We start from the raw sequence: 57,671 nt of genomic DNA, 5'->3' as shown, positions 1-57,671 counted from the left end.
CAAAAAACTGGGCAGAACTGCATAATGTAAAAATCATTGATTCTCATAAAGAAATTGCAGCAAACCCTGCCGTAAAATCAAGAATCGAAAAAGAGATCGAGAAAATCAATGAGCATCTCGGGAAATGGGAGCAGATCAAAAAAATTGAATTGACCCCAAAAGTCTGGACGATCGACGACGGACTTCTGACGCCAACCCTTAAACTGAAAAGAAAGGCTATAAAAGCTGAATTTCAAGATCTATACGACAGAATGTACAAAGAATAATGACAAGCTATCCAATGGATAGCTTTTTTTCTGAGGGTTTTCCATATTTATTTATATTTGCGTTAAACGATAGTTTAAAACATATCACAAAATGGAAGTAAAAAGAATCTTCGACATTCCTTATTATTCGAAAGAACATTTCGAAAAAGATGATTTTATCTGTGACAAGAGAAACGGGAAATGGGAGAAAATCTCAACGGATGACTATATCAAAATCACAAACCAGCTATCCAGAGCTTTATTGAAATACGGTCTCAAAAAGGGAGATAAAATTGCCATCACTTCTTCCAACAACCGGGTCGAGTGGTGTTTTTTTGACCAAGCGGCTTTACAGATCGGCATCGTGACCGTTCCGGTCTATCCTTCCATTTCGGCTGAAGACTGTGTTTATAATCTGGAAAATTCGGATTCTAAGATCTGTATTGTTTCTGATGCAAAATTATATGACAAGATCAATTCGGTTAAAAATCAATTACCGGATTTGCAGGAGATCTTTACATTTGACAATGTTGAAAATGCTAAAAACTGGAAAGAACTATTTGATTTAGGAAAAGAAAATGATAATCAGCAAGAAGTTGATTCGATTAAAGATTCGATTTCTGAAGATGATCTGGCTTCGATTATTTATACTTCCGGCACGACAGGGAAACCAAAAGGCGTAATGCTGACACATAAAAACATTGTTTCCGATGTGATTGGCTGTGAAGACAGAATCCCGCACAAGGATTCCAAAAACAGAGCATTGAGTTTTCTTCCACTTTGTCACGTTTACGAAAGAATGATTCTGTATCTTTTCACAACCAACGGAATTTCTATGTATTTTGCTGAAAGTAATGAAAAACTCAGTGAAAATCTAAAGGAAGTAAAACCACAATATATGACGGTTGTACCGAGAATGGTGGAAAAGGTCTATGATGCGATCTATAAAAAAGGAACCGAGTCCGGCGGAATCAAAGCTAAAATCTTCCTCTGGTCCCTGAAAGTTGCTGAAAATTACAAATTGGGAAGTTCAAAATCTTTGGCTCACATCATTGCGGATAAAATCGTTTTCAGCAAGTGGAGGGAAGGTTTGGGCGGAAATCTCATCACATTGGTTTCCGGTTCCGCCGCTTTATCAAAACGTCTGAATACCATGTTTCATGCTGCCGGAATTCCGATTTTGGAAGGTTACGGATTGACGGAAACTTCGCCTGTGATCGCAGTCAACAGTTTTGAATTTACAAAAATCGGTTCGGTTGGCAGGCCAATCAAAAATATCGATGTTAAAATCCAGGAAGATGGGGAAATTACTGTAAAAGGTCCAACTGTAACGCAGGGTTATTACAAAGATGAGGAACAGACAAAACAGATCTTCACAGAAGATGGTTACTTCAAAACCGGTGATATCGGGATTTTGGATGAGGATAATTTCCTTTTCATTACGGACAGAAAAAAAGAAATGTTCAAAACTTCCGGCGGGAAATATGTTGCACCTCAGGTGATCGAAAATCTTGCAAAAGCCTCTCAATTCATCGAACAGATCATGGTCGTTGGTGACGGTGAAAAAATGCCTACAGCATTAATTCAACCTGATTTTGAACATGCTAAAACCTGGGCCTCAAAAAATAATATCAATATCGGGACTTCTCTTGAAGACATTGCCAATTCTAAAGATTTAAAATCTGAAATCGAAAAGGAAATCGAGAAGATCAATCAACATCTCGGTAAGTGGGAACAAGTCAAAAAAATTGAATTAACACCTGAGATCTGGACTGAAGACAACGGATTGCTGACCCCTACTTTAAAACTAAAAAGAAAAGCGGTGAAAGAGCATTTTATCAAGTTGTATGAGAAGCTTTATGATAGAAATTAGGAACATCGAATTACTCGCAGCCCGACTTGAGCGGAAATCCTTTTTTGCGTGGACAGTAAGTTCTATCTAAATTGAAATCTTCTGCAAAAAAGATTGGGAGCGGAAGGCGGATTAAGCTGCCCTAAAAATAATTTTCAAAATCTAAAAGTTTATCTTTGTCATCGTTATTTGAAAACCAAATATGATCATAACCCGATTAGAATTAATAAAAATCTGCGAAAGATTCCTCTCTGATGAAGTCAGCAAAGAAGAATTGATTCATTTTGCAACCTCTGTAATGTTTGATGATGAAGATAAGTATGAATGTGAAGATGAAGTTGTGGAAGAGATTCTGTCACAATGGGATAATGCGCAAACTCAATCTAAAATCAATAAGACAAGTATTCAGTTTTTGAAAAATGCACTTCAGAATTTGAATTAGTAAAATAAGAAACGCTTCAGAGATCTGAAGCGTTTTTTTATTATTTTCTCTCTGCCAACTTACTCCAAGTATGCAGAATATAAACTACTATAATTCCTAAAATCCCTGATGAAATAGAGAATATGAATTTGGTATTTTCATCATCAAAAAATCCTGAACGCCAATCGATAGCGTAAACATTGATACCAATAAAAATGATAAAAAGAATTAAGAATACTTTATAAAATGTCTTCATTTTCTAATAATATTAAAAGTGAATGTAATTCTGAAATAGTTGTGCAAAGTTAGCGGTAAATAATTTAATAGAAATGGCCAAAAGCACAATTCCGAAAACTTTTTGTAAAACCTGCAAAGAACCCTCTCCCATTTTTCTCTCAATCCACGGTGCTAATCTCAAAACGATGTAAACCAATATTGTATTAAGGACAATCCCGCAAATGATATTGATATCGTGGTATTCTGCCCTTAATGACAAAGTCGTTGTCAAAGTTCCGGCTCCCGCAATCAAAGGGAATGCAATCGGGACAATGGATGCAGCTTGTGGTTGGTTTGTCTTATGGATTTCTATTCCTAAAATCATTTCTATGGCAATGATGAAAATCACGAAAGCTCCTGCAATCGCAAAAGAATTGACATCCACGCCAATGAACTTCAAAATATTATTTCCGATAAAGAGAAAAGCAATCATCAATAATCCAGCAACAATTGCAGCTTTTTCAGACTCAATTTTGCCAAATTTCTGACGAAGCGAAACAATAATCGGGACCGAACCCAAAATGTCTATTACAGCAAACAAAACCATAAAAGCGGTCATTGTTTCTTTGATTGAAAACTCTTCTAAAAATCCCATAAATTCCATTTTAAAGATTTCGCAAAAATATAAAATATTTTTGACAATTCTCTAAAGCATCTTATAGATATCCTCTATTTCGTTCAATATTTCAAATTGCTTATCTACAGATGAATAAGGAGAATATTTCTCGATATTGATCTTGGTGATCAATTGATTATACTTCTCAAATTGACCCGATCCGAAATTATTTCGGAGATAATCAGAAAAATTCGAAGAATAATGCTCTTTGCAGTATTGGTCAGCATCCATTTTCAATTCCTCAAATGCGTCAAAAAAACCTGAAGGCTGACCTTCATTTATTTTTTTATTCAAATAATTGAAATAAGAATCTATTTCAAATTTCTTTTTATTTCTCAAAAGAGCTTCAGTTTCTTCGATATTGACAATCGGTTGAACAGGCATGTTTTTCTTTTCTAAAAGGAGTTTCTTTTTGTCTTTGATCTTCTTGTTAAAATAAAGAAACAGCAACGCCCCGATCCCGACAATGAAAAGATTTCCAAAGATCGCAAACCAGCGGATCCCCTTATGTTCCTTTACTTTCAGTTTCTCAGTGTTAATAACTGGAGAATCCACTTTTTCCAGAACATTGTTAGTATATTCGTTTACTTTTTGTAAGGTAGTTTTGGCATTAGCGATGTCTTGGGCATTAACTGCGTTCAGTGCCAAAAACTTAGAGCCAACTTCAACATACTTCTCTTCCTTTGGATCAAAATATGAAAACCCTTCAGTCGCAATTTTCAAATCTCCCCTTTTCTTTGGAATGATAATATATTGCGCTTCTATATCTCCTTCAATTCCTTTGACGGTTGGAACAGAATTGTTGATAATTTTTGGTTCAAAGACCTCATAATCACGGGAAGGTAAAATTTTTGGTACAATCGATGGAGAAAGATTACCACAACCTGATACTTTTACCGAAATATTAAAAGCCTTGTTGATCTCAAAATTTTCTTTTCCTTTATCGACCATTTCGATTTTCACATCATATTTCCCCACTGCATCTTTAAAATTCTCTGGAGCACCTTCCGGTAATTTTTTCACGTTGATTTTTACCTTATTGGAAATGAGAGCTGTTTTATGATTGGCAAAAGGCACTTCCATAGGAGGAACATCCATTATACCAACTACTTTTGGTACAACTACAAACATCCCAATAACCTGTGAAGAATAATTATTCTCCGAGTCTTCTATTGATTCATCAAAGTTAGCGATAGAACGGATCGCAAGGTTCCTGGCAGGCTCAAATCTTGCAGGTTCCAGATGTCGGAAATTCGAAATGTTCCTGGAAAATGCTTTCAAAACGACTATAGCGGGCTCATCTTTGTAAACTTCCCGCTCTTCCACCTGCATGCTCAGATACATATTTTTTGCAGTATTATTAGCAATAGCAAGAGGTTTTTTCTCAGCTTCTTTTACAATGATATCAATAGGCTCAGTTTTGTACATCTTCCCATTGATCTTTACAAGGGCCGAACCAATTTTAAAATTTCCGGCTTGTTTGGGATCAAGAGCAAATTGATAAACCATTTGATTGATCCTGATTTTTTTTACGGGATCGATAAATGTATTTTGTTCAGATGCATATTCGTAATTGAATTTTGAGAAATCGGGAAGCTTAATGGGAGTTTCCATATTCAGATCCTCCCCAAAGATCTCTAAAACAACAGTAAAAACAAAAGGAGAATTCACCCTACTCTCTTTTGTGTTGATTTCTGAGTAAAGATTAACCTGAGCAAACGAAAAAACCGATGCTAATGTGAATAATATGTATAAATTTTTTCTTATCATTTACCAATCCTTTTCGTTGCTTTGCGGCATCGAATTGGCTTTTTTGTTTAAAATTCTTCTTGCAGTCTCTCTCTCGCGATTTTCAATATCACGCAAAATCATCTTTTCTGCTTCTTCAGGGATTTTGTTTTCCTGCTTTTTAGGCTGATCAGGTTTTCCTTGATTTTCTCCTTTTTGCTTATCACCTTGTCCGTTTTGTTGATCTTTTTTCTGATTTCCTTTATCGGACTGGTCTTTATTTTTCTGGTCTTTGCCGTCTCCTTTTCCTTTGTTCGAATCCTGTTTTTGTTTTTGCTTGTCTTTTTTTTCTTTGTCTTTTTTTTCTTTGTCTTTTAACATTGCAATCTCATAGTTTTTTCGAATTGCCTCGTTATAAGGATCCTGCTTCAGGGCTTGTTTATAAAGTTCAGCTGCTTTTTCCGGATTGTTGGACTGCATCTGTACATTTCCTTGGTTATAAATTGCCGCAGCCTTTTCATACTTACTTTTAGTCAACTTTGCCGCTTTTTGATATTCAGCAGCAGCTTCTTCATATTTTTTGCTTTTGTACAAGGCATTTCCAAGATTATAATGAGCTGTATAGCTTCCCTCTTTTTCAGCAATTGCCTCCAGATATTTGCTGGAAGAAGCTTCATATTCCTTGGCATCAAATTTTTTGTTTCCTTCATAGACCAAAGCATTATAACTCTTCTGTGCTTTTACAATCTGAGAAGAAAATACAATACAAAATACAGCTATGATTAATCTAAAATCCATTGCTACAAAATTATCCGTTTTATTGTTAAAACCAACACTTTAAAAGTTAAAATTGGGTTAAAAAAGCCTTTAAAATAAGGAAATTTTGTAGATAAAAATCTACAAGAAAATTAAAAAACCACTAAAATCAGTTTTGATGGTTGGATCATATCTTAATCTCAGTTATAAATATAATTATATTTAACTTTAATTAAGAAATATTAAACTATTGATATATTTATCTTTACAATATCTCATTTAAAGTAATTATTACCAGTCTTTTTTCTTAAGTATCCAATAGCTTCCCAATATAAAAATTGTTGACCAGACAATACAAGCAATTACACTGTACCAAGGATATTCAAATTTGAACTGCATCCCTAACAATTGTGCCATATTAGTTCTTATCAATGGATTAGGAATCAAATTCGACATGCTTTCCAAAGGCAAATAATCTGTATAGAAAGTGGTTGTACTCAAAACTTTAGCTTTTTCCAATTCAGTAATATTTTGTTGAGCTCTAAAAGTCTCAATACCGATTAAAATTTTCTCTACAAACCAAAACATAAAAAATCCAAGAAACACAAAAATCGATTTTCTGAAAAGAATGGATAGAAACATTAGAAACGAAAAGAAGCTAAATAACTTCAAAAAGTAATTGAAGATGAAATATATTTCTTTAGTGACCAGATCACCCTCTTGTGTTACCGAATAACTCTTTCCTAGCATAAAAGCGATCACAAAAACCAATAATGTTGAAAAAGCAGTGAAAGCCAAGATGGTCAAAAGCTTTGAAAAAACAAACTCTTCCCGACTCAATCCATCAATTATATTCTGCTTGAACATCCTATTGCTAAACTCCTGACATATAGAGAAAACAATAATACAACCAAGGAAAATCTTCAGCAATCCTACAATATAAGTCGTGAAATTCCAAACACCCGGAAAGTTATACATCCCCTGCTCTTTAAGATTGATTTTCATCCCTAAAATATCAAAATCTACCAAACCAATAAACAGCAGAACAATAAGAACAACAAAATACAAACCTGAAAAAATCTTGAAAGGTCTGTAATTCAGATTCTTGAGATATTCTAATTTTAATAATCGTATCATGAGTTGGATTGTTTTACAAGTTCGAGGAATTGGGTTTCAAGGCTTTCTTTTTTCTTCTGGAGATGAGAAAGAGAAATTCCTTTTTCGAATAATTTTTTATTGAGTTCCGATGCAGAAATATCGCTAGAAATCTGGGCAATTATAAGGTTATCCTGTTCTTTTACAGAAGAGAAAATCCCGAAAGATCCAAGAACAGAAACAAGCTCAGAAATATTATCCGCTTTCAGTTCAAAGAAACCTTTTGTATTGCTCATGGCATCCACAGAACCGGAATAGATCGCATTTCCTTGTTTCAGAACGATAACGTGGGAACAGATTTTCTCTATCTCGTCCAAAAGATGGCTTGCAACAATGATCGTAGTTCCCGATTTTGCAATTGAATTAATAATATCTCTGATCTGAATAATTCCTTCCGGATCAAGTCCGTTTGTAGGCTCATCCAAAATTAAAACTTCAGGATCTGCAAGCAAAGCAGAAGCAATCGCCAAACGTTGCTTCATTCCCAAAGAATAGGTTTTAAATGCATCTTTTTTTCTCGTCAAAAGGTTGACCACTTCCAATACCTCATCAATTCTTGAATACGGAATCTCTTTGATCGTTGCTACAATTTCAAGATTCTTTTCCGCACTTAGATAGGGATAGAAATTTGGCTGCTCTATAATTGCTCCGATTTTTTTGAGCGTATGAGTATCCGTTCCTTCTTTTCCAAACCATTTCCAGCTGCCGGAAGTTGGATTGATCGTAGAAAGCAGCATCCCGAAAGTGGTTGACTTCCCACTTCCATTAGGTCCTAAAAGACCATAGACATTACCTTTTTCTACATCGAAGGAAATATTGTTGACCGCAATATGTTTGAACTTTTTGGTCAAGTTTTTTACTTCCAAAATTTTTTCCATAGAAATATTTTATATACAAGTCTGATTCTTGACAACATTGTTACTTTGATTTGTACGGTTTTTGTTTAAATTCATAAAAACATTTTAAAAATGATTCAAAATATCACCGAATTTTCTAAAAAGCTGGACGTTTCCGAAGAAAGCATCAAACAGTTTATCCAGGACTTTGACCTTGAGATCTCTGATTGTCTTTCTCCGAATCTCAATATTACCCAAAATTTTGAAAGATTTGCCATAGAAAATCAGGAATTTCTAAAAAAATATGATGAAGACCTGAATAAGGAAAAAACTGCAGATGATATTTCGAAAAGAATCCATCAACCGAAAGAAAAAATAGAACAGATCATTCAAGATCAATTCCCTAATATTTATGATAACGGGATCTACAAATCATCAATATCAACATTCGGGATAGATAATCAGCTTGGTGGGAATTATCAGTTCATTTACAATTATTTTGGAGATAAAACTGAGCTCAAACAAAGAGATTTCATTGGTTACAGAGATCTATTCTTTTATATTTCAGACATGCTGGAACCTTTCCTTAATCCGGAACAATCTGAAAATTGGGGAATCCAGAAAGCTGCTGGTATTATTGTTTATGGGCCTCCGGGAAGCGGAAAAATCTTCTGGGCTAAAAAAATTGCAGAGATGATCGATTTTGATTTTTTCGAAATCCGAAAATCTCAATTAAAATCGATTCTGGTCAATGATAAAAAAACAAGCTTTGATGAATACCTTTCTCAAATACTCAAAAAGGACAATGTCATTTTGTTCCTAGAAAACTTTGACGAGATAATGATGCAAAGGCAGGAAAAGCAGATCATCAATTCTGATCATGAAGACGTAAAAGAAAGTACACTCCACAACATCGAAAAATTCGAAAAAGAAAACATTGTGATGATCGGTTCTGCAAAAGAGCTGATCGGAATAGAACCAGAGATTCTTGCGCCGGGAAGATTTGATGTTTTGATTCCGGTTTTCCCGCCAAACAAACAGGAAAGAGCTGAGATGCTGCTTTTCAACATGACAAAGAATCTGAACGAAAATGCAACTTTGCTTAAAATATTAAAAAACAACAAAGCTGATCAGATCCCATTTTGGAAAGAGCCTGCAGAAAAAATGAAAGTTTTCTCCAATACAATGCTGATTGATTTCACCCAAAGTCTCAAAAAGCGGATCCGAAGTCTCTATCTGAAAAACAGAACTGAAAACATACAAATCGGTCAAGGGGTTCTGGATGCTTGTCTGAAAGAATCAGCCTCTAAACTAACAGGAGAATATCTAAATAGCGTTCAACAATTTTTATCCGAGGCAGAAGATAATTCTTATGACCGTTTTGCAGCTAGGATCGAAGACCTGAAACAAGAACTTGAAAACTACAAAGCGAAAGACGAACCAATCAGAACTATCGGATTCCATATTAACGAAGAATAAAAAAAGCCTGAATATTCAGGCTTTAATTTTTTATAATAATTTCGGATTCTGTCGATTTGGTTTCGGCGTTTCATCATCTTCAATTTTTTTGGAAACGGCCATTGCCGCAACCAGATCATTCAACATAGAGCTGGCAGCTGTTGGCGTGTTTGGCAGAAGAACAAGATTTGAACGATTGTTCGCCCCAATAGACTGCAAAGTATCATAATGCTGTGTCACAACGATAAGAGCTGAAGCTTCGTGAGGTTCGATATTAACGTTGTTCAAAACCTTTACAGACTCTTCCAGACCTTTTGCTATTTCTCTTCTTTGGTCCGCAATACCTTGCCCTTGTAATTTTTTGGATTCGGCTTCCGCTTTTGCAACTGCCACAATTCTGATCCTTTGTGCCTCAGACTCGTATTCCGCTGCAGTTTTCTCTCTTTCTGCTGCATTGATCCTGTTCATAGCATGTTTTACTTGTTCATCCGGATCGATATCAGTTACCAAAGCTTTGATAATATCATATCCATAACTTTGCATCGCTTCCTGAAGTTCTGCTTTTACAGCCACCGCTATATCATCTTTCTTAAGGAAAACATCATCCAATTTCAATTTTGGCACTTCTGCTCTCACAACATCAAAAACATAGGATGTGATCTGATCATGCGGACTCTCCAGTCGATAAAACGCATCTGCAACCTGAGTCCTGATCACTTGAAACTGTACCGAGATCTTCATTCTCACAAAAACATTATCAAGTGTTTTGGTATCGATCATTACATCCAATTGCTGGATACGAAGATTCATCCGTTTCGAGATCTGATCGATGAATGGAATTTTCAAATGTAATCCCGCATGTCTTGCCGAATGGAATTTTCCCAAACGTTCCACAAGTGCGGCCGTTTCTTGTTTTACTGTGAAGAAAGAAGCAAATAATGTGATAAGCCCAAAAAATATTATAAATCCAATGTATATCATAATTTGTTTTTTTTCTAAAGATAACTTTTTTCAAGGAGAATCACAAGTTTAAATTCCGTTGCAAGTATTCGAAACTTAAATTATCGAAATCTTAACATAATCGATAAAAACAAAAATTAAATCCATAAAAACAATTATCAAAAAGGCTCTATTCACAAAGATTTTCTAAATTTGTTGCAATAATAATCTAATATGAAGAAAAAATTACTTTTTGTTTTTGCAGGACTTGCATTAACACCTTTTTTTAAATCTCAAAATGTATCGGTTTTCAATGATGTTCCTTTCTACAGCATGTATCATTATCTGGGCGAGGGAGAGTCTTTACCTGCGGAAGCATATTCTCAGATCCCTTCAGGCGCAATCCGTTTGCACGCCTATGAACAGGACATCATTTCCAGGAAACTGACCGAATCAGAGATCGCATCGATAGGAAGCAGCGTAAAAATGAATATCGTTCTAACAGCGGCTTGTGACAACTATGACAGACTTGCTGGTGTCAATCTTGTCCTTGTACCAAAAGGAGCAACAACTTATACTTATAACCAAAGCGACATCAAGCGTATCGAGATTGGACGTTTTATCACGCCTTTTATGAACAAAAACATTTCGCCAACTCAGGTTCCATACAGTTTTCAGGTGGATAATATTTCTAACATATTGCATGATACAGCTCTATCTGCTATGTATGATTTTTGGATCGAGTTCCGAGCTGATGGTTACTCTGCCGCAGCCAATACTCAGGTTGCTGGATGTGCGAACAGAACAGATGTTTTCCGTGGGAATCTGGAATTTGTAACAAGTGGAGTCGTAACACCTTCTCAAAACTTCTTTTTACCACTTTCTTATCGTCAAAACCTAAATAATTATAATGCTACAGATGTTCCGGGACAAACAACAAGATTAGTAACTTTTATGCTTGAACAGCCTGTTCCAAATGCTATTCTACATCTTAGCACCTCTAACCATGGATCAAATTCCGGAGGTGAAGAATATGTAAAAAGAGTACATAACGTCTATCTAGATGACCAGTTGGTAAGTCAATATATGCCAGGTGGAAAAAACTGTGAAGATTACAGACAATACAACACGCAAGGGAACGGGATCTACGGAACAACTGCTAAAACTTTGAGAGGATGGATATCTTGGAACAACTGGTGTCCGGGTGATGTTATTCCGAATCGTGAAGTCGGTCTTGGAAATCTTTCTGCAGGAACCCATACCATCAAAATAGATGTCCCTACTGCCGTCTTCACTGGCCAGCAAGGTTATTTCCCGATTTCTATGTATATCCAAAATCAGAAAAACGGAGATGTCATTTGCCCTGCTCCCTATGATTTAAAAATCGCCAGCCAAATAGATACCACAGTAAGCACGGAATGGAAAGAAGCTGGAACTTCTAACCAATGGCAAACACTTTGGGGAAGAAGAAATGTCTTCACAACTGCCGGTGCCGAAGTTTATCGTGACATAGAGAACGATCCAAAAGATACAAGAACAGACCTGACCGTTAACTGGATCTATGAGACCTATGTAAAATCAAAATGTTCGAATGACCAAAGCAGTGTTTGGTACGGACCCGTTTACTCTACTCAAATAAAACTTGGAACAGAAGATATCGACACAAAGAAAATATCAATCTATCCAAATCCTGTTAAGGATTTTATCAACATCAATTCAACCGCAAAAGTGAACAAAGTGTCTGTTTATAATGTTGATGGTAAAATATTGCTGGAAGATAATTCCACAAAGATCAATCTTTCTAAATTACAATCAGGTATTTATCTAATGAAAATAGATTTTGCAGATGGCAGATCCCAAACCCAGAAGGTCATCAAACAATAAAATTATAAAGGTTCCTGCTTGATCGGCAGGAATTTTTATTTAACTCGAAAAATATTTAAGCATGAGAAAACGTTCTTAAAAAATGAAATATCTCTATTTTTTGATCCTTCTATTTTTGGTTTCCTGTAAAACTTATCATTCCCAACCCGAGTTCTCTACCTACTATAATAAAAACCAAGTTGAAATCAAGAAGGTCAATAACTTTCGATATTTAGGAGGAATTAAAAACTCTGAAGGAAAGTCTTTAAAAGACAGTCTGATCTACAGAAGCGGGAATCTCCACAAACTTAGAAATTCTTCTTTCGACGAAATCGAATCGTTGAAGATCAATAAAATCATTGACCTGAGAACGCATCAGGAAATAACAAAAGAACCAGATCATTTCCCAAAGACTATTTCTTACCAAAATCACCCCGCCTTCGAAGATGAAAACGGAGAGTTGAAAGATGCCAAAAAGCAAGTTTTAAAAGGCAGGTTTAAGAAAGATGATGCAGACGCAAGAATGATGCAATTTTATAAAGATTATATTTCTGAAAATCCGGATGTCATTAAGAAGATCATTACAGAAATCCTGGATTCTGAGCAGCCGGTCCTTTACCATTGTACTGCAGGAAAAGACAGAACCGGAATGATCACAGCTCTGATCTTGAAAATTCTGAAATTTGATAGTTCTGTTATTTTCGAGGAATATCTACAATCCAATAATCTGAGACAAAAAGTAATTCAGAAGCGGTTAAACTTGGCTAATAATTTACATTTCATATTTCCAAAATTGGACATTGGTGTTTTAGAAAAAACAGGATGGGTCGAGCGTAATTATCTCCAGTCTGCTTTTGATGAGATTGATAAAAAGTATGGTTCTATGGATAACTATATCCATCACATCCTAGATATTTCTGAGAATCAACGGGAGGTTTATATTAAGAAGTTTTTAAAGTAGGCCTGGTTATTTTTCAATTTAATTGGAGAAGGGTAAAAATTATTTTTACCAAGGCGAATATTATAATTGTCAATGATAATATTATAACCATCAAGGGTAGTTTTGAAATCGCCAAGGATAATATTATAATCGCCATCAGTTGTTTTATATCCGTCATCGGTAACTTTGTCAACGCCAAGGCTAATAGCATAAACGCCATGAGCAGTTTTATACTTGCCAAAGCCAAAAGTATACTCGCCAAGGCTAATATCATAATTGACATCGACAACTTTGAAACCGCCAAAGCTAAAAGTATATTCGCCATCGGTAATTTTGTCAGAAAAAGGGACAAAATAAAAAAGCTGTCTAAAATCTGACAGCTTTTTTATTTAAGGCTCAACCTGTGTTCTCTTTTCATTTTTCTGGTTCAGCTTTTTATACTTAAACCAAGCTGCCACAGAAAGGAGAATCATATACGCTAAACTGATATAGACCCAAGTTGGTAATGGGATCGGGTCTCCTTTTGCGTATGAGTGCAATCCTGACAAGTAATAATTAACGCCAAAATATGTCATTACCATTGAACAGAAAGCAAACATCGTCACCACGTGGAAAGTGTATCTGCCTCTCAGTCCCGGGACGAGCCTCATATGGATCACAAATGCATAGACCATAATCGAGATGAAAGCCCAAGTTTCTTTCGGGTCCCAGCTCCAGTAACGTCCCCAGGATTCATTGGCCCAAATTCCACCTAAGAAGTTTCCGATTGTTAACGCTAACAGTCCGATGTTCAAAGACATTTCACTTACGATTGCCAATTCTTTCAGCGTTGTATCATTATGTTTTTTGAATGTCTCTTTGTTTGAAATCACATAGAAAATCAAAGAGATCATTGCAATCAACATCGACAAGGAGAAGAACCCGTAACTTGAAGTGATAATCGCAACATGAACTACTAACCAATAGGACTTAAGAACAGGAACTAATGGTGTGATCTGCGGGTCAAGTGCGGAACCACCGTGCGCAAATCCCATCATAATCACTGCTACTAAAAATCCTGCCGCGGGAATCAAAGCATTTGAGTTTCTATACAATGCATAACCCGCAGTAATCCCCACCCAAGAGATGAAAATAATCGCTTCATAACCATTGCTCCAAGGTGCATGTCCAGAGATGTACCATCTAGCAACCAATCCTAAGAAATGGAAAGTGTAACCAACCGCACCTATATAAATGATTGCTTTTATAACATTATGAAGGATTTTATTGGATCTAAATAATTCTATAAAACCTAAAACTAAAAGCAATCCTCCAATAATTGTGTAGAAGATCAACAATTTGAAGTTGATGTCCAATGTATTCATCAAAACCTCAAGCTTGACTTTGGTTTCAGAAGGCACTACATTTTTGCCCCATTTCTGTTGATATTCTTCTACTTTTTTAAGTTCAGCATCAGCTTTTGCCCAGCTTCCACCCTGTGTTGCCAAAAGTACACTAGACAAATATGGTCCCAAAACCGCCTGTGCATTTTCATCCGGCTCAAAAGTCGGTGTCATTACAGAATTCCAAGTGTGATTCGGGTCATTTTTTACCGGAACTGTTCGGAAATATTGGTAGGACATAATCCCATTCAATACTTGAACTTTGTCATTTAATTTAATAACTGCTTCATCATATCTTGTTCTTTCAGAGGCTTTTTTTCTAAATGCATCATTATAATCATCCTCCAAAACAAAGCGAAGATTTCCGTTTTTATCGGCTGGGAATAATTTAATCAAACTTGTAAAACCTTCGTCCGTAGCTTTTGTTTTTGCTCTCAGGTCTTTTCCAACTTTACCCGCAGTTTCAATTTTGATGATATTGACCTGAGCCCAAAACATCGGGTCAATCGTAGCAGCCAAGAACCACTGATTGGCATCCAGATCCTGGAATTTGGAACGTGAAGTCAATTTATGTAAAATATCAAGCGCCTGTGTGTTAGCAGGAACAATACGACCTTCGTAATTTTGAACCAATAGAGAACCAAATTTGTCTGCGTGTTCTTTGTTGATTGTAATATTTTTCACCATTTCGTCCGCATCCAAAACCATCGGATTTTTACTCGCAGAAGTTGCTTTTGCTTCGGTTGAATGGGAATGACCTTCGTGGCTTCCGTCTGTTCCATGCATATCAATTTCCTGAGCATTGATTCCGAAACTTAATAAAATCAAAAGAACAGTTGCCACTTTTTTCTTGCTAATGTTTTTCAGTATTTGGTTTAAACTCCAGAATCTAGACCCTTTCCAGAACATTGTCACAAACATCCCTAAAAATAAGAATGCATAACCGATATAACTGATCAAAGTCCCCCAGAAATCGTGGTTCACAGAAAGAACTGTTCCTTTTCTGTCCGGATCAAAACTGGCCTGGAAGAATCTGTATCCTTTATAATTAAGAACGTGATTCATATAGATATTGTAAGGCGTTTCCTTTCCCTCGTCCACAATTCTAACGTGAGATTCGTAAGCTGATGGCGAAGAACTTCCGGGATAAGTTTCCATCACAAATTTTTCCAGTTTAAGTGCGAAAGGCTGCGTGAAATAAATCTTCGGTCCAAATCCCAACATGATATCCAAACCATCTATATGGATCTGCTTGTAATTATTCGGATTTCCTTTTTCTACAACAAGGTCAACAATTTGTTTTGTTTTTGGTCCGTCCACTTCTATTTTCAGCATATCCGGAACGTCTTTATCTTTTTGTTTGTCGCCTTCATAAGCAACCAATTTCCCACGTTTTGTACCTTCCGGAATTACCAACTTCAATTGGTCAATCGTATAAAGGCTTCTCAAAACCAAAGGTTGGAACTCGTCCTTCTTAGTCGTTCCAGTCGCCTGGGTTGCCATTGTCATATAAGCCGCATCAGTCGGTGTTTTGATATAAAGTTGTCCATCTTTTTTCTGGAATTCCACAGCGCCTTCTATTGCAGTCCTGTTGTAACTTACCAAAGTCCCATTGATATTCTGAACCTCACCTTCTCCTAAATAAATATTCTGACGACCGCCCATATCGCTGGTTGAAACCAAATGCAAGAATTCTTTCCCTGCTTTGTCAACAGTCAAACTATCTTTCTTTCTCTGGATATAATCAAGAGCTTTCACAACGATCTTTTCTTTTCCAAGGAAATCATAAGTTGCCTGGAAATCGTGATGAAGTGGTGACATTAGATATGGAACATCATGGTAATTCTGCTGGTCACCTTTTTCCTCGATTTTGATTTTGAAGAAATGTTTGTCTGTTATAATTTCATTATTAGTTTCACCTTCACGGATGTGCATCGTTCCCTCAAAACTGATGTAACGGGTAATTGCACCACCAATGAAAATCAGAATAAAAGCCAGGTGAAAAACCAAAACAGGCCATTTTTCTCTTTTCCAAAGTCTATATCTTCCGATGTTACCAATGAAGTTTAGAATTAATAAAAACATAATGGCCTCAAACCATTTTGCTTCGTAGATCAATGCTTTGGCAGTTGGCGTTCCGTAATCGTTTTCGATAAAAGTAGCAACCGCCATAGAAATTGCGAAAGCAAGGAGCAAAACAGCCATCGTTCGCGTAGAAATGAGAATATCCTGGATCTTTTTCATTCTGAAATTTAATAATCCACAAAAATAAGGATGATAAACCACAACGACATCAAAAAAAACTGTTTTTTGTCATTTTGGAAGGCTTAAACGTTATTTTTAAACGTTCTTAATAAGCCTTTTAAAACTGATAATTAGAGTGCTAAAAATCCATATAATTTTAAGAAAAATTAAAAATAACTCTCAACAATTTACATCAGTGAGAAAAAACATTAAATTTGCATCTATTGACCTTTTTTGAAAATGAACAACGAACAAAATACGACCTCAAACTCCAGCAAAATCATCTCAAAGCCAAGGATAATCTCGGGTGTTTCGCTCATCATATTATCAATTGTTTTGACACTTTCTTTCGTCTCTTATCTGATGAACTGGAAAGCAGACCAAAGCCAAGCCGGCACAATGGCTGACAAAACAGTACAATCTTCCAATCTGTTTGGGAAAATCGGAGATTGGCTGGGAAACCTCTTCATTTTTGAAAGTATTGGCGTTGCGGCTTTTGTGGTGGCATTTTTGTGTTTTGTTTTTGGAACATTGATTTTCAAGAAGAATTATTTCAAACCTTGGAAAACTATTTCCCACAGTTTATTTTTCATTTGCTGGACTCCGATTTTCTTTGGAGCTGTGACCAATGGAGAAGGCGTTCTTGGCGGTGTTTATGGTTATCAGATCATGGATTATCTGAAATCTTATATCGGTTCTGTGGGACTTTGGCTGGTTCTTTTGGTAAGTTTTGCTTTGTATTTTGTCCTGGAATTCAATCTAAGGCCAAGTTCTATCAAAAATAAATTGAATGACATCAATGACAACACATTCGGAAGACTTAAAAATCTGATGCCAGATTCTGATGAAGAATTTGAAGCAGACGAAGAACTGGAAAAAGAAATTATCCCTGAAAAGTTTGCGGGGAAAGAAAAGCCTATAAAAACGGATAATGATTTCAGTAATATTAAGGTCACTCAGGACTTCGAACCAATAAAAACCCCGAATCAAACTTCTTTCAAGGAAGAAATCAAAGAACCAATTAAAGAATCTGCTCCTGAACCCATTGTATTATCTTCTACTCCATCTCAACATCAAAGACCAATTGTGGAAACTCCGGCTGTAAAAACGGAGGATGATTTTGCCTTCAATGTAGAAATAAAAAAAGATGAAGATTTCCCGATAACCGCCGAACAGCAAAAATCTGATGACCTTGTCAGCAAACACGGTTTGTATGACCATAAATTGGACTTGGCAAAATTCCAGATGCCTTCTGTTGAATTACTGAAAGATTACGGAAACGAGGAAATCACAATCAATAAAGATGAACTTGAAGAAAATAAAAACAGGATTGTTGGTTTATTAAAAACTTTCAATGTCGGAATTTCCGAAATCAAAGCGACGATCGGCCCAACTGTTACACTTTACGAAATTGTACCGGAAGCCGGAATCCGCGTTGCAGCAATCAAAAAATTACAGGATGATATTGCGCTGAATCTTTCCGCACTTGGAATCAGAATCATCGCACCAATGCCAGGAAAAGGAACCATTGGAATCGAAGTTCCTAGAAAAAATCCGACAATGGTCTCTATGCGTTCGGTTGTGGCATCTCCGAAATTCCAATCAGCCGATATGGATCTGCCAATCGTTTTCGGAAGAACTATCTCTAACGAAGTTTTCGTGGCTGACCTTGCAAAAATGCCTCACCTTTTGATGGCAGGAGCAACAGGGCAAGGAAAATCGGTTGGTATCAATGCGATTTTAACTTCTTTGATTTATAAAAAACATCCAAGCGAATTGAAATTCGTAATGGTTGACCCGAAAAAAGTGGAATTGTCACTTTACTCAAAAATAGAAAGACATTATTTAGCAAAATTGCCTGATACAGAAGATGCAATCATCACAGATAATGCAAAAGTGATCAACACACTGAACTCACTTTGTATCGAAATGGATGACCGTTACGAATTGCTGAAAAATGCGTTCTGTAAAAACATAAAAGAATACAACGCCAAATTCGCTCAAAGAAAACTGAATCCTGAAAACGGACACAGATATCTGCCTTATATCGTTCTGGTTGTGGACGAATTTGCAGACCTTATTATGACCGCTGGAAAAGAAGTGGAACATCCGATTGCGCGATTGGCGCAGTTAGCGAGAGCAATTGGAATTCATTTAATTGTTGCCACGCAAAGACCTTCAGTTAACGTAATTACTGGTATGATCAAAGCAAACTTCCCTGCGAGAGTTGCTTTCCGAGTGATTTCCGGAGTGGATTCCAAAACTATTTTAGATTCGCCTGGAGCAGAGCAATTGGTTGGAAAAGGCGATATGCTTTATTTCAACGGAAATGATCTGACTCGTCTTCAATGTGCATTTGTAGATACACCGGAAGTGGAAAGAATTGCGGAATTCGTTGGAGAGCAAAAAGGATATTCTGACGCTTATCTTCTTCCTGAATATTCTGGAGAAGATGCCGCTTCAACTGTTGGGGCATTTGACCCGAATGAAAAAGATGCATTGTTTGAAGAAGGTGCGAGAATAGTGGTTTCTACACAGCAAGGTTCAACATCTATGTTACAAAGACAACTGAAATTAGGATATAACAGAGCCGGAAGAATCATGGACCAATTGGAGGCTGCTGGCGTTGTGGGCGGTTTCAATGGTGCGAAAGCGAGAGAGGTTTTGATTTCTGACCTCAATTCCTTAGAAAGACTTTTAGATGAACTTAAAGGAAGATAGTACTAAAAACTATATTTTTAATAAAATCTTAACATAATTAGTTAAGGTTTTTTTTATTTTCAATTTAAAATTTAATCAATGAAAAAAGTAGTTTTGATATTGCTTTCTATACTTTCAGTATTTACATTTGTTCAATAAAAATAAAAACAAAAAAAATAAATGTCGACGCACGAACTCCTCTACAAAGCCATAAAAATTGCTACCAAAGCCCATAAAAAACAAACTGACAAATATAATGCACCATACTTAGGACATGTTTTCCGAGTGATGAATGCCGGCAAAACCATTGATGAAAAGATTGTAGGTATTCTCCACGATGTTGTGGAAGACAATCCTGACTTTCCAATAGAATATTTGCGTGAGAAGGGTTTCCCAGAATATATCCTTGAGGCTATCGAATGTCTTACAAAACGAGAAGAAGAACATCTGGATTACGACGCATTCATCGCAAGGATAGAAACAAGTCCACTTGCCATTGCTGTAAAACTGAATGACCTGAGGGACAATATGGATCTGACCAGATGTACAGAGTTATTACAGGAAAAAGATTTGAAACGCTTTAACAAATATCTGAAAGCTTACCTCTATCTTTCTGAAAAGTATTAAAATCACTCTCGCAGATTTAGCTAATTCAGCAGATTTTAAATTTGCTTTATCTGCTAAATCTGCGAGAGTTTTCTAATCCACCATTGGGATCACGATATCCTTCTCGTCATCCGTTCCATCGATTGTGAAATTCAGAGAAAAGTAAAGAAAATGGAAATTATCATTACCTTTTGTAGAAAACTCCCGCTGGAACATATAACCTGTAGTTGCAGACAACGTATGATTGAACTGGTAACCAAAGCCTGCAAAAGTTCGGTTTCTTTTGAAGTTCGGTTCTCTCGAGCCAAAGAATAACTCCTCAAAAGCATTCACAAAGAATGTCTCTTCCTGCACTTTATCTTTATTTATAGGCAAAGTTCCACTCAATCTGTACCGGAAACGGTTCGCTTCCGTATGTTCTCCGGTTTGGCTGGCGTAGAAAAAACGATGTTCCGCCCTTCCTCTGTGATCTAGCTTCAGTCGCCCAAATCTCTGCGTAAAAGTATATTGCAGCCAAAGCCTGAATTCCTCCTGAGAGATCTTCATTTTCTCATAAGTCCCATACCTACCGAGCCCTACAAAAGCCTGATTGTTTTTAGTAATATTATAACCAATTCCTCCTTTTGTCTCGTAATAATCAATTACTGTATAATCACGTCTGGCCCTCGTCTGCAGTTCCACGTAAGCCATCCATTTCGGGGTCGCTTTATAAGTAAAAGACATCATATTAAAACCAGAAAGATGGTCCTGAGCAGACGTCAGACTCCCTAAAAGAACTAATAAATATCCCAGCTTTTTCACGGCACAAATATAACCAAATAAGAAATAACCAATAATTAATACAGATGATTTGTATTAGCTTTGATTCATTTTTTTTATAATAGAAATTAAATTCAAAATTATCATAACAAAATATTAAATTTGTTAACATTAATCCCACAAAATGATGAACAAAAACCATAAAATAAGAAATTCTATTTATAGTTACCTTTCTATTTTATTTATTTTAATGTTGTTGTCGGTGCGTGTTAATGGGCAAAGAAAAACCTATCCTGACATTGATCAGGCACTTATGGATAATTATAACAACACCCATGATTCCGGAAAATTTAAAGAGGGAATAGAATCAACACTGAAACTTATAAACCAATGCAGAAAACTAAATTTTCAAAAAGGGGTTGTAGTGGGTTATATTGATATTGGAAATTTTTTATGCACGATCAATTACTATAGTGAAAGCTTGAAATATCTGGAAATTGCTGAAAAAGAATTGACTAAAATAAAAGATTACTCATTAGCAACAGAACTTTATACAGAATTTGGCAAGGTATATCATTTTATAGGATTATATGACACTTCAAACCAATATTATAATAAAGCAATAATCTCAAATAAAAAAATATCCAATCCAATAGATAGAAAAAACAATTCTGTATATGTATATGCATGTAAAGCCGATAATTTGAAATATTTAAAAGAATCAGACTCTAGCAAAATATATTTTGAAAAAGCTTTCAAGATTGAACCAGATGCCATTACTGCATCCAATCTGGCCTTACATTATATCAATAATGATCCAAAAAAAATGGATTCTGCTATATACTATCTAAAATTAGGCAACCAACTCTCTCAGAATTACAGTCCTTATCAAAAATCAGCGGTAATTCAAGCCTGGGGTGATTTATATTCCAAACAAAAGAATTATAATGAAGCTCTTAAATATTATTTTGAAAGCCTAGAAATTTCGAAAAAGATTAAATCTCATATTGATATTAGAGATATATACCAAACAATTTCTAAAACTTATAAATCACTGAATCAGGAAGATAAATCTGTAGAATATCTAAAAAAATACACCATTCTTAATGATAGTCTAAGTTCGGCCGATAAAATAGCCCTAAACTTTTCCGTTGACAAACTGATAAAAGAAAAAGAAATTGAAAAGGAAGAAATTGAAACCAAAAATCATAATATATTAATTATAATATCTTTATCAGCTGTCATTTTTCTGTCATTAGGTTATTTTTTATATAAAAGAAATAAAAAGGAAAAAGAAAAGATCATAAAAATTCAGCAGAAAGAGATCATACAAAAAGAAATCGAAAAGAAAAACCTAGAATATAAGGTGAATGACTCGTTTGATGAAGTCATCCAATTGGCAAAAACCAATTCTCCATATTTCCTTACCCGCTTCAAGGAGGTCTATCCTGATTTTTGTGAAAAACTTATCTCTTTGAACCCGGATTTAATTAATTCCGAATTTGCATTCTGCGCCTATCTCAAGCTCAATTTCTCTACCAAAGAGATAGCCAATTATACTTTCGTTACAGAAAAAGCTGTGCAGGCTAGAAAAAGCCGCATCAGGAAAAAATTCAACATCCCGTCTGATGAAGACCTTTATATCTGGATCAACAAAATCTAAGACCTCAAAAAATTAAAATTCCCGAAACTTATCAAACAACTATACAAATATCCTTTTGATTTTCATCAATCATTTTAACATCTAAAAATCAAATACTTACGAAAACATAGGATGCATATAGGGTCTCTTTTTTTGTGTGCATTTCAGTATTATTTCAATTTTGTCCCTGTTTGGTGAGGTGGCAATAACGACTTCTTCAAAACAAGCACACAATTGAAAAAACACAAATGATGAGAAAAAGGGATATGGTATCTTATTTTAAGATTCCCACATTCAGTAATCTTAAGATCTTACTGCTTTTCCTCTTCACGTCGGGCTACTCTGCTGTACCGACTGAAGAGGGAATCATTCCTGATTCTGCACGTACAAATAATAATATCCCGGCAAAAACATATCTATCTGCCGATTCTTTGAAATCAAAAGAAAATATCTCGGTTTCAAATACAGATAAAGCATTCATCTTCATTACTCACGATGCCATCCTGTATGATCCGGAAAATCAGCTGGAAGCTACAAAGGTGATCGTAAAACTGACAGAGCTTCATAAACAGAAGATAAAAAACGTCCATTCTTCAAAGCTATCAGAAAACAAAGCCCGGAATGAGCAGTTTCACAAGATATCTGCAAAGCCCGAAACATTTGTAAATCCTTTACCGAGTCAATGCTTATCGGAAGCCAGATCAGTTTTGAATTGCAAATGTGCCAATACCGGCGGACAATATTTCAACTTTACCTTACCCGAAACTCCAATAATACCCGGACGACCGTGCCTGTATTTTACAAAGGAACTTCTGAGCCATATTTTCACGCTGATCATTTCCTTAAAGGGTAATTTGCTTTTTTGCAGACCTCCGCCATTAGCTTAAACTCTCTTACAATTACGTTGCCATATTTCAGGCGATTTATTTCCTATGAAAGCAATTTAAAGTTTACCTACCATTCTGTTATAACTGCAAGAATAAATAAGGTCATTATTCAAAACTTTTAAAATGCTTTAGACAACTGTGAATATTTTAAACTTTATATACACCTTAGAAAGAGTACAATATCAATTTAAAATATTATTAAATGATAAGTGAATACAAATGATAATTTTTAACACAAACATATGTTGATAAAAAAACAAACAAAAGATCAAAAATATCTACCCGATATTAAAATGCGATCATGGATTGTAAGTCTACTGATTTTATGTATCCAAACGCTATCTGCACAATGCGGAGCCGATATATTTATATTGAACGACAATTCCGGCTCTGTAGACGCTCGGGAATATAGCCAGAGTAAACAATTCATATCCCGATTGGCTATAGAAATGTCACCATTGGGCACAGCAACCAACCAGACAAGAATAGCCATAGGAGATTTTTCTAATACCAACGAGTATCGGCAATATGATTTTCCCGGCTCTACCAACAATTATACAACCCTGTTGAGCGATATTGTAAGCTATGAAAATGCTCCGAGAATTTTGAATGGAGGTACCAACGTAGGTTACGGAATGAGTGCGGCAAGTATTGTTGCTGGTTTACCCCAGATTCCAGGCCGTAATGTAGCTCAGGTAATGATTATTTTAACGGATGCTTATCCTTCACAAATACCTCAGTCTATTCTTACTACTGCTGCTTTACTTAAAAGCAAAGGCTTCAGTGTCATTGTTATGGCAATAGATGATGCGGTGCCTGATCAGACATTACCATTGGTTGCTTCACCAGGAGGTTATTTCAGTGCAGTAGATTACCAGTCTTTGTCAACGAATGTTATCGCACGTGCAAAACAGTTGGCAGCACAGGCGTGTACTTATGTTCCTCCTACTCCAATGCCGGACTTAACAGTCAGCCTATCCAATTTTACAGTGAAAAACTGTACAACAACACCAGAATACAGTCTCAATTATGTAGCAAACAATATAGGGAATGTTGCCTTTTCAGGGAATCTCTATATATCCTTATATGATGCAGACCCGCATATACCCGGGACTAATTTATTGGGCGTTTATAATGCAGGCACAGTAAATATAGCCGCAGGATCATCTTTTTCCGGAACCATTACCGGGATTAACATACCGAACCTGAAAACAGCACAGACCGTATTTGCTTTGGTTAATTATAACGGGAATACAGCCGGAAATCAGGTGCCTGTATCTTCTTCTATAAGTCAGGCTCAACTTTCTGTATCGCCAGAGAAAGATGCTCAAAATAATCTATCAGCAGGAACCAACTTAATAAGTGGTACAGGGTGTAATATGGCGATCCTGAATACTTCAGTAACTTCGGAAGGAGGGGCGTGTGATGACATTGTGAAATACACCGTGCAGATATGCAATAGCGGACCACAGCCTGCCAATATTACCAATGTTTTGCCTTTTGCAGCACCCAACTTTGTATTAACAGGAAGTACATCGCCCACTTGTGATATCATAGGAAATACATTTACACAATTAGGAACTGATATTGACGGATTTGCAGGGGAATATTTCGGTTCTGACGGTGTTTATTTATCTAATGATGGTTTAACCGTGTTATCTGGTTCATTTACGAATCGCAGAGTCTACAGTTATAATGGAACCGACTGGGTTCAAAAAGGGTCAGATATAACAGGTAATGATGTGTCTAGTGCCTATTTGTCCGGAAATGGAAATACGGTAGCCATAGCTGATCTTAGCGCAACTGGAAGCCCAGCATACTCTCCTGTTGTAAGAATCTATGACTGGAACGGATCAAGCTGGCAACAGCGTGGATTAGATATTTCTGAGAATTTTGGTACATCTACCGGTCCAGTTAGTCTTTCCGATGATGGAAATACCTTAGCAGTTGTAAGAGGTGGGGCTAGCTCCACCACTTCAGGCGTAGCCGTTTACAGATGGAATGGGACAGCTTGGGTATTGAAAGGAGCTCCTATTATTGGTACGACAAACGATCTACTTTCGCGAGTTGCCATGTCAGCGGATGGAAATTTCTTATTGACAGGAGGTGATATAATAAGTAATGGAAAGGGACTTCTTAAATCTTATGCTTGGAACGCTGCAACATCCCAGTGGGTACAGCGGGGTCAAACAATAGTTGGGACTGTTACTAATCAATTATTAGGGTTTAGTATTGATATATCGGATGATGGCAATACACTTGCTGCCGGCGCACATACTTACAGCTCAATTGGTGGTGCTGTCAAGCTTTATACCTGGAACTCTGCAACAAGCCAATGGGTACAAAAGGGAGCTACTCTTACAACCGGCGGTAGTAATGACTATTTTGGTTTTGATGTAACCTTGTCATCTTCCGGTAATACGGTGGTTTGTGGACCTAGTAATCCCACTATCGGAACAGTACGTGTATATGAGTATGTGGGAAGTGCTTGGGTTTTGAGGAATTCTATCCCTCAGGAGCAGCCAGCAGATCGTTGGGGACTTTTTGTGGCAGTATCAGCCAATGGACAAATTGTTGCTGGTAGCGCATATGAAAACAATGGAGCAGGCACAGACGCAGGACAGGTAAGAGTTTTCAAATTTGACGCAACATGCGCACCATTGGCATCCGGGGATTGTGCCACTTATACTTATACCTATGATGTGACCAATGCAGCAGGAGGAACGTATGATTTTGATGCCATCGTACAGGCTACAAAAACCAATGCGGCACATTCCAACCCTATTATCAATCCGGATAAAAACTTTACAGCACAAAACTCAGCTACTGTAGGTGATGGTTTTGATGGTTCCAACCATTTGGATGATAATGTTACCCTGTTTGATAATGCATTCTGCTCTACAACACATACTATAGATGTTGCAGTAAGCTTGAACCCGACATCTGTTTGTGCAGGAGATTTCTCGGCTGCAACACTTACCATTACCAATCCATATCCGGTTGCTATTTATAATACTCAGCTCAATCTTAATCTGAATAACGGTTCTCTTTATGTTTCTGAACCTTATAATGTGAGCAATATTGTTTTACCGGGTAATCTAGGATTTACTAATACGACAGGTGCAAAAACCTTTACAGTTTATTCACTGGCTCCGGGTATCAATTCTTTCAAGCTTGATATTGGCGCGGCTGTAGGAACAACAGCTTTGAAGGCACAATTGACCAATATAAATCCTGCGTATAACAACAATTCTGCAACAACACCAGTAGTAACATCTAATGTTGTCGGAGTTGCCGCACCAGTACTTACAGGAGGCACTTGCCCGGCAACCGTTACCAGTACAGCTACTACGATCAATCTTAGCTATAGCTTCTCTGGGGCTGCTTCTTATAAATGGTCATCCGGAACCAATGGCGTTTTTGCGAACAGTACCAACCCGGTAACGACCTATACCATCAATCCGCAGGATTATGCGAATGGTTATGTAGATTTTGTATTGACGGCTTACTCATCAATAGGTTGTGAAACCGTTATCCCTTGCCGTGTCAATATTTCGGGAGTACAAAGAGATTATGGTGATGCCCCGGTAAGCTATGATTTGAATGAAAGAGCAATACCTGTTGCCGCAGCACACTCGTTATTTACAGGACTATATTTAGGAGCGTTACCGCCTGATGCAGAAGTACAAAACCAACCTTCAGCCGCTGCCAACCTGGACGGTGCAGAGGAAGATGGCTTATCATCAGTTATTTTAACAATTCTATCTACATCTTCAACATACAGCTTGCCAATCAAAGTGACCAATACATCATCTAAGGTTGCATATGCTAATGCCTTCATCGATTGGAATGCTGACGGAGACTTTTTAGATGATAATGAAACAGGAATCACAGTTACAGTTCCTGCAAATTCCGGTACCAAAAGTTATAATATTGACTTTGCAACGCCATCGGGAATAACTTTACCGGCTAACAGTTATGTAAGACTAAGAACATCTCTGGATAGTGATGCTGTCAAAAGACCTTTTGCCGCAGCAGGAGGTGGAGAAGTAGAGGATTTTTATGTTACCGTTACCACGGCTTTTGGCTGCAGCAACAATATGTATTTGTCACAATCGGACGGATCTAGCACTACCCTATATACTATTAATACAGCTGTTAATCCATTTACCTATCCAACAATAGGTGATGCAGCCATTGCCTACAACGCCATAGGGCTTAATCCTTTGGATGGTAAAATGTATGGAATGCAGCAATCAAGCAGTAATTTGCGGGTGATCAATACCGATGGCTCTACCACCAACCTCGGAGTTGTTTCAGGATTACCATCAGCAAACTATTTCGGAGGTGAAATTGATAATTCCGGAAACTATTACGTAATAGACAATAATGTTAACGGAACCAACACTATGTACAAAATTAATATCAATACAAGAACAGCAACTTCAATCTCATTAAAATATGCCAATAATACAGCAGCTGCACTCTACCTCCCGGATATGTCTTACAGCATTACTACAGGTTTACTATACGGAGTAAATGGCTTCAATAACATTGATAGTGGGGCAAATAGAAAAAGGCAGCTGATCTCTATCAATCCATCTACAGGCTTGGTAAAACCTATTGGGGCAATATATGCAGAATCTAATTATGGAGCCATGTACACTTCGAGTACAGGAGAGGTATTCGGAATCCGAAATGACGGAGGTTTTTATCAGTTTAACCTGACCACCGGTGAAAGAGTCTTGATATCGGGTGCGGCTCAGAGCAGTGGAAATGATGGAGCCCATTGTGTGACCAGTCCTATTACGTTCACGGCAGATTTAAAAATCGAAAAGACAGATAACACGTTAACGTATGTTCCGGGAAGCAGTACGACCTACACGGTAGTCGTTAGCAATCTGGGACCTTCTTACGGTGTGGTGGATGCATTGGTTAAAGATGCGGTTCCTGCAGGAATTCCGGCAGCAAACGTAAGTTATACCGCAGTGGCATCTCCGGGTTCTACGACCAGTGTTTCAGGAACGCAAACAGGTGCCATCAATGATCTGGTGGGTCTTCCGGTAAACGGTTCGGTTACTTATACGATTACGGTAAATATTCCGATAGACTTTACAGGAGACCTTGTTAATATTGCCAGCGTTACTGCTCCGGCTAATATTACAGATTCTAATCAAGCTAATAATATAGCTACCGATACCGATAGCTCCAGTGCTTGCTTCAAGCCCGCAACAACCATCGGAACTGTTTTAGAAACGCAGCATGGGATCACTTCTCTGAACAGAGCAGGGAATACCGCCTCAGGCGGCAATTGGCCAATGGTAAGAAAAGGGGCATGGACCGTTCTTGAATCTAAAACCAAAGGCTTTGTTGTCAACAGGCTTACGTCTGCGCAGATTGCCAGCATCCCGGCCGCAGATATAATTGAAGGTATGGCTGTTTACAATACCGACCTAAAATGCCTACAGGTTAATACGACCGGTACAGCTGCAGGATGGTCATGTCTTAGTACGCCTGCTTGTCCTTCAAATTAAACTAATTATTAATAATTAATTCAAAGATGAAAAATACAATCACAATATTATTGGCTTTCTATTCCACAGTTTGTTTTTGTCAGGTGGCTATCGGAAAACCATCTATTAGTAACAATTCTGTCTCTTTAGAATTCGGCAACGAAAAAAGAGGTCTTATATTACCTTGGGTAACGTCTGCCACTGCCATAACAGGTGCTGTAGACGGCACTATTATATACGACACTGCGGATAAAAAGGTCAAATACAGAAAAGCCGGCGTATGGTTTGACCTAAGCAGAGACAATACAGGATCAGTAGATACCTTTCTGCAGGATAACCTTTCAGACAGTCCTTCTGCTAAGGCTGCCATTGGGGCTGAAGGAGCCACAGACACCACTCCCGGGATATTGGTACTCACCGATATCAACAAAGCAATGGTACTTCCGAAAGTTGACAGTCCGCATCTCAACATTGTAAGCCCTGCAGCAGGGATGATGGTGTATGACACCTCCAATCATATGCTGGCAGTATACAATGGCACGGTGTGGTCTTTCTGGAAACCTTAGAAAAACACCATTTCATAGTTTGATTACAGCAAGCGGTCCAATTCCGCTTCTGTAATCTTTATATTTTGCAATCTAAATACACAAAACATGGCAATATTACATAAGATCAAAGCATATCTATATGATAATGCACTTACAAAAGACAATCCTAATGATTATATCGCACGTACCGCCAGCGAAAGATCCCTCAATGTGAAACAAATCTGCGAAGCAGCGGTCAACCGTGGTGGTGCAGATGTAACAGCTGCTGCCATGGAGCATGCGACCGAGCTTTTCCTAAAAGAGATTGCCTATCAATTATGTGACGGATATTCTGTGAACACCGGCTACTTTTTAGCCGGAACACAGATCCGCGGGGTCTTCGACAGTCCTACAGAGACCTTCAACAAAGAAAAGCACAACATCTTGTTCCAGTTCAACCAAGGGGACAAGCTGAGAGCCGAGATTCCAAACATAGAGATCAACATACTGGGCGTGGCAGATGCTTCATCTATCATACTTCAAGTGACAGACGTGAAGAGCGGAACGGTAAATGACCTACTGACACCAGGACGTAATCTTAAGATAGTGGGAAGCAAGATAAAAATAGCCGGCGATGGTAAGGACAATGGCATCTTCTTCATCAATACTGCCAATGAGAAAAGAACACAGGTAGAGGTAAGCGATATCGTGGTCAACAATCCTTCGGAACTTATCGTGATAATCCCAGACCTGGAAACAGGAACTTACAGATTGGAAGTGATCACACAATATGCAGGAGGCAAGATCATGCTGAAAGAACCCAGGACAGCAGCATTTGATAAAGCCCTCAGCGTACTATAGAAGATATACAGGTCTGTAGTATCGGGCTATACAGGCGTTTAGTATCACCCGATACTAGGTGTTAGTATGCCACGATACTAATGAACCGCAAAGTGTGATACTGTATCATCACTTTTGCAACAGAAAACTGGTGGTTGTTAGATCCTCAGTTTGTGTTTTTTACCTCCCTGTAAAAAGGGAGGTTTTAACAAACTACCCATTAAAACATTATAATACCATCTAAGGGATTCCTGAAAAAACCTGATTCTAAAAACACAATATCCTTATGAGCATTTTTATACTTTGGAATCCCTTTTTTATTATTAAAGAATACGGACGAGATAAAGCAATGTAATACCCATGTAACATATTCTTATTGGGAGTCTTTTTCCATTTTCTATTTATTTGCACAGAATTTGCGTCCGAAAATCAGAAACATCAGATAATGAAAAAAAGAAGACCAAAATATTCCAATAAAACCATCTAAGGGATTCCCAAAACACTTGATTCTAAAAACACAATATCCTTATGAACATTTTTATACTTTGGAATCCCCTTTTTATAATAAATAATATCACAGATAATAAAAAACAGATCATGAGACTGAGCAACAAAAAATATGTCTATCGTTTTAGCATCCTGATTCTTATAGTTCTTTTTATAATTATTGTCGGATACCTTGTTCTGTTATTTTGTGGATCCTTAGACCTGTTCCCGCACATCCTTGTATTATATCTGATAATCAGCATCGTGCTTATTATAACACATATCAGATGCCTGGAATTTGATTGTTCCGGTCATGTTATATCCATCAAGCAATATCATCCTTTTGATAGAAAGATCCATTTTCCAGTTGCAGAATTTCCCAATTATAAATTATGCCGTTTCTATATAAAAAAGCAATTCTGGATAAAAATATTATATATTGAAATTAAGACCAAAAAACGGAACATAATCAAACAATACCCGGTCTATGGCTATAGCAGGAATAAGCTTGATCACCTTCAGCAATCACTACAAGATATCATAATTGAGAATCAAAGAGACCTCACACCATAATTAACGCTCTTTTTTCTTAGGTAATTTTTCAAGATCCCTCTTCAAAATTTTTGAAGGGGGATCTTGAAATTTCAGGTATACCAAAGTCAATATATATTTTTTATACTTTTACAAAATAATGTATTGGCCAATAACTATTTCTTTTACATTATATATCATCTGTCATAAAAACCCAGTGTCAGGAATTCCAAACTATTTTTAAGTGGTCTGGCTTTCTTAATTTTTTTGACGAAAGAAATTGCCGATATGGTTTTCATGACAATAACAGCAATAAAACTGCAAAAATATCGTACCCATAATTAAAGATTTCAAATAGTCTATGTTGAAGAAAATTATAATCATTCTTTTCACATCAATCATTTTCTCCCAAGGGAGTGCTCAACAAAAACGCGCAAAAGATGTCGATTCTCTCCTTAGGCTTTCTGAACTGAGCAGGTATGAAGATGGGATAAAGTCTCTGAGATATGCAAAAAAAGCTTATGATATTTCAGAAGAATCGGGTGACAATACTTTGATCATTAAAAGTACTATAAGCCTTGCCTATGAATTATATGTTCTTGACAATTATAAAGAAAGTCTATCTCAAATTTCTAATCTGGAGAAGAAAACAACAGTAGATGATAATATTCTTAAAACTAAAATATTAGAAATCAAATACGTCAACTATAATGTATTAGGCTTGGATGATCTTGCCCTGGATGCTTTGAATAAATATATAGAAATCCTTGAAAAAATACCTACTGCTGATGCTAAGCAAGACCTTGTGAAAGGTTATTTCTATTATGCTTACAGATTTGAAAAGGACAACAATTACAAGATGGCCAATCAATATATAGATAAGGCATTAAAGATTGGTAGAAAAGTCAAGTTAGGTGAAGCAATGAACACTTATATAAGAAAATCGTACATATGTATGGGGCTGAAACAGTATGACTCCGCCAAAGTATATATGTCAAAAGCATTCGAAGAAGCCAGAATTTTTGAAAACCTGACCTACAGATATGTTGCCTACGAACTTCAGGGCTATTATTACTTCAACACCAAGGATTATCAAAAATCTATTGCAGCTTTTCAGAAAACCTTATCTGAAATTGACTCAATGAAGATTGAGGACATATTTTGTGTCATCAGCACCTCTTCTAAACTCGCAGATATCTATGCCCTTCTGGGTAATAAAAAAGAAGAGAAAAATTACAGACAGCAGTCTGAAAAATATAGTGACCAATTAAAAGAAAAGAAAAATGATGGCCTCAAAGAAACTATAAACAGTATTCTCCACGATCAGGAAAAGAAAAATGAAAAAATAGAAACCAGAAATAAATGGATCATTTTTTTGATTCTATTTTTAACAATTTTAGGGCTATCCTTTTATATCATTATTAAAAAAACCAAACAGAAGAAAAATGCGGTTCTTCAACAGAAAGAAATTTTGCTTGTCGAAAAATCCGAACTGGAGAGACAAAGGGATGACCTGAATCGCAAAGCAGAAGAAAGTCAACTGGCAGAACTGATCGATCTTGCCAAAAACAACAGTCCGGAATTCATTGTTCTTTTCCAGGAAGTATATCCTAATTTTATCAAAAACATCAAGTCCATCAACCCGAAAGTCAGCAACTCGGAATTGCATTTCTATGGACTGGCTTTTCTTAATTTCTCTACCAAAGAAATTGCTGATTTTACTTTTGTTACCATAGCAGCGGTACAATTGCGCAAACACCGTATCCGGAAAAAATATAATATCCCATCTGACAAGGATTTCAATCTTTGGATGCAAGAGCTGGATAATTTCTAAAATATCTCAGTCCAATTTCCCCGTTTTATGTCTGCGAAAAACAAAATGATTTTTTGTAATCTTTAGTATGGACATATGCCAGCTTGTTAAATCATTGATAATTTCACCCAGATTTAAGTCGCACCACGACATCCACACTCAATACTGATTATCAGAATCTTAAACACATGTAACATCTATGTAACATGTGTTTTTTTTGAATCATGGTCCATTCTTTATTCATTTGCACCTGTTTTTCAAAGAGGAGTTTCAAAGCTCGATAGAGTATTTCAATTACAACATATTCCGATTCTAAAAACAACTGAAAATGATGAAAATTCACAAATGATGAGATTCTGGAAGTCCTAATATTCCTGATAACCTTGGAAATACTTTAGGACTTCTTTTTCAAATTCGAAACTAAATTGAATGATAAAAAGATATAATTATTAAAAAATGGGACTTAAAAATTATGATTTAAAATTAAAGACAATATCTTTAATTTCCTTTTTACTGATTACTCTGGCAGGGATCGCGAAAGGCCAGACCTGTTCCGGTGGAACTGCGAATATCACACCTAATGGCACAACTCTAATCAATGGAATCACAATAACGTCTGTATCCACAGGTTATGTAACAGCATATCCCGGAACATACACCAATGATTGCAATAGTGCTATTACGACATCCGCAAACGCTCTTTTAGTCGGAAACAACAACTGGTCTCCAAATGCGGACAATGGCCCTTGGGCAACAACCCTTACCTTTTCCAAACCTGTAAATGACATTATCATCATAATCGCCGCTGCAGGAGGAACCATTAATGAGAAATTCTATTTCACGTCCAATGGCGGAACTATTTCTATCGGCTCTACAACCAATTGTTATACGACCATATCGGGAAATAGTATCTTCTCAGGGGCAGGCGCACCGGAGGGCACTCTGGGAGCAGGTGGCGGTGGTATTTTTCGTTTGACCGCACCTACTCCATTTACCACCCTTAATATGAGTGGGTTAGGCGGACATTACGGAAGTATTCTGGGTATCTGTTCTGAAAGCATTAAATCTACTGCAACAGTCTTTGGATGTAACAACAATATGTATCTATCCCAACTTAATACTCTTTATAAGATAGGTACTGATACTAATCCTTTTACTTACACTGCGATAGGTTCAGCAGCTTCCGTTAATTACAATTCCATAGGGCTCAATCCTATTGATGGAAAACTCTATGCTATACAGCAAGGATCTGGTGGCTCCAATATCTTATTGGTTATTAATCCAGATGGCACCCTCACAAATTTAGGTGCTGTCACAAATTTACCCGTAGCCAATTATTTCTCCGGAGAAATTGATAATGCAGGAAACTATTATGTAATGGCCAATGTTACAGCAGGTACCAGTACAATATATAAGATCAATCTTACAACAAAGACAGCCACTGCTATTTCATTAAAATATCCAAATAACACTGTTGCTATAGGCTATATTCCTGATATGGGCTACAGCATTACAACAGGATTACTTTATGGAGTAAACGGTTTCACCAACTCAGGTACTACCCGACAGCTTGTCTCGATCAATCCTAATACGGGAGTCGTTAACAACATTGGAGGCACTTATACAGAAGCCCATTATGGTGCAATGTACACTTCCAGTACGGGTGAAGTCTTCGGTGTAAGGAATGATGGAGGATTCTATCAATTCAATCTTACAACAGGTGAAAGGATCCTGATCTCCGGCGCACCTCCAAACAATAATAACGATGGGGCTCATTGTGTTACGATGCCAATTACCTTTAATGCTGATCTTGAGGTGACGAAAAGTGACGGCACTACCACTTACGCTTCCGGTACAACTACTACTTACACTGTCACTGTAAAAAACAATGGACCTTTCGGTGTGTTGGGGGCTATCGTTACAGATCCTGTTCCATCAGGAATTCCTGAGGCCAATGTAAGCTATACAGTAGTTGCTTCCAACGGTTCCACAACAACAGTATCAGGAACACGAACCGGTGCTATAAATGATCAGGTAGGTATTCCTGTTGGAGGCACCATAACTTATACTGTATTAATTAATATTCCTTTTAATTTAAATGGAAATCTCACAAATACCGTAACTGTAAATCCTCCAACCAACATCACTGACCCAAATTTGGCAAATAACACTGCTAGCGATACTGACACGCAGACTGTCTGTTATAGACCTGCGACAACCTCCGGAACTGCTTTACAGACCGAAATTGGTATCACTTCATTGAATAGAGCAGGAAATGACACAACAGGAAATAATTGGCCAATGATAAGAAAGGGCGCATGGATAGCCCTTGAAGCAAAAACAAAAGGTCTGGTGATCAATAGGCTTACATCGGCACAGATATCTGCGATTCCCGCTACTAACATTATAGAAGGAATGATCGTTTATAATATTACATTAAATTGTCTACAGGTAAATACCACAGGAACGAGTGCTGGCTGGACTTGCCTTAACACGCCAACCTGCCCATCAAACTAATCAATTGTCTTTAAAGAATTTTAAAATGAAAAATATATTCACAATAATATTTGCCTTATCCCCTATGTTCATTTTCTCTCAGGTAGCAATAGGAAAGACAGCGGTTACCAATTCGTCTGTCTCTTTAGAATTCGGAAATGGTAACAAAGGAATAATCCTGCCCTGGGTAACATCTACAACAGCAGTGACAGGAGCTGTAGATGGAACTATCATATTTGATACTTCTGATAAAAAGGTCAAATACAGGAAAAATTCTTCCTGGTTTGATCTAAGTAAAAATAATACCGGAACTGTGGATCTTACGATACAAAATCCTTTAACAGAAAGTGTCTCCGCAAAAGTCAGTATCGGAACAAACGGAGCTACGGATACCACATCAGGAATTCTTGTTCTTACAGATACTGATAAGGTAATGGTCTTACCAAAAATGGCCAGTCCACATCTTTACATCATAAACCCAGCTCCGGGAATGATGGCTTACGACACTTTTAATCACCTGCTATCTGTCTATGATGGAAGTATGTGGGCCTTCTGGAAACCATAAACAAATATAAATATCCGTTCATTATTAGATTACAGAATGTGGAAGAACAATTCCGCTTCTGTAATTTTTTTTATGATCAGGAACAAATTGAATATTTATTAATAATATCATATTTAGATTTCAAAAAACAAAAAACCTTCCAACAAGTTGAAAGGTTTTATAAATAATATTTCGAATAAGTTTTCTATCCTAGTAAAAGCGTCAACGGGCTTTCCAGATAAGTTCTCAATGTTTGTAAGAACTGAGCGCCTGTTGCCCCATCAATTACTCTGTGGTCACAAGCCAGTGATAACTTCATTGTATTTCCAACTACGATCTGTCCATTTTTAACAATTGGTTTTTCGATGATTGCACCTACAGATAAGATGGCAGAATTCGGTTGATTGATAATGGATGTAAATGTCTCAATTCCGAACATTCCAAGATTAGAAACAGAGAAAGTAGAACCTTCCATTTCATTAGCTTTAAGCGCTTTAGTTTTCGCTCTTCCAGCCATATCTTTTACCGCGGCAGAGATTTCGTTATAGTTCATATAATCTGTATTTTTCAATACAGGAACTACCAATCCGTCCGGAACAGCAACCGCTACACCAACATTGATGTTACCATGGTGAACGATTTTGTCGCCAGCCCAAGAAGAATTTACTTGTGGATGCTTTCTTAATGCTACAGCAACCGCCTTGATCACCATATCGTTGAAAGAAACTTTCGTATCTGGAACAGAGTTCATCTCTTTTCTAGCTTCGATCGCTTTATCCATATTGATTTCCACCGTCAGATAATAATGTGGCGCAGTGAACTTACTTTCAGCAAGTCTCTTAGCGATGATGTTTCTCATTTGAGAGTTAGGCGTTTCAGAATCTTCACCTGGAGTAAACGCTACGCTTGGCTGAGCAGGAGCAGCTTTGGAAGCAGATGCAACAGCAGGTTGTGCAGACGGTTGATAGTTCTCAACATCTTTTTTCACAATTCTACCGTTTTCCCCAGAACCTTTAATTGAAGCGAAATCAATTCCTTTATCCTGAGCTATTTTCTTAGCTAAAGGAGAAATTGCAATTCTATCACCTGTAGAAGATGCAGCAACTGGCGCTGCTTCTTTTTTATCTTCTGTTTTGGTTTCAGATTTAGCTTCAGCTTTCGGAGATGCCGTTTTTTTGCCACCGCCGGAAACAACCGCAGAAACATCAGTTCCCGCAGGTCCGATGATTGCTAAAATCTTATCAACCTCAGCAGCTTCACCTTCCCCAACACCTTGGAATAATAATGTCCCATTGAATTCTGATTCAAAATCCTGAACTGCTTTATCCGTTTCAATTTCTGCAAGGATATCTCCTTCTTTTACAACATCACCAACATTCTTGTGCCATTTGGCAACTTTTCCTTCTGTCATTGTATCAGAAAGACGAGGCATAGTGATTACTTCTACGCCATCAGGAATATCAGCTGAACCTTCGTCAGCTGTTTCCACAGATGTAGATTCGCCTTGAGTTTTGGATTCTTCTTCAGATTTCTTTTCTTCAGTTTTTGCACCGCCACCGATAAGAGCAGAAACATCTTCTCCTTCTTTACCGATAATTGCCAGAACAGAATCTACAGGCGCTTGTCCTCCTTCTTCTACTCCGACATATAATAGTGTACCATTCAGTTCTGATTCAAAATCCTGAACAGCTTTATCAGTTTCGATCTCTGCAAGGATGTCGCCTTCTTTTACGGCGTCACCTACCTTTTTGTGCCATTTTGAAACTTTACCTTCCGTCATCGTATCCGATAAACGGGGCATAGTAATTACTTCTGCCATAATTTTTGATATGTTAATTTGATAATGAGATGATGCGGTGAGATAACTGGTAAAAATAGATTAGCAATTTACATATCCTCACATCACCAAATCGTTATTAATTATTTTCTAATTTGTTGATGAATGGATAATCAGGAGTTGAGTATACATAATCGTAAAGAAGATTTGCATCCGGATATGGAGAATTTTCCATAAAATCGATACATTCTTCCACAAACTCTCTTGATTTCTCATCGATAGCTTCCAACTCTTGTTCAGTCGCCCAAGAATTTTCTAATATCCTGTGTTTTACGATCTCGATAGGATCTTCCAATTTGTATTGAGCAACTTCCTCTTTCGTTCTATAAGGTTCAGCATCTGACATAGAGTGGCCTCTGTAACGGTAAGTTCTTGCTTCTATGAAAGTTGGCCCATCTCCTCTTCTGGCTCTTTCGATGGCCTCGTAAGCTGCCTCAGCAACTTTTTCCGGATCCATTGCATCTACAGGAAGACAAGGCATTTCGTAACCTAATCCTAATTTATAGATATCTTCGTGATTGGCAGTTCTTTTAACAGAGGTTCCCATTGCGTAACCGTTGTTCTCACAAACGAAAACTACAGGAAGTTTCCAGTTCATTGCCATATTGAAAGTCTCGTGAAGTGAACCTTGACGAACTGCTCCATCTCCCATAAAACAGATGTTGACCGCTTTTCTGTCAAAATATTTGTCAGCGAAAGCAATACCGGCTCCCAAAGGAATCTGTCCGCCTACGATACCGTGACCTCCGTAGAAACGGTGTTCTTTGCTGAAAATGTGCATAGACCCACCCATACCTTGAGATGTACCAGTTGCTTTTCCGCAAAGTTCTGCCATAATTCTTTTAGGATCTACTCCCATTGCCATTGGATGGATGTGGCATCTGTACGCCGTGATCATACTGTCCTTGGACATGTCCATTGCATGGGTAAAACCTGCAGGAATCGCTTCCTGACCGTTATATAGATGTAAAAAACCTCTGATCTTTTGTTTTAAGTAAAGAGAACGGCATTTGTCTTCAAACCTTCTCCACATCGTCATTTCTTCGTACCACTTAAGGTACACTTCTTTAGAAAATTCTTTCATTGTAATTTCGAAATATGTAGCAAAAATAAGAAAAAAAATCTTTCTTTATTGTATGCATATTATCATATTTTTTGATGAATAAAATCATCACCTCAAAAAAGCTTTAAACTGAATGCAACCGATTGCACTAACATTAGACAAATCCAAAAATTAGAATTTCAAACGATATTTTGTATATTGAACCGAAATTTTGCTGAATGGAAACCAAAAACACTTTTATCTTAAATATATCAAAATTCATTTCGAATTTCTTCAATCCATTGGTTTCACTTGTCATCTACTTTTTTTATTACAGTTATCAGAATTACACTTGGGAAGAGGCTTCAAAGAAATTCTTGCCAATTCTTCTCCTGCTTATCATCCCAACCGCACTTTGGATCTACAGAAACGTAAAAAAAGGCAACTACACCAACATGGATGTGTCCAACAGAAAGCAAAGACATTCTTTATATATATTCATTATCATTTCGACAATTGTTTTTCTAGCTGTCGATTACTTTCTTCATAAAGAAATTGACTGGACCGTTCTGATGCTTTGCATATTATTGATATTAATGCAAATGAGTAATTTCTATATCAAAAGTTCGATGCATACAAGTCTCAACATTTATGTATCGGCCTTGTTTTTTGCGATCAATCCAACAATCGGGACCTTTTGGTTCCTACTGGCTATTATAATAGGAATCACGAGAATTATCTTGAAAAGACATACCGTAAAAGAAGTTCTTTCTGGTGGTGGAATCGCAATTTTTGTATCTTTGATTTATCTGATAATGGTAAAAGCTATTATTTTCTAATTAATTTTTATGATAATACAACCTTTGACGTCTTCGGAAGAAGAAATAATGAAACTCGTTTGGGAAAAAGAAGCGATCTATTTCCGGGAACTGATGGATATTTTTCCAGAACCAAAACCTCATCAAAATACAGTTTCTACATTTCTAAAAATATTGGTGGAAAAGAATTATCTTAAAACCGAAAAACAAGGAAGGATCTACCTTTACAAACCTGCCGTTGGGTTTATGGAATACCGAAAATTTGTGTTAAAAAGATTCCTGGACAATTATTTCCACAATTCCGGAAGCGAGCTATTAAAAGTCTTGATGGACGAAAAACTTGTTAGACCAAATGACTTCAGTCAGTTTTTTGAGGTAAAAACAACGGTTGTTCCTTTGCAGGCAGATCCTGAAAAAGAAAACCCGATCCAAGATTTCATCAAAGAGATCACATCCGGCAAAAAATCGAAAAAGAAAGACAAAGACAAAAAGAAGAAAAAGAAAAAGTCATAAAAAAAGCAACTCAAATTGAGTTGCTTTTAAATTTTATAGGTAAGCTGATTACCAACGGCTTCCACCGCCACGGTTTCCACCACCGTTTCCGTAATTTCCACCACCTCTATTTCCACCGCCGTAACCTCCGCCACGGTTGTTATCGAAAGAACGTCTTGGTTTTTCTTCTTTTGGTCTTGCTTCTGTTACGTTTAGAGCTTTCCCATTGAATTCTTTTTGGTTAAGCGCTTCGATAGCCTGTTGTCCTTCAGCGTCTCCCATTTCTACGAAACCAAATCCCTTTGATCTCCCAGTTTCTCTGTCAGTAATGATCTTAAGAGAAGAAACTTCTCCAAAACCTTCGAATAATTCTTGCAATTGATCTTCTCTAGTTGCGTAATTGATGTTTGAAACAAAAATGTTCATTTTAAAAAAAAAATTAAGTTATAAAAACGTTGTTTTAAAATTATAGATAAGGAAAAACAACAAAAAATGAAGATTATTGATTTCAAATATAATTTGGTGCAAGGTACAATTATTTTTGAATAATCGGTATTTTAATTTTAAAATTATTAAAATATTAATCTACCTCTTTTCCCATGACCGCTTCTAAGATCTTGAACCAATCCATTGTTTCCAAACCAATCATTGAAGACGCATTCAACTTCCGGATAGTTTCTGCTTTGGAAGTTCCGATAACGGGGATGATCTTTGATGGATGTTTTAATATAAATGCCAATAAGATCTGGTTCTCCTCTACATTATATTTCTGACAAAGATCATCGATTATGGATTTGATTCTGATATTCTGCTCCGATCGTTCAGAGAAATAAGTTCCCATTACTGACCAAGCTGTTGGCCGAAGACCCTTCATCATCAGCTGATCCAAAACACCATTATCAAAAGATGAAATCTCGTTCACAGAAACTTCGATCTGATTTGTGATCAATGGAAAATATTGGTCGATCAGATCAAACTGAGAGACAGAAAAATTACTCACTCCGAAGTTTCTTACTTTTCCATTGTCCTTTAAAACTTGGAATGTATTGGCAATTTCTTCTGGATCCATCAATGGCGAAGGACGATGTAACAACAAAACATCAAGATAATCGGTTTTAAGGTTTTGTAGGCTTTCATCAACACAATTCAGAATATGACCCGAGTTATAATTGTAATATTTGAGAGCAGAAGGCTTTTTATCAGAATTCATTATGATCCCACATTTGGAAATGAACTGGACTTTTTCCCTGTCAATATTCATTTCTTTCCACGCATCTCCGAAAAGTTCTTCGGTTGTATGACCTCCGTAGATGTCGGCGTGGTCAAAGGTAGTGATATCTTCTTCTAGACAAACCTCTATCAATTCCTGTACTTGCTTTGGGGAATGATTGGCTCCCCAGATTCCCCAGCGCATTGTTCCTGCTATGATTTCTGAAAACATAATTAAAAATTTTAACAAATATATTATGTTAAAAATAAAAATACATTAATACATTTGATAATAGAAAAATTATATGCTTATGAAAAAAATGACACTTTTTTTTGTGGCTTGCAGCGCTTTTCTGAACGCTCAATTCACAAGTCCGGGAAACGGAACCAGTTATACATTAACGAGTTTATCCGCAGCTGCGCCTTCAGTTTTAGTCAAAAATGGCACAGATTACAATTTGACAGCTGACCTTACACTTTCTGCAACGGACAAACTTCTTATCGATGAAAATACAACATTGAAAATTAATTCCGGAGTTGCTATTTTTGTTTATGGGGAATACAAAACCTCAGCTTCCAATTTTACAATCACCGCAAGTGATATCACTGCACCATACAGAGGAATCCGTTTTGAGGAAGGCTCTGTTGCAGAAATGAAAAACACCAGAGTCGAATATGGTGGCGGCGTTCGCGTACTTGCTGCAACGGGATTCTTGATGGACAATTGTATTCTTTACAGAAATAATAATTCTCTTAGCGGTAGTACCGGTAGCCTTGCAAGCAGTGCTGCTTTGGCATTATTCCAAGGAACGGGACACGTTGTAAAAAATTCCCAATTTTTAGAAAACTCTAGAGCAGGAATCAATTCTGGCGCATCAGGAAGTGTTTCTATAGACATCATTAACAATTATTTCTATGGAAATAACACTGACAATGGAAATTATCCTCAAATCAATATGGGACCTGGAGGCACAGATTCTACAAGAGTCATCAACAATACTATCATAGGAAACAGAGCAATATTAAGAGCTGGAGGAGTTTCGGTTTCCGGGTTACTGGGCGGAACAAACAGATTCCGAATAGAGGGAAACACAATAAGAGATAACCGTTATGGAATTACGAATCAAGGTGCTGGAACTTCTGGAATTATCCGAAATAATATCATCGAAAATAATAATGTGGAAAACAATCCTAATTTAGGTGGAAGTGGAATCTCTCTAACAGGAACTCAAAAAGTCATCGTAAGAGACAATCAAATCCGTGGAAATCTTTGGGGAATCACAGTTTTGAGTAACGCCATCATAGACCTTGGAACAGATGGAGACCACGGAAATAACGTCTTCAAAAACAATGGAAACAACGGAGGCACAACTGCTTTTTTCAACAACACACCTAATACTGTGAATGCTGTCGGAAACTGCTGGAGAGAAGACGAGCTTTCCAATGACACAATGGTTCAATCTGTTATCGGAAGCCTGAATCCAAATACGGTTAATTTCAAACCTTACAACTGTGCTGAAACATTAGCTGTGTCTGATGTTGCCAGATCAAAATTAAGCGTTTATCCTAACCCAAGCAAAAACCATTTCTTCCTGGAAACTGAAAACAATGGAAATATCGTGATCCAAGACCTTAGTGGAAAAGTTGTTTTCTCTTCTATTGTAAACAAAGGGAAAAACGAGATCAATACCAATTTACAATCAGGCGTTTATATCATCACACAACAATCTGAAGGTAAAAAATCAAATACAAAGTTGATTATTAAATAATTAATTTAAAATAAAACCTTAGAAAGCATCACAAATCGTGGTGCTTTTTTTATGAATAGATTTTGCTTAATTTTGAATTTATGAAAATCTCTATCAAAAATATGGTTTGTAATCGTTGCATTTTGGCGGTCGAATCGATATTTGATGAATTGAAAATTGAGGTTGATCAAATTTCATTGGGCGAAGTTGAAACGAAAGACGAGATTTCTAATAAAGAACTAGAAATGCTGAATTTGAAACTCAAATCAACGGGATTTGAAATCCTGGAAGATTCCTCAAAAAAGCAAATCGGAAAAATCAAAACCTTGATGATCCAGAAAATTTCCGAAGAAGATCTGGGCGATGATTTTATTTTATCAGAATTTCTGAGTTCGGAATTACACCGAGATTACAGTTCTATTTCCAAACTTTTTTCTCAAAACGAAAATGTAACTTTAGAACAATATTTCATTCTCCAAAAGATTGAAAAAGTAAAAGAATTGTTGCTTTACAAAGAATTTAATCTAACTGAGATTTCTCAGAAGTTAGGTTACAAAAGTGTTCAGCATCTTTCCAATCAGTTCAAGAAAATCACAGGCTTCTCTCCTACTCAGTTTCTGAATTCTAAGGAGAAAAAAAGGATTGCTTTGGATAAGGTTTAATTAATAGATTCAATTAAGATGCAATCCAAAGTCAAAAACCTCCGCGAAGCCAAAAACCTAACTCAAACAGAGCTAGCGGAGAAATCCGGACTTTCGCTAAGAACCATTCAAAGAATTGAATCCGGACAAAATCTCAAAGGTTTTACTTTGAAAGCCATTGCGAAGGCTTTGGAAACCGAACCCGAAAATCTGTTGTCAAAGCAAGAAAACAGCATTCAAATCGACAGAGCAAAACTCATCAATCTTTCTGCTTTATCCGGATTGATCATTCCGTTTGGTGGAATTATTTTTCCAGCGATTTTGACCTATAAAACTAAAGATTCCACTAACCGAGAATTGGGAAAAAGTATTATTTGTGTTCAGATTATTTTGGCATTTTTTGTTTCAGTTTCTTTGATATTAAGTCCGTTCATTCAGCATTGGTTTTCTATCAAATTTCCATTGTTTTTAGTTCCGTTGATTGCATTTATCATCATCAAACTTTGGATTGTCATCAAAAACGGCATCAGTCTCAACCAAAACAATACGCTTTCTATAAAACTGAAAAACAACTTCTTATAACCTAAGTCATAAAACTGACGTAAAATTGTCATATCATTTTCACAGCAATTTCGATTTCAAAAACCGAATCTTGCAGAAAAATTTGACAATGAAACTTTTTAAGAAATTAGCGTTAGGATTTTTAGCTATTTCGGTTTTAATATTGGTTGGCGGATATATTTATTTCGACCAAAAATTTACGCCGGAAGACAATTATTTAACTGTAAAAAACGAAAGCGGAAACATTCCGATTACTTGGCTCGGAAATGATAAAAACGTTTTGCTTCTTCCGATTCATTTTTCTGGAAATCACGAGACTTATTATCTTCAATTTGACACAGGTTCGCCTTACACGGTATTTTATTCCAATTCGATAAAAAACATTAGAGAGATCTCAATTAATAATGAAAAGGCAAAAGCATCTTTCTTTGTTGGAAATATGGAAATCTCATCGAATCAATTCAAGATTTTTAAAACTAAAAAAAGTGACGAAAAAGATTCAATCCAAATCATCGGAACGATTGGTGCAGATATCCTGGAAAATCGAAAAACAATGATTAATTTTAAAGAAAACAAAGTCGTTTTCAATCTGAATCAAGTTCTAAAAGAGTTCAGAAATCAACTTTTTGATTTTAAATTCAAGAAAAGAAAAATCATTATCTCAGGAATTTTGAAAGATGAAGAAAGAAAATTCCTCTACGATTCCGGAACCAGCGCTTACGAATTTTTGACCTACAAAGAAGAATGGCAAAAACTGAAATCGCCCAATTCAAAAATCGATATCGAAAAAGAACAGTCCTGGAATGATGTTCTGACGACTTATACAGCCGATTGTAATGAGAAAATCCAATTCAAAAACCAATCTGTTCCGTTAAAACAAGTGACTTATGTGGAAGGTTTTTCCAATGTGCAGTTTTCTATGATGAAATTCTCCGGAATGACAGGAATGCTGGGAAATAAAATCTTCTTGAATAATCGCATTTTCATTGATTGTATTGATAATAAAATTGGAATTATAGATTGAGCAAATTGATAATTATATAGAGAAGTTCAGTTAAAAGATACCTACTTTTGCACAGCAATTTTATTGATTCTAAACGAAACAACGACTTGAACAATCTTAAACATTATCTGGCCGCTATTTTAGCATTTTCTCTTTGGGGCACATTCAGTTTGGTACTGAAACCTTTACATAATTATGCATCTTCTGACATCCTATTTTACAGGGTTTTCAGTTGTGCGTTGATTATGTCACTCGTCTCTCTAGTTTTCAAAAGGAAAAAATTAAAGCAGAATCTGAATTATTTCAAATCCATATCAAAAAAAAGCAAAAGAAATATCATCATTCTGAATATTGGAAGCAGTATTCTATTGACAGCCAATTGGTTTTCATTTATCTATGTGATGAATCACGTGAGTGTTCGGGCGACATCGGTTGCTTATCTCGTTTGCCCGATTATTACGACAATATTAGCTTATTTTATCCTGAAAGATCAATTGACCAAACTCCAATGGCTATCGGTATTTCTCAGTTTAGTGGGATGTATTTTGCTTTCTTACACCAATATTCTGGATATGTTTTACAGCAGTTTGATCGGCTTCACTTATGCCGCTTATCTGATTTGCCAAAGCCAGAATAAACAATTCGATAAGTTTCTGATCCTGAATTTTCACATCGTCATCTCAGCTTTGATTTTGCTACCATTTTTCCAAGCTTATTCTGGATCGGCTCCAACAGAATTTAAGTTCTACTTCTTTGTAGAAATTATTGCCATAATGTACACCATTATCCCATTATTACTAAATTTGTTTGCTTTGACAGGAATCGCTTCTTCAAAAGTCGGGATGATTCTGAACATCAATCCCATTATTGCTTTCATTTTGGCCAGTACAGTTTACAATGAGCCATTGAATCCTATCCAAATCTGTGCTTATTCATTGATATTTATTGCTGTGGTTGTTTTCAATGCGAAGGAGATTTTCAGATGGAAAACAAAAGACACATAATTAACCTCAAGCCCTATTTAGATTCATTAAAAATAAACTTTGTAACAAAAGCTTTTTTAACTATTTTTACATTATAATAAATAATTAAAAATGAGAAAACTAATACTCGGAGGAATTTTAACTTTAGGAGGAATTTTAACAGTCAATGCGCAATGCAAAACCGTTTCTGCAATCACAGAAAATTTTGATTCATGGAAAGACATAGACAAATGCTGGACGGTTCAAAAAGGAAAGGCCATGCTCTATGCAAGTGAGAAAAAAGTGATCTTCTACTCGATGACAGACCCAAAGGAGGATATGTATCTTATTACGCCGAAAGTAAAGGCTGGAAATTATACTTTAAGCCTTGACATTACAGATAACGGCGGAGAAACGTCATTGGAGATTTTCTCAGTTGGCAAAACATCGGATCCAAAATCGTACATTTCAATCACCAAACCGATAAACATTGCGAAAGATAAAAAAGTAATCAGCCTTAGTTTGAAAAAAGATAGTCATATCGGTTTGAAAGTCCTATTGAACAGTGTTCATCAAGCAGTTTATGTGGATAATCTTTCTTTGAAACCGAGAAAATAATTAATATTAATTATTTAAAAAAAGCAACCCTTCAGAAATTTCTGAAGGGTTTTATTTTCAAAATCACTATTAAATGATGTAATAAAGATCCATTGTCGTTTGTCTGATTATTGAAACTTAATCTACGTAAAACTTAACTCTCAATGGACAAAACAATATTTTTCTTCTTGATGCTAATCAACACGGCAATTTTTGGTCAAAACAAAAATAATCAGGGTACCTCCATCTATTCCACAATGGATAAAAACGCAAATTCTTTATTTGAAAAGTCCAAAGCGTATTCTGTGTCCATCGGCATCATAAAAGATGGTGAAATCTACACAAAACATTACGGCGAAATCGATAAAGGAAAAGGCAATAAGGCCAACGACAATACTTTTTTCGAAATCGCATCTGTGACGAAAGTGATGACTGGCTATCTGCTTGCTCAAGCTGTTTTGGATAAAAAAGCGAATGTGCATGATGACATCAGAAAATATCTGAAAGGCGATTATCCCAATTTGCAATACAATGGAAAACCTGTTACCATCAAAGATTTGATTTCCTATAAATCTGCCATACCAAGTGTTTTTCCTGATGACAGAGAGATTATGAAAACATTTGATGACAATACGACATTCAAACTCGTAGAAATCAATAAAAATTATTCAAAAAACGATTTCTTGCGTGACCTGAAGACCATAAAACTGGACACACTTCCCGGAACAAAATACCTTTACAGCAACCCAAGTCTGGAGATTGCAGGTTTGATGCTCGAAAACATTTACGAAGAACCTGTTGAAAAATTGTTGAAGAAAAATCTGTGGTCAAAATTGAATATGAATCACACGAAATTTACTTTAGATGCCAATGAAAAGTTAGGCAATGGCTATAATAGCAATCACGTTTTGATGCCTCATTATGTAAGTCAATTATGGGGTTCCTCAGGTATGCGAACCAAATCGACATTGGGAGACTTGATGAAATTTTTAAAGTTCGAATTAGACAGTCAAAACAAGACAGTTCAGGAATCACAACGAAACATTACAAACAGCAATGAAGATTGGTATGGCTATTTTTGGGACCGAATTTACGTTTCAGAATTCGGTAAATATGCTTTCAAACACGGCGGAGCTTATGGCAATCAGGTGATGTTCTCCGTGCTTCCCGAGCAGAATTTAGGAATTATTGTAATGGTCAACATCAGCGCACCGGAAACTGGCGAGATTCTCAGCAACGCCACATTTGACATTGCCAATGACTTATTGATTCATAAACAAAAGGAAATTTACGGTTACCGACTTGAAGAAAACAAAGTTATTTTCACTTACACACACGATAAAAAACTGGACAGCAGTCTGGTAAAAAGCGTTGCAGTTGCGGGCACATTTAACGATTGGAATGCGGAAAACAAATCATTTCAAATGACCAGAAAAGATGATCAAACTTTTGAGTTGGCCATTCCAAAATCACAATTTGAGAAAGGCAAAGAATATCAGTTCAAACTGGTCATCAACAAAACCAGATGGATTTCGGCACCAAATTTTGCTAAGAATGCTGATAAATCTCCAGATAAAAATCTAAGATTGAAGATTGAATGATTTTTATAACAAATTTTAAATTTCAAAACTAACATATAATATCTTTCCATTTATTTATAACTGATTGGCATCTATTTTTCAGAAATTTGTAATATCAATTCAAGAAAAATGGAAAACCACAATCATCATAGTCACGACAATCTACATCCCAATCAAAGGATTTCACCAAGTTCCGTCTATTATTGCCCGATGGAATGCGAAGGGGAAAAACTCTATTTCAAGCAAGGCAGATGCCCGGTTTGTAATATGTTCCTCGTTCCGATAGAAGAGCGCGAAGACCATAAAAACCAACCACAAACCTATTCCAAAACCAATCTACCTGAAAGTTTCAAAGATAAAATCGGAGACTATTTTTGTCCGATGTTCTGTGAAGGTGACAAAACTTACAAGTCAGATTCAGGTTGTCCGGTTTGTCATATGCATCTGGAAAAGATAACGAAGGAATTAGTTCAAAATTCTAAGTTTAATTTTCAAAGTTCAAAACCCGAAACTCAAAACTTTGAACTCGAAACTGAAAAGAACCAAGGTAAATACTATTGTCCAATGTTTTGTGAAGGCGATAAAGTTTATGATTCCAACGTGGGCTGTCCGGTTTGCGGAATGGACCTGGTCAAAATCCCGGAAAAGAAAGCTGTTGAATATACCTGTCCAATGCATCCCGAGATTGTACAAGATGAACCCGGAAATTGCCCGATCTGTGGAATGGACCTCGTTCCAAAACCTTCAAAAAATAATGACCACGAGGATGAAACTTACAAACTGTTAAAGAGAAAATTCTGGACAGCCATAGGATTTTCTGTTCCTGTTTTTGTTTTATCGATGGGCGGAATGTTCATCAATTGGCCATTCTCACATCAGGTTCAGGGGATTTTAGAATTGACCTTAACTTTACCTGTTCTTTTTTATGCTGGTTGGTTTGTAATGAAACGAGGCTGGATTTCCTTCAAAACCTGGAATCTCAATATGTTTTCTTTGATTGCTTTGGGCGTTGCAGCAGCCTTTATTTTTAGTTTGGTTGCCTTATTCTTCCCAAATATTCTTCCACACGAACTGGCTCACGGCGGAAACGTCCCACTTTATTTCGAATCTGTTTGTGTGATTCTGACTTTGGTGATAATGGGACAGATGATGGAAGCCAGAGCGCATATGAAAACAGGAAAAGCCATCGAAGCATTAATGAATCTTTCACCGGATACAGCCAATCTGATCATTGATGGAAACGAAAAAAAAGTATCGTTGGCAGAAGTTAAAATCAATGATATATTAAGAGTGAAACCTGGTGAAAAAATCCCTGTTGACGGAAAAATTATCGAAGGTAATTCCAACGTTGATGAATCGATGATCACTGGTGAGCCAATTCCTGTAGAGAAAAAATCCAATGACAAAGTCACTTCCGGAACCATCAACGGAAATGGAAGTTTTCTGATGAAAGCTGAAAAAGTCGGCGATGAAACCTTGCTTTCCCAAATCATCAAAATGGTTAACGAAGCCAGCCGAAGTAAAGCGCCAATCCAGAAATTAGCAGATAAAATCTCGAAGATATTTGTTCCGACTGTTATTGGAATTGCTGTTCTAACATTCGTTTTATGGTATATTTTCGGAGGAGAGAACAAGTTGATCTACGCGTTTGTAAATGCTGTCGCAGTTCTGATAGTTGCTTGTCCGTGTGCTCTTGGTCTTGCAACACCAATGAGTTTGATGGTCGGAATCGGAAAAGGTGCACAGAATGGAATTTTGATCAAAAATGCAGAAGCGCTGGAAGAGATGCACAAAATCAATGTTCTGATTACGGATAAAACTGGAACTTTGACAGAAGGAAAACCAAGTCTTGACAACATCGAAACATTTGAAAATGCTGATAAAAATGAAATTTTAAAATTAGCCGGCTCATTAAATCAGAATTCAGAACATCCTTTATCGAATGCTGTTTTAGACAAATTTAAAACTGAAAATTTACAATTCTACAAAGTTCAGAGCTTTGAAAATATTTCAGGAAAAGGGGTTAAGGGAACAATCAATAATGAAGAAATATTACTTGGAAATGAAGCTTTATTAAAACATTTCAATATCGAAATTCCCGAATCGTTGAAGCAAAAAGTCATTGCAAAACAAGAAGAGGCCAAAACGATTTCTTATCTCGCAAAAGCTGGAAAAGTTCTCGGATATTTAAGTTTCTCCGACAAAATAAAATCAACCTCAAAACAAGCCATCGATTATCTCAATTCCCAAAACATCGAAGTCATAATGATGACCGGCGACAACGAACATACGGCGAAAGCAGTCGCGACAGAATTGGGAATCAAACATTACAAAGCCAATTGTCTCCCGGAAGATAAAATGAATGAAATCAAAAAGCTGCAGACCGAAGGCAAGATCGTTGCAATGACAGGCGACGGAATCAATGACGCGCCAGCTCTGGCCCAATCCAACATCGGGATTGCAATGGGAACAGGAACCGATGCTGCAATAGAAAGTGCCGAAACCACATTGTTGAAAGGTGATATTCTCGGAGTCGCAAAAGCAAAAATATTGAGTGAAAAACTTTTGAAAAACATCAAGGAAAATCTATTTTTTGCTTTTATTTATAACGTTCTGGGAATTCCATTAGCAGCTGGTCTGCTCTACCCTTTCTTCGGAATTCTATTAAGTCCGATGATTGCTGCGGCAGCGATGAGCTTCAGTTCTGTTTCTGTGATCTTGAATTCTTTGAGATTGAATAAAGTGAAGTTGGAGATCTAGTTTAAACCATAAAAGACACAAAAAAAATTTTAATTTGTCATTCCGAAGGAATCTCGACAAGGCAGTTTAGATTCCTTCGGAATGACAGAATTATGTTGATAAATAAATATCTTTTGTAACTTTTGTAGTTTCATAAAAAACGGCATCGGGAAACTCCCGATGCCATTTCAAAACAAATATAAAAACCTTAAAAAAATAGTCTGATCAAAAAGAAACGGTCAGCTTACTGAACACATATCTTCCGTTCTGCCCAAATTGAGACGTTGATCTCGAGTAGATGAACTGGTCATTGTTCGTAGAAGCCGTCACGTTCTTTGTTGGATAGATATCGAACAAGTTATTCGTCCCAATGGTCAAATTAAAATTCTTGTTGATATCGTAACCGATTGACAAATCTGTAATGATTTTATCAGAAATAAGCTGATGCTCATTTAAAAGAGCCACACCGTCGCCATTCAAATCCACACTATCTGCTCCATAAACTTTTCCATAATAGGTATTTCTCAAATAAATATTGAAATCATTCCATTTCACATTATTCGATAAACTTGCTTTCACTTTTGGAACTGAATCCTCTAAATAAACTCTTGATTTCTCACCAAAATAGGTATTTTCCAAACTAGCATTTTTCAACAGGTCAGAAGCGTGGATATCTCCAACTTTTTTGGTTCTGTTGAAGTTGACAGCAAAATCATTATTCAACTTGATACTTCCAGTTCTATAATTATGACTGATAACAACATCTAAACCTTTCGTCTCTGTATCGATAGAATTGGCAAAAAATTGTGCGGCATTTACATTAGCTGCATCCAAAGCATCTCTTACAGGTCCAAGATTTGGATTATTTTGAATCTGTAAATCTGTAGGCCTTGCAAATTGGTCAGTCAAAGCAATTCTGTCATCTATTCTGATGAAATAAGCATCTGCAGTAATATTCAGATTCAAAGATGGAATCTTATAGGTAAAACCTGTACTTACGGATTTTGATGTCTCTTGTTTCAGTTTATTGATTCCAAAACCTTTAGCAATGTCAGAATCATTACTGAAAGTACCTACTTCCACCAGTGTTGGTCCGTTACTTCCTGGAAGCGATGTGAACAATGTGGATGTCGTATTATAATAGATCTGATGAATCGATGGTGCTCTGAAACCTGTGGAACCGGCAAAACGGAAGTTAAAATCGTCTGTCAGTTTGATCCTTGAAGCCAATTTATAATTGAAAGTTGAACCAAAATCCGAATAATCCTCATATCTAATTGCCGCATCTACCAATAACCAGTTGGTAAAATTGAATTCCAAATCGGCATAGGCCGCATAAGCATTCCTGTTTTTATTGGTTCTGTTAGCTTCTCTGAAACCTGCAAAAACCTGTGAACTCCCGGCCAATGCAGCTCCAAAAAAATCGGTAGGCTTGTCTGAGCTTAAAGTTGTTGGTGTCTGTGGATTGCCATAGATGTCATAAGCAGTATAAGATGCCTCTTCTCCCGGATTGATCTTGAAATTCTCGTGGCGTTGTTCCGCTCCGAAAGCGACATTCAGTCCTTCGAAAACATCAAATTCTTTGCTGAAATCTAAATTAATTGTGTTCTGCAAAAACTGTAATCCACCGGCTTTGAAAGAGTCCGGAGAGTTGAATCTCAAACTTGTATTCCCTGTATTCTCAATCGTATAATCAAAACTGTTTTGTCCGAAAGTGTTACTGAGATCTACATTCCAGCCGTCCCATTTTCCTTTGATTCCTGCAGACAATGAAACATCCTGAATCTTAGTATGGATCTCTGGCAAATAGCCATCAATATACAAACCTGTGAATGTTCTAGCCTGTGTTGGTCTTCTATAAAACCCTCCGGATGCACCATCTCTGATAGAATAACCTCCGAAAGTATAAACTTTCCAATCGTCACTAATTGGAACTTCTATATTCGCAAATAACTGGTGATTATTCAATTTTGATTGCCCAACTTGTTGATTGAAATCTTTTCTCGTTTGACCTCTGTAAGCCAATTCCTGATTTGTAATATTGTTTAGCTGGGTTGTAGTGTAATTAGTTGGATTAAGTAATGCTTGCAATGTGCTGATAGAATTTGCATTTTGAATACTTGAACTAAGCAGATCGGAACTGCCTGGTGCATTAATCGAATTAAAATAACCCACACCTTGAGCATATTGATGAATCAGATTTACAAAATCTTGTTCACCAGCTGTTCCTTTCAGATTATTGATATTATTGAAATAAGAAGAAAGATTCACGCCACTCTCAGCCGCTCTCTTCTCAATGGCATTATAAGCATTATATATTGGAGCACTTTCAGTTCCCGCTCTTCTTGTAGGGTCACGGAACTGAGAAGACCAAGTAATATTATAGAAACCTCCTTTTTGTCCGATCTTATTTCCGTAATTCAGATCCACTTGGAATTGTTGCCCATCATAATTACCGGTATGGTCATTGGCTGCTGAAGTCAAATAACCTCCATAATTGAACTGCCCGGTTAATTTTCCAGTATCTCTTTTCAATTGAAGATTCATTACACCAGCAATGGCATCAGAACCATATTGAGCAGAAGCACCGTCTCTCAAAACCTCAATTCTGCTTAAAGCAAAAGCTGGAATGGCGTTCAAATCCGTTCCGACAGTTCCTCTTCCAGGCGCACCGTTCACATTGACAAGCGCCGAAGTATGTCTCCTTTTTCCATTGATCAAGACCAAAGTCTGGTCTGGTCCCAATCCCCTCAACTGCGCTGGGTCAAGATGGTCGGAACCGTCAGCATTTGTTTGAATAGTTGAAGTAAAAGATGGTGCGATCGTATTTAGGATTTGATTGATATTGGTCTGTGGCAGAGACTGCTGAATATCTTTCAAATTAAAAACATCCACAGGAACCGGACTATCTGCTTTGGAACGTCCGCCACTTCTGGAACCTACCAAAACCACTTCTTCAATCTGTTTGCCGGAAGTTGTGTCTTTAACAGGTTTTGTTTCCTGAGCCTGAGTTAAATAAATTCCCGAAAAGAAGATCACAGCCGTAGATAGAACAGCCCTTTTTCCGGAATTAAACATCGATTTTTGAATCATATTTTTAAATTTTACGTTTTATATAAAAAAAGAAACTTCTCCCAGACAAGTCTGAAAGAAGTTATATTGAAACGGCATCGCAACCGCACTTAAACATTTTCAACTTATCTTTCCTTTTTTCAAAGGCTGAATGTAACACCTTACCAAATCGGCAGGTTGTTAAGACTTCAACAGGTCAGTTCCCTCGGTCTTTCTTAATAAGTATGACAGCAATTCATTATCACAGTGCAAAACTATCATAAGATTTTTTTCTCTGCAAATTTAATTCATACTAATTTGATATGATAAATATCATATTAGTTTTAATTTATTGATTCAACACTGATTGGCACAAGATTTAATTATCAATTAGGATGAAAAACTCCAAAATAAAATATCATACCGGCTGTTCCGGATTCTATAATACAGACTGGAAAGGTTCACTCTATCCGGAAAATTCTCAGAACAAGGATTTCCTGAAACTATATTCTCAAACTTTCGACACAGTTGAAATCAACAGTACATTTTACAGAAAGCCAACAGCAAAAACACTTCAGAGATGGAAAGATGAAACGCCAGATGACTTCAGATTCTTTATCAAAATTCCAAAAACGGTTTCCCATTCCGGTTATTCTGAAAATAAAAATGAAGAACTATCTGATTTCTGTGATTACATCAATGAAAATATCGGGAACAAATTGGCCGGGTTTCTGATTCAGTTTCCGGCTTCCTTTCGTTGTACGGAAGATAATATCAAATGGCTGATCGAAACATTGTCTGATAAGTTTCTAATTGCGGTTGAGTTTCGGCACATTTCCTGGTGGAGTGAGGAAGTTTTCGACTTATTCAAAAAACATCAATGGATTTTTTGTGGCGTCAGTTTTCCTGGAAAAATTCCGGAGGATGTGATTCTTTCCAATTCCAAAATCGGATATTATCGTCTGCACGGAAAACCGATTCTTTATAAATCACTTTATTCAGAAGAGTTTCTGGATAATCTCACAAAAGAAATAAAAGCTACAAACCAGGAATTCTATATCTACTTCAATAATACCTGGGGAACTTCTGCAATCGAAAATTCATTATATTTAAAGAAAATTATGGAATAAATTGAAAAAGTTAGTGGTGTTATCAGGCGCAGGAGTTTCTGCAGAAAGTGGAATTAAAACATTCCGTGATTCTAACGGGCTTTGGGAAAATCATCGCATTGAAGATGTTGCTTCGCCGGAAGGTTTTGCAAGAAATCCACAATTGGTTTTGGACTTTTACAACGCCAGAAGAAAACAGCTGAAAGAAGTTGAACCTAATACGGCGCACAAGTTGCTTGCAGAATTGGAGGATTTTTTCGATGTCCATATCATTACACAAAACGTAGATGACTTGCACGAGCGAGGTGGCTCTTCAAAGATCATTCATCTTCACGGTGAACTTAAAAAGGCAAGGCCTGTTGATAATGAAAACGAAATCCTTGACTGGGAAGAAGACATCAAAATTGGTGACTTTCATTCTGACGGTTCACAGCTTCGTCCACATATTGTTTGGTTTGGAGAAATGGTTCCAGAGATGGGTAATGCGATTGAGATCGCTTCTCAGGCGGATCTATTTTTGGTCATCGGAACAAGTATGCAGGTTTATCCGGCCGCTTCCGTTATTAGATATGTTCCAAGTCACTGTGAAGTTTTTGTTATCGACCCTGATCTTGAAAATCCCAATTCTTTTACCAAAAACGAGAATTACATTAAATCCTCGGCAACGGAAGGAATGAAACAATTGAAAGAGATTTTAATTAAAAAATATAAATAATGCAGGTAGAAATCAGAAAATTAAGTATTGACGATTATGATGAACTGGCAGAGGCTATGCAAAAAGCTTATCCGGAGATTGATGATAATGTCTGGAGCAAACGGAATATCCAAAAACTGACCTCCATTTTTGCAGAAGGACAAATCTGTATTTTGGTGGACGGAAAATTGGCTGCTGCAGCTTTATCAATAATCGTTCAGTACGAATTGTTCGGTGACCAGCATACCTATAATGAAATCACGGGAAACGAGTCTTTCAACACACATAGCAATAACGGGAACGTTCTTTACGGAATCGAGGTTTTTGTTGATCCGGAATTCCGGACTTTAAGATTAGGAAGAAGACTTTATGATGCGAGAAAAGAGCTTTGTGAAATCCTTAATCTAAAATCAATAATCGTTGGCGGAAGAATCCCGAATTATCATCTTTACAGTAAAGAATTATCACCAAGACAATACATCAACAAAGTTAGGAATAAGGAAATCTATGACCCTGTTTTGAGCTTTCAAATCGGAAATAATTTCTCTCCTGTAAAAATCCTGAAAGGTTATCTGAAAGGCGACACAGAATCTGAGGAATATGCAGTTCTTCTCCAATGGAACAATATCTATTACACAGCGAAGAAAAACACGATGCAGGACAGTGTGATTCGTCTCGGATTGATCCAGTGGCAGATGCGTTCTTTGAAAGATATCGAGGATTTTTACAAGCAGGTTGAGTTTTTCGTAGATGCTGTTGCGGGTTACCAGTCAGATTTTTGTTTGTTTCCGGAGTTGTTCAATACACCTTTACTTGCGCCTTTCAATCATTTGAATGAACGGGAATCTATGGAAAAACTCTCGGAACTGACAGAAGAAATCAAAGAAAAAATATCCGAATTCGCTGTCAGTTACAATGTTAATATCATCTCCGGAAGTATGCCGATCTTGGAAGACGGAAAACTTTATAATGTGAGTTATCTGCTTCACAGAGACGGAAAAATCGATGAATACAGAAAAGTCCATATCACCCCAAATGAACGAAAATATTATGGAATGACCGGCGGAAACGAAATCAAAGTGTTCGATACAGATTGCGGAAAAATAGGGGTCATTATCTGTTATGATGTTGAGTTTCCGGAATTGCCAAGATTATTGGCTGACCAGGGAATGAAAATCCTCTTCGTTCCTTATCTTACAGATACCCAGAATGCTTATATGCGTGTCCGTCATTGTGCTGCAGCACGAGCAATTGAGAACGAATGTTACGTTGCCATTGCAGGTTGCGTTGGTAATTTGCCCGGCGTCAACAATATGGATATCCAGTTCGGACAGGCAGCGGTTTTCACACCTTCAGACTTTGCCTTTCCTTCTAATGCGATAAAAGGTGAAGCTACACCGAATACAGAAATGACCCTGATTGTGGACGTTGACCTCAATCTCTTAAAAGAACTACATTACAATGGTTCCGTAAAAACACTGACAGACAGGAGACAAGATCTGTATGATGTGATTCTGAGAAACCAGAGTTAAA

The 57,671-nt window shown here is 36.8% G+C and carries 44 protein-coding genes and 1 riboswitch (1 of these 45 only partly in view); of the genes, 29 read left to right on the top strand and 15 right to left on the bottom strand.

The features are described from left to right. The 3 genes from BLT30_RS06605 to BLT30_RS06595 all read left to right on the top strand — a co-directional run. Nucleotides 1-266, top strand: the final stretch of a protein-coding gene (locus BLT30_RS06605; RefSeq protein ID WP_089872535.1) for an AMP-dependent synthetase/ligase. The gene continues 1,504 nt to the left of window position 1, outside the view; the window shows 266 of its 1,770 coding nt (coding positions 1,505-1,770); the start codon falls outside the window, past its left edge; it ends in the stop codon at nt 264-266. A 91-nt stretch (nt 267-357) separates the two neighbouring features. Further along, nucleotides 358-2,118 carry an AMP-dependent synthetase/ligase gene (locus BLT30_RS06600; protein WP_089872533.1) on the top strand — a complete coding sequence of 587 codons (1,761 nt, stop codon included), beginning with the start codon at nt 358-360 and terminating at the stop codon, nt 2,116-2,118. A 181-nt stretch (nt 2,119-2,299) separates the two neighbouring features. Continuing rightward, the gene (locus BLT30_RS06595) at nt 2,300-2,539 is read left to right on the top strand and encodes a hypothetical protein (RefSeq protein WP_089872531.1); all 240 of its coding nucleotides are present in this window, start codon (nt 2,300-2,302) and stop codon (nt 2,537-2,539) included. A gap of 40 nt (nt 2,540-2,579) precedes the next feature. On the opposite strand, the gene BLT30_RS06590 is transcribed toward BLT30_RS06595, so the two are convergent. The 6 genes from BLT30_RS06590 to BLT30_RS06565 all read right to left on the bottom strand — a co-directional run bounded on the left by BLT30_RS06590 (nt 2,580) and on the right by BLT30_RS06565 (nt 7,927). After that, complete coding sequence (locus BLT30_RS06590; RefSeq protein ID WP_089872529.1) at nt 2,580-2,774, bottom strand: hypothetical protein; 195 nt, start codon at nt 2,772-2,774, stop codon at nt 2,580-2,582. Nucleotides 2,775-2,786: 12 nt separating this feature from the next. Then, a complete protein-coding gene (locus BLT30_RS06585; RefSeq protein WP_027382538.1) occupies nt 2,787-3,389 on the bottom strand; it encodes a MarC family protein in 603 nt (200 codons plus the stop codon). A gap of 51 nt (nt 3,390-3,440) precedes the next feature. Next, entirely contained in the window at nt 3,441-5,180 is a 1,740-nt protein-coding gene (locus BLT30_RS06580) for a BatD family protein (RefSeq protein ID WP_089872527.1), read from the bottom strand. Further along, entirely contained in the window at nt 5,181-5,936 is a 756-nt protein-coding gene (locus BLT30_RS06575; protein ID WP_089872526.1) for a tetratricopeptide repeat protein, read from the bottom strand. Between the two features lie 249 nt (nt 5,937-6,185). After that, the gene (locus tag BLT30_RS06570) at nt 6,186-7,031 is read right to left on the bottom strand and encodes an ABC transporter permease subunit (protein WP_089872524.1); all 846 of its coding nucleotides are present in this window, start codon (nt 7,029-7,031) and stop codon (nt 6,186-6,188) included. Then, nucleotides 7,028-7,927 (bottom strand): ABC transporter ATP-binding protein, encoded by a 900-nt coding sequence (locus tag BLT30_RS06565; RefSeq protein ID WP_027382542.1) that lies wholly within the window; start codon nt 7,925-7,927, stop codon nt 7,028-7,030. Before BLT30_RS06565 ends, BLT30_RS06570 begins: the two co-directional genes overlap by 4 nt. Before the next feature lie 90 nt (nt 7,928-8,017). Here BLT30_RS06565 and BLT30_RS06560 point away from each other — a divergent pair, with 90 nt between their 5' ends. Next, nucleotides 8,018-9,364, top strand: coding sequence for an ATP-binding protein (locus BLT30_RS06560; RefSeq protein ID WP_089872522.1), 1,347 nt, complete (start codon nt 8,018-8,020; stop codon nt 9,362-9,364). A 30-nt stretch (nt 9,365-9,394) separates the two neighbouring features. Here BLT30_RS06560 and BLT30_RS06555 read toward each other — a convergent pair whose 3' ends face one another. After that, nucleotides 9,395-10,324, bottom strand: a complete 930-nt coding sequence (locus tag BLT30_RS06555; RefSeq protein WP_089872520.1) for an SPFH domain-containing protein — start codon at nt 10,322-10,324, stop codon at nt 9,395-9,397. Nucleotides 10,325-10,516: 192 nt separating this feature from the next. On the opposite strand from BLT30_RS06555, the gene BLT30_RS06550 reads away from it, so the two are divergent. Then, nucleotides 10,517-12,166, top strand: a complete 1,650-nt coding sequence (locus tag BLT30_RS06550) for a peptide-N-glycosidase F-related protein (RefSeq protein WP_089872517.1) — start codon at nt 10,517-10,519, stop codon at nt 12,164-12,166. Nucleotides 12,167-12,248: 82 nt separating this feature from the next. Then, nucleotides 12,249-13,106, top strand: coding sequence for a tyrosine-protein phosphatase (locus tag BLT30_RS06545; protein WP_089872515.1), 858 nt, complete (start codon nt 12,249-12,251; stop codon nt 13,104-13,106). Between the two features lie 13 nt (nt 13,107-13,119). Here the strand turns inward: BLT30_RS06545 and BLT30_RS18085 are convergent, their stop codons facing one another. Together BLT30_RS18085 and ccsA are read right to left on the bottom strand one after the other, a co-directional pair. Beyond that, nucleotides 13,120-13,410, bottom strand: a complete 291-nt coding sequence (locus BLT30_RS18085) for a hypothetical protein (RefSeq protein WP_139166588.1) — start codon at nt 13,408-13,410, stop codon at nt 13,120-13,122. Nucleotides 13,411-13,474: 64 nt separating this feature from the next. Continuing rightward, on the bottom strand, nt 13,475-16,711 hold the full coding sequence (gene ccsA, locus BLT30_RS06535) for a cytochrome c biogenesis protein CcsA (RefSeq protein WP_089872511.1): 3,237 nt from the start codon (nt 16,709-16,711) through the stop codon (nt 13,475-13,477). A 240-nt stretch (nt 16,712-16,951) separates the two neighbouring features. Here ccsA and BLT30_RS06530 point away from each other — a divergent pair, with 240 nt between their 5' ends. Both BLT30_RS06530 and BLT30_RS06525 read left to right on the top strand, forming a co-directional pair. Continuing rightward, the gene (locus BLT30_RS06530; RefSeq protein WP_089872509.1) at nt 16,952-19,432 is read left to right on the top strand and encodes an FtsK/SpoIIIE family DNA translocase; all 2,481 of its coding nucleotides are present in this window, start codon (nt 16,952-16,954) and stop codon (nt 19,430-19,432) included. A gap of 159 nt (nt 19,433-19,591) precedes the next feature. Next, on the top strand, nt 19,592-20,038 hold the full coding sequence (locus BLT30_RS06525) for a phosphohydrolase (RefSeq protein WP_089872507.1): 447 nt from the start codon (nt 19,592-19,594) through the stop codon (nt 20,036-20,038). Nucleotides 20,039-20,110: 72 nt separating this feature from the next. Here the strand turns inward: BLT30_RS06525 and BLT30_RS06520 are convergent, their stop codons facing one another. Next, nucleotides 20,111-20,818, bottom strand: coding sequence for a DUF2490 domain-containing protein (locus BLT30_RS06520; protein WP_245707127.1), 708 nt, complete (start codon nt 20,816-20,818; stop codon nt 20,111-20,113). A 142-nt stretch (nt 20,819-20,960) separates the two neighbouring features. Between BLT30_RS06520 and BLT30_RS06515 the strand changes: the two genes are divergently transcribed. The 8 genes from BLT30_RS06515 (at nt 20,961) to BLT30_RS06480 (ending at nt 36,076) form a co-directional block, all read left to right on the top strand. Beyond that, nucleotides 20,961-22,439 (top strand): tetratricopeptide repeat protein, encoded by a 1,479-nt coding sequence (locus BLT30_RS06515; protein WP_089872505.1) that lies wholly within the window; start codon nt 20,961-20,963, stop codon nt 22,437-22,439. A 227-nt stretch (nt 22,440-22,666) separates the two neighbouring features. Further along, entirely contained in the window at nt 22,667-23,305 is a 639-nt protein-coding gene (locus BLT30_RS06510) for a hypothetical protein (RefSeq protein WP_139166587.1), read from the top strand. Nucleotides 23,306-23,547: 242 nt separating this feature from the next. Further along, nucleotides 23,548-28,839 carry a VWA domain-containing protein gene (locus BLT30_RS06505; protein WP_089872501.1) on the top strand — a complete coding sequence of 1,764 codons (5,292 nt, stop codon included), beginning with the start codon at nt 23,548-23,550 and terminating at the stop codon, nt 28,837-28,839. Between the two features lie 26 nt (nt 28,840-28,865). Further along, nucleotides 28,866-29,384, top strand: a complete 519-nt coding sequence (locus BLT30_RS06500; RefSeq protein ID WP_089872499.1) for a hypothetical protein — start codon at nt 28,866-28,868, stop codon at nt 29,382-29,384. An 87-nt stretch (nt 29,385-29,471) separates the two neighbouring features. Then, nucleotides 29,472-30,206 carry a DNA-binding domain-containing protein gene (locus tag BLT30_RS06495; RefSeq protein ID WP_089872497.1) on the top strand — a complete coding sequence of 245 codons (735 nt, stop codon included), beginning with the start codon at nt 29,472-29,474 and terminating at the stop codon, nt 30,204-30,206. 1,357 nt (nt 30,207-31,563) lie between these two features. Beyond that, complete coding sequence (locus BLT30_RS06490) at nt 31,564-33,036, top strand: hypothetical protein (protein WP_089872495.1); 1,473 nt, start codon at nt 31,564-31,566, stop codon at nt 33,034-33,036. Between the two features lie 435 nt (nt 33,037-33,471). Continuing rightward, a complete protein-coding gene (locus tag BLT30_RS06485; RefSeq protein WP_089872493.1) occupies nt 33,472-35,532 on the top strand; it encodes a DUF6923 family protein in 2,061 nt (686 codons plus the stop codon). Between the two features lie 25 nt (nt 35,533-35,557). After that, nucleotides 35,558-36,076, top strand: a complete 519-nt coding sequence (locus tag BLT30_RS06480; protein WP_089872491.1) for a hypothetical protein — start codon at nt 35,558-35,560, stop codon at nt 36,074-36,076. 184 nt (nt 36,077-36,260) lie between these two features. Here BLT30_RS06480 and BLT30_RS06475 read toward each other — a convergent pair whose 3' ends face one another. After that, on the bottom strand, nt 36,261-37,874 hold the full coding sequence (locus tag BLT30_RS06475) for a 2-oxo acid dehydrogenase subunit E2 (RefSeq protein ID WP_089872489.1): 1,614 nt from the start codon (nt 37,872-37,874) through the stop codon (nt 36,261-36,263). Nucleotides 37,875-37,971: 97 nt separating this feature from the next. Further along, the gene (gene pdhA / locus BLT30_RS06470) at nt 37,972-38,976 is read right to left on the bottom strand and encodes a pyruvate dehydrogenase (acetyl-transferring) E1 component subunit alpha (protein ID WP_027382552.1); all 1,005 of its coding nucleotides are present in this window, start codon (nt 38,974-38,976) and stop codon (nt 37,972-37,974) included. A 197-nt stretch (nt 38,977-39,173) separates the two neighbouring features. Between pdhA and BLT30_RS06465 the strand changes: the two genes are divergently transcribed. Further along, nucleotides 39,174-39,773 carry a phosphatase PAP2 family protein gene (locus tag BLT30_RS06465; RefSeq protein WP_089872487.1) on the top strand — a complete coding sequence of 200 codons (600 nt, stop codon included), beginning with the start codon at nt 39,174-39,176 and terminating at the stop codon, nt 39,771-39,773. A gap of 9 nt (nt 39,774-39,782) precedes the next feature. After that, a complete protein-coding gene (locus tag BLT30_RS06460) occupies nt 39,783-40,265 on the top strand; it encodes a BlaI/MecI/CopY family transcriptional regulator (protein WP_089872485.1) in 483 nt (160 codons plus the stop codon). Between the two features lie 48 nt (nt 40,266-40,313). Here the strand turns inward: BLT30_RS06460 and BLT30_RS06455 are convergent, their stop codons facing one another. Beyond that, nucleotides 40,314-40,670, bottom strand: coding sequence for an RNA recognition motif domain-containing protein (locus BLT30_RS06455; protein WP_027382555.1), 357 nt, complete (start codon nt 40,668-40,670; stop codon nt 40,314-40,316). A gap of 154 nt (nt 40,671-40,824) precedes the next feature. Continuing rightward, nucleotides 40,825-41,685, bottom strand: a complete 861-nt coding sequence (locus tag BLT30_RS06450; protein ID WP_245707126.1) for an aldo/keto reductase — start codon at nt 41,683-41,685, stop codon at nt 40,825-40,827. Nucleotides 41,686-41,773: 88 nt separating this feature from the next. On the opposite strand from BLT30_RS06450, the gene BLT30_RS06445 reads away from it, so the two are divergent. From BLT30_RS06445 to BLT30_RS06410, 8 genes are all read left to right on the top strand, one after another. Continuing rightward, nucleotides 41,774-43,222, top strand: a complete 1,449-nt coding sequence (locus BLT30_RS06445) for a T9SS type A sorting domain-containing protein (RefSeq protein ID WP_175487135.1) — start codon at nt 41,774-41,776, stop codon at nt 43,220-43,222. Between the two features lie 80 nt (nt 43,223-43,302). Beyond that, the gene (locus tag BLT30_RS06440) at nt 43,303-43,863 is read left to right on the top strand and encodes a helix-turn-helix domain-containing protein (protein ID WP_089872480.1); all 561 of its coding nucleotides are present in this window, start codon (nt 43,303-43,305) and stop codon (nt 43,861-43,863) included. Nucleotides 43,864-43,881: 18 nt separating this feature from the next. Further along, nucleotides 43,882-44,424 carry a helix-turn-helix domain-containing protein gene (locus BLT30_RS06435; protein WP_089872478.1) on the top strand — a complete coding sequence of 181 codons (543 nt, stop codon included), beginning with the start codon at nt 43,882-43,884 and terminating at the stop codon, nt 44,422-44,424. A gap of 88 nt (nt 44,425-44,512) precedes the next feature. Then, on the top strand, nt 44,513-45,427 hold the full coding sequence (locus tag BLT30_RS06430; RefSeq protein ID WP_089872941.1) for a hypothetical protein: 915 nt from the start codon (nt 44,513-44,515) through the stop codon (nt 45,425-45,427). A 47-nt stretch (nt 45,428-45,474) separates the two neighbouring features. Further along, nucleotides 45,475-46,410 (top strand): EamA family transporter, encoded by a 936-nt coding sequence (locus tag BLT30_RS06425; RefSeq protein ID WP_245707125.1) that lies wholly within the window; start codon nt 45,475-45,477, stop codon nt 46,408-46,410. Nucleotides 46,411-46,500: 90 nt separating this feature from the next. Further along, complete coding sequence (locus BLT30_RS06420; protein WP_089872474.1) at nt 46,501-46,986, top strand: hypothetical protein; 486 nt, start codon at nt 46,501-46,503, stop codon at nt 46,984-46,986. Between the two features lie 143 nt (nt 46,987-47,129). Beyond that, nucleotides 47,130-48,566: a serine hydrolase gene (locus tag BLT30_RS06415; RefSeq protein WP_089872472.1), complete on the top strand. Its 1,437-nt coding sequence runs from the start codon at nt 47,130-47,132 to the stop codon at nt 48,564-48,566. Nucleotides 48,567-48,674: 108 nt separating this feature from the next. After that, a complete protein-coding gene (locus tag BLT30_RS06410; RefSeq protein ID WP_089872469.1) occupies nt 48,675-51,305 on the top strand; it encodes a copper-transporting P-type ATPase in 2,631 nt (876 codons plus the stop codon). Nucleotides 51,306-51,509: 204 nt separating this feature from the next. Here the strand turns inward: BLT30_RS06410 and BLT30_RS06405 are convergent, their stop codons facing one another. After that, nucleotides 51,510-54,377, bottom strand: coding sequence for a TonB-dependent receptor plug domain-containing protein (locus BLT30_RS06405; RefSeq protein ID WP_089872467.1), 2,868 nt, complete (start codon nt 54,375-54,377; stop codon nt 51,510-51,512). Between the two features lie 101 nt (nt 54,378-54,478). Further along, nucleotides 54,479-54,581, bottom strand: a riboswitch (SAM riboswitch). 149 nt (nt 54,582-54,730) lie between these two features. On the opposite strand from BLT30_RS06405, the gene BLT30_RS06400 reads away from it, so the two are divergent. Genes BLT30_RS06400 through BLT30_RS06390 form a run of 3 tightly spaced genes read left to right on the top strand, consistent with a single transcriptional unit; the run spans nt 54,731 to nt 57,670 of the window. Beyond that, the gene (locus BLT30_RS06400; protein WP_089872465.1) at nt 54,731-55,465 is read left to right on the top strand and encodes a DUF72 domain-containing protein; all 735 of its coding nucleotides are present in this window, start codon (nt 54,731-54,733) and stop codon (nt 55,463-55,465) included. 1 nt (nt 55,466) lies between these two features. Further along, nucleotides 55,467-56,159: an SIR2 family NAD-dependent protein deacylase gene (locus BLT30_RS06395; protein WP_089872464.1), complete on the top strand. Its 693-nt coding sequence runs from the start codon at nt 55,467-55,469 to the stop codon at nt 56,157-56,159. Further along, on the top strand, nt 56,159-57,670 hold the full coding sequence (locus BLT30_RS06390) for a carbon-nitrogen hydrolase family protein (protein ID WP_089872462.1): 1,512 nt from the start codon (nt 56,159-56,161) through the stop codon (nt 57,668-57,670). Before BLT30_RS06395 ends, BLT30_RS06390 begins: the two co-directional genes overlap by 1 nt. Nucleotide 57,671 lies beyond the last annotated feature (1 nt).

This window comes from Epilithonimonas hungarica (assembly GCF_900102265.1).
GTDB lineage: Bacteria > Bacteroidota > Bacteroidia > Flavobacteriales > Weeksellaceae > Epilithonimonas > Epilithonimonas hungarica.
Note: the sequence above shows the minus strand (reverse complement) of the source record. Positions and strands in the feature narration are given on the sequence as shown.

Excerpts from the sequence above, each read along its gene's own strand:
- BLT30_RS18085 (WP_139166588.1), bottom strand. The coding sequence starts at position 13,410 with ATGGCGAATATACTTTTAGCTTTGGCGGTTTCAAAGTTGTCGATGTCA.
- BLT30_RS06505 (WP_089872501.1), top strand. The coding sequence starts at position 23,548 with ATGTTGATAAAAAAACAAACAAAAGATCAAAAATATCTACCCGATATT.
- BLT30_RS06570 (WP_089872524.1), bottom strand. The coding sequence starts at position 7,031 with ATGATACGATTATTAAAATTAGAATATCTCAAGAATCTGAATTACAGA.
- BLT30_RS06485 (WP_089872493.1), top strand. The coding sequence starts at position 33,472 with ATGGGACTTAAAAATTATGATTTAAAATTAAAGACAATATCTTTAATT.
- BLT30_RS06545 (WP_089872515.1), top strand. The coding sequence starts at position 12,249 with ATGAAATATCTCTATTTTTTGATCCTTCTATTTTTGGTTTCCTGTAAA.
- ccsA (WP_089872511.1), bottom strand. The coding sequence starts at position 16,711 with ATGAAAAAGATCCAGGATATTCTCATTTCTACGCGAACGATGGCTGTT.
- BLT30_RS06490 (WP_089872495.1), top strand. The coding sequence starts at position 31,564 with ATGTTGAAGAAAATTATAATCATTCTTTTCACATCAATCATTTTCTCC.
- BLT30_RS06560 (WP_089872522.1), top strand. The coding sequence starts at position 8,018 with ATGATTCAAAATATCACCGAATTTTCTAAAAAGCTGGACGTTTCCGAA.
- BLT30_RS06455 (WP_027382555.1), bottom strand. The coding sequence starts at position 40,670 with ATGAACATTTTTGTTTCAAACATCAATTACGCAACTAGAGAAGATCAA.
- BLT30_RS06410 (WP_089872469.1), top strand. The coding sequence starts at position 48,675 with ATGGAAAACCACAATCATCATAGTCACGACAATCTACATCCCAATCAA.
- BLT30_RS06575 (WP_089872526.1), bottom strand. The coding sequence starts at position 5,936 with ATGGATTTTAGATTAATCATAGCTGTATTTTGTATTGTATTTTCTTCT.
- BLT30_RS06480 (WP_089872491.1), top strand. The coding sequence starts at position 35,558 with ATGAAAAATATATTCACAATAATATTTGCCTTATCCCCTATGTTCATT.
- BLT30_RS06415 (WP_089872472.1), top strand. The coding sequence starts at position 47,130 with ATGGACAAAACAATATTTTTCTTCTTGATGCTAATCAACACGGCAATT.
- BLT30_RS06500 (WP_089872499.1), top strand. The coding sequence starts at position 28,866 with ATGAAAAATACAATCACAATATTATTGGCTTTCTATTCCACAGTTTGT.
- BLT30_RS06440 (WP_089872480.1), top strand. The coding sequence starts at position 43,303 with ATGAAAATCTCTATCAAAAATATGGTTTGTAATCGTTGCATTTTGGCG.
- BLT30_RS06550 (WP_089872517.1), top strand. The coding sequence starts at position 10,517 with ATGAAGAAAAAATTACTTTTTGTTTTTGCAGGACTTGCATTAACACCT.
- BLT30_RS06590 (WP_089872529.1), bottom strand. The coding sequence starts at position 2,774 with ATGAAGACATTTTATAAAGTATTCTTAATTCTTTTTATCATTTTTATT.
- BLT30_RS06460 (WP_089872485.1), top strand. The coding sequence starts at position 39,783 with ATGATAATACAACCTTTGACGTCTTCGGAAGAAGAAATAATGAAACTC.
- BLT30_RS06585 (WP_027382538.1), bottom strand. The coding sequence starts at position 3,389 with ATGGGATTTTTAGAAGAGTTTTCAATCAAAGAAACAATGACCGCTTTT.
- BLT30_RS06390 (WP_089872462.1), top strand. The coding sequence starts at position 56,159 with ATGCAGGTAGAAATCAGAAAATTAAGTATTGACGATTATGATGAACTG.
- BLT30_RS06530 (WP_089872509.1), top strand. The coding sequence starts at position 16,952 with ATGAACAACGAACAAAATACGACCTCAAACTCCAGCAAAATCATCTCA.
- pdhA (WP_027382552.1), bottom strand. The coding sequence starts at position 38,976 with ATGAAAGAATTTTCTAAAGAAGTGTACCTTAAGTGGTACGAAGAAATG.
- BLT30_RS06430 (WP_089872941.1), top strand. The coding sequence starts at position 44,513 with ATGAAACTTTTTAAGAAATTAGCGTTAGGATTTTTAGCTATTTCGGTT.
- BLT30_RS06510 (WP_139166587.1), top strand. The coding sequence starts at position 22,667 with ATGATGAGAAAAAGGGATATGGTATCTTATTTTAAGATTCCCACATTC.
- BLT30_RS06445 (WP_175487135.1), top strand. The coding sequence starts at position 41,774 with ATGACACTTTTTTTTGTGGCTTGCAGCGCTTTTCTGAACGCTCAATTC.
- BLT30_RS06580 (WP_089872527.1), bottom strand. The coding sequence starts at position 5,180 with ATGATAAGAAAAAATTTATACATATTATTCACATTAGCATCGGTTTTT.
- BLT30_RS06565 (WP_027382542.1), bottom strand. The coding sequence starts at position 7,927 with ATGGAAAAAATTTTGGAAGTAAAAAACTTGACCAAAAAGTTCAAACAT.
- BLT30_RS06400 (WP_089872465.1), top strand. The coding sequence starts at position 54,731 with ATGAAAAACTCCAAAATAAAATATCATACCGGCTGTTCCGGATTCTAT.
- BLT30_RS06515 (WP_089872505.1), top strand. The coding sequence starts at position 20,961 with ATGATGAACAAAAACCATAAAATAAGAAATTCTATTTATAGTTACCTT.
- BLT30_RS06435 (WP_089872478.1), top strand. The coding sequence starts at position 43,882 with ATGCAATCCAAAGTCAAAAACCTCCGCGAAGCCAAAAACCTAACTCAA.
- BLT30_RS06420 (WP_089872474.1), top strand. The coding sequence starts at position 46,501 with ATGAGAAAACTAATACTCGGAGGAATTTTAACTTTAGGAGGAATTTTA.
- BLT30_RS06405 (WP_089872467.1), bottom strand. The coding sequence starts at position 54,377 with ATGATTCAAAAATCGATGTTTAATTCCGGAAAAAGGGCTGTTCTATCT.
- BLT30_RS06600 (WP_089872533.1), top strand. The coding sequence starts at position 358 with ATGGAAGTAAAAAGAATCTTCGACATTCCTTATTATTCGAAAGAACAT.
- BLT30_RS06450 (WP_245707126.1), bottom strand. The coding sequence starts at position 41,685 with ATGTTTTCAGAAATCATAGCAGGAACAATGCGCTGGGGAATCTGGGGA.
- BLT30_RS06495 (WP_089872497.1), top strand. The coding sequence starts at position 29,472 with ATGGCAATATTACATAAGATCAAAGCATATCTATATGATAATGCACTT.
- BLT30_RS06595 (WP_089872531.1), top strand. The coding sequence starts at position 2,300 with ATGATCATAACCCGATTAGAATTAATAAAAATCTGCGAAAGATTCCTC.
- BLT30_RS06465 (WP_089872487.1), top strand. The coding sequence starts at position 39,174 with ATGGAAACCAAAAACACTTTTATCTTAAATATATCAAAATTCATTTCG.
- BLT30_RS06525 (WP_089872507.1), top strand. The coding sequence starts at position 19,592 with ATGTCGACGCACGAACTCCTCTACAAAGCCATAAAAATTGCTACCAAA.
- BLT30_RS06475 (WP_089872489.1), bottom strand. The coding sequence starts at position 37,874 with ATGGCAGAAGTAATTACTATGCCCCGTTTATCGGATACGATGACGGAA.
- BLT30_RS06555 (WP_089872520.1), bottom strand. The coding sequence starts at position 10,324 with ATGATATACATTGGATTTATAATATTTTTTGGGCTTATCACATTATTT.